The 56,718-nt window shown below is 66.2% G+C and carries 52 protein-coding genes (2 of these 52 cut by a window edge); 36 read left to right on the top strand and 16 right to left on the bottom strand.

Going from position 1 to position 56,718, the window contains the following annotated elements:
• Positions 1-1,903 carry the 5' portion of a beta-galactosidase gene (locus LFT46_RS16695; RefSeq protein WP_236820434.1) on the bottom strand. 113 nt of this gene lie to the left of the window's left edge, so the window shows 1,903 of its 2,016 coding nt (coding positions 1-1,903); it begins with the start codon at positions 1,901-1,903; its stop codon lies off the left edge, out of view.
• Between the two features lie 174 nt (positions 1,904-2,077).
• On the opposite strand from LFT46_RS16695, the gene LFT46_RS16690 reads away from it, so the two are divergent.
• From LFT46_RS16690 to LFT46_RS16670, 5 genes are all read left to right on the top strand, one after another.
• Positions 2,078-3,367 (top strand): ABC transporter substrate-binding protein, encoded by a 1,290-nt coding sequence (locus LFT46_RS16690; RefSeq protein WP_236820433.1) that lies wholly within the window; start codon positions 2,078-2,080, stop codon positions 3,365-3,367.
• Between the two features lie 51 nt (positions 3,368-3,418).
• The gene (locus LFT46_RS16685; RefSeq protein WP_236799547.1) at positions 3,419-4,372 is read left to right on the top strand and encodes a carbohydrate ABC transporter permease; all 954 of its coding nucleotides are present in this window, start codon (positions 3,419-3,421) and stop codon (positions 4,370-4,372) included.
• On the top strand, positions 4,369-5,283 hold the full coding sequence (locus LFT46_RS16680; protein WP_373992500.1) for a carbohydrate ABC transporter permease: 915 nt from the start codon (positions 4,369-4,371) through the stop codon (positions 5,281-5,283). Before LFT46_RS16685 ends, LFT46_RS16680 begins: the two co-directional genes overlap by 4 nt.
• A gap of 18 nt (positions 5,284-5,301) precedes the next feature.
• Complete coding sequence (locus LFT46_RS16675) at positions 5,302-5,949, top strand: Poxvirus protein I5 (protein ID WP_236820431.1); 648 nt, start codon at positions 5,302-5,304, stop codon at positions 5,947-5,949.
• 107 nt (positions 5,950-6,056) lie between these two features.
• On the top strand, positions 6,057-7,214 hold the full coding sequence (locus LFT46_RS16670; protein WP_442863695.1) for an MFS transporter: 1,158 nt from the start codon (positions 6,057-6,059) through the stop codon (positions 7,212-7,214).
• A gap of 78 nt (positions 7,215-7,292) precedes the next feature.
• Here the strand turns inward: LFT46_RS16670 and LFT46_RS16665 are convergent, their stop codons facing one another.
• On the bottom strand, positions 7,293-10,592 hold the full coding sequence (locus LFT46_RS16665) for a family 78 glycoside hydrolase catalytic domain (RefSeq protein ID WP_236820429.1): 3,300 nt from the start codon (positions 10,590-10,592) through the stop codon (positions 7,293-7,295).
• Between the two features lie 2 nt (positions 10,593-10,594).
• Positions 10,595-11,800: a Gfo/Idh/MocA family protein gene (locus tag LFT46_RS16660; RefSeq protein ID WP_236820428.1), complete on the bottom strand. Its 1,206-nt coding sequence runs from the start codon at positions 11,798-11,800 to the stop codon at positions 10,595-10,597.
• A gap of 254 nt (positions 11,801-12,054) precedes the next feature.
• Between LFT46_RS16660 and LFT46_RS16655 the strand changes: the two genes are divergently transcribed.
• The 6 genes from LFT46_RS16655 (at position 12,055) to LFT46_RS16630 (ending at position 17,640) form a co-directional block, all read left to right on the top strand.
• On the top strand, positions 12,055-12,717 hold the full coding sequence (locus tag LFT46_RS16655; protein ID WP_236820427.1) for a YesL family protein: 663 nt from the start codon (positions 12,055-12,057) through the stop codon (positions 12,715-12,717).
• Between the two features lie 127 nt (positions 12,718-12,844).
• Positions 12,845-14,377 carry an extracellular solute-binding protein gene (locus LFT46_RS16650; RefSeq protein WP_236820426.1) on the top strand — a complete coding sequence of 511 codons (1,533 nt, stop codon included), beginning with the start codon at positions 12,845-12,847 and terminating at the stop codon, positions 14,375-14,377.
• A complete protein-coding gene (locus tag LFT46_RS16645) occupies positions 14,378-15,352 on the top strand; it encodes an ABC transporter permease (RefSeq protein ID WP_236820425.1) in 975 nt (324 codons plus the stop codon).
• Positions 15,352-16,224 carry a carbohydrate ABC transporter permease gene (locus tag LFT46_RS16640; RefSeq protein WP_236820424.1) on the top strand — a complete coding sequence of 291 codons (873 nt, stop codon included), beginning with the start codon at positions 15,352-15,354 and terminating at the stop codon, positions 16,222-16,224. Before LFT46_RS16645 ends, LFT46_RS16640 begins: the two co-directional genes overlap by 1 nt.
• Positions 16,225-16,248: 24 nt before the next feature.
• Positions 16,249-16,941 (top strand): rhamnogalacturonan acetylesterase, encoded by a 693-nt coding sequence (locus LFT46_RS16635; RefSeq protein ID WP_236820423.1) that lies wholly within the window; start codon positions 16,249-16,251, stop codon positions 16,939-16,941.
• Positions 16,942-17,640, top strand: a complete 699-nt coding sequence (locus tag LFT46_RS16630; RefSeq protein ID WP_236820422.1) for a DUF1961 family protein — start codon at positions 16,942-16,944, stop codon at positions 17,638-17,640.
• A 62-nt stretch (positions 17,641-17,702) separates the two neighbouring features.
• On the opposite strand, the gene LFT46_RS16625 is transcribed toward LFT46_RS16630, so the two are convergent.
• Positions 17,703-18,269: an ABC transporter substrate-binding protein gene (locus LFT46_RS16625; RefSeq protein WP_236820421.1), complete on the bottom strand. Its 567-nt coding sequence runs from the start codon at positions 18,267-18,269 to the stop codon at positions 17,703-17,705.
• 302 nt (positions 18,270-18,571) lie between these two features.
• On the opposite strand from LFT46_RS16625, the gene LFT46_RS16620 reads away from it, so the two are divergent.
• Positions 18,572-18,949, top strand: coding sequence for a DUF7793 family protein (locus LFT46_RS16620; RefSeq protein ID WP_236820420.1), 378 nt, complete (start codon positions 18,572-18,574; stop codon positions 18,947-18,949).
• A 42-nt stretch (positions 18,950-18,991) separates the two neighbouring features.
• Here the strand turns inward: LFT46_RS16620 and LFT46_RS16615 are convergent, their stop codons facing one another.
• Complete coding sequence (locus LFT46_RS16615; RefSeq protein WP_236820419.1) at positions 18,992-20,029, bottom strand: LacI family DNA-binding transcriptional regulator; 1,038 nt, start codon at positions 20,027-20,029, stop codon at positions 18,992-18,994.
• A gap of 152 nt (positions 20,030-20,181) precedes the next feature.
• On the opposite strand from LFT46_RS16615, the gene LFT46_RS16610 reads away from it, so the two are divergent.
• The 9 genes from LFT46_RS16610 (at position 20,182) to LFT46_RS16570 (ending at position 29,756) form a co-directional block, all read left to right on the top strand.
• Positions 20,182-20,526, top strand: a complete 345-nt coding sequence (locus LFT46_RS16610) for an L-rhamnose mutarotase (RefSeq protein ID WP_236820418.1) — start codon at positions 20,182-20,184, stop codon at positions 20,524-20,526.
• Positions 20,527-20,614: 88 nt separating this feature from the next.
• Complete coding sequence (rhaI, locus tag LFT46_RS16605; RefSeq protein WP_236820417.1) at positions 20,615-21,781, top strand: L-rhamnose isomerase; 1,167 nt, start codon at positions 20,615-20,617, stop codon at positions 21,779-21,781.
• A gap of 7 nt (positions 21,782-21,788) precedes the next feature.
• Entirely contained in the window at positions 21,789-23,825 is a 2,037-nt protein-coding gene (locus tag LFT46_RS16600; RefSeq protein WP_236820416.1) for a bifunctional aldolase/short-chain dehydrogenase, read from the top strand.
• The gene (locus LFT46_RS16595) at positions 23,822-25,315 is read left to right on the top strand and encodes a rhamnulokinase (protein ID WP_236820415.1); all 1,494 of its coding nucleotides are present in this window, start codon (positions 23,822-23,824) and stop codon (positions 25,313-25,315) included. Before LFT46_RS16600 ends, LFT46_RS16595 begins: the two co-directional genes overlap by 4 nt.
• A gap of 73 nt (positions 25,316-25,388) precedes the next feature.
• Complete coding sequence (locus LFT46_RS16590) at positions 25,389-26,408, top strand: acetylxylan esterase (protein ID WP_236820414.1); 1,020 nt, start codon at positions 25,389-25,391, stop codon at positions 26,406-26,408.
• 49 nt (positions 26,409-26,457) lie between these two features.
• Positions 26,458-27,783 (top strand): glycoside-pentoside-hexuronide (GPH):cation symporter, encoded by a 1,326-nt coding sequence (locus LFT46_RS16585; protein WP_236820413.1) that lies wholly within the window; start codon positions 26,458-26,460, stop codon positions 27,781-27,783.
• A 234-nt stretch (positions 27,784-28,017) separates the two neighbouring features.
• The gene (locus LFT46_RS16580; protein ID WP_236799517.1) at positions 28,018-29,139 is read left to right on the top strand and encodes a 3-deoxy-7-phosphoheptulonate synthase; all 1,122 of its coding nucleotides are present in this window, start codon (positions 28,018-28,020) and stop codon (positions 29,137-29,139) included.
• 154 nt (positions 29,140-29,293) lie between these two features.
• Entirely contained in the window at positions 29,294-29,506 is a 213-nt protein-coding gene (locus LFT46_RS16575; protein WP_043452394.1) for a helix-turn-helix domain-containing protein, read from the top strand.
• A 151-nt stretch (positions 29,507-29,657) separates the two neighbouring features.
• Positions 29,658-29,756 (top strand): 30S ribosomal protein bS22, encoded by a 99-nt coding sequence (locus LFT46_RS16570; RefSeq protein WP_003792170.1) that lies wholly within the window; start codon positions 29,658-29,660, stop codon positions 29,754-29,756.
• Between the two features lie 68 nt (positions 29,757-29,824).
• Here LFT46_RS16570 and LFT46_RS16565 read toward each other — a convergent pair whose 3' ends face one another.
• Positions 29,825-30,643, bottom strand: a complete 819-nt coding sequence (locus LFT46_RS16565) for an HAD family hydrolase (protein WP_236799516.1) — start codon at positions 30,641-30,643, stop codon at positions 29,825-29,827.
• 78 nt (positions 30,644-30,721) lie between these two features.
• On the opposite strand from LFT46_RS16565, the gene LFT46_RS16560 reads away from it, so the two are divergent.
• Both LFT46_RS16560 and LFT46_RS16555 read left to right on the top strand, forming a co-directional pair.
• Positions 30,722-30,976 (top strand): glutaredoxin family protein, encoded by a 255-nt coding sequence (locus tag LFT46_RS16560; protein WP_142132722.1) that lies wholly within the window; start codon positions 30,722-30,724, stop codon positions 30,974-30,976.
• A gap of 11 nt (positions 30,977-30,987) precedes the next feature.
• Complete coding sequence (locus LFT46_RS16555) at positions 30,988-31,692, top strand: redox-sensing transcriptional repressor Rex (RefSeq protein WP_236799515.1); 705 nt, start codon at positions 30,988-30,990, stop codon at positions 31,690-31,692.
• Positions 31,693-31,766: 74 nt separating this feature from the next.
• Here LFT46_RS16555 and LFT46_RS16550 read toward each other — a convergent pair whose 3' ends face one another.
• Positions 31,767-32,549: a Yip1 family protein gene (locus tag LFT46_RS16550; protein WP_236820412.1), complete on the bottom strand. Its 783-nt coding sequence runs from the start codon at positions 32,547-32,549 to the stop codon at positions 31,767-31,769.
• Between the two features lie 203 nt (positions 32,550-32,752).
• Entirely contained in the window at positions 32,753-33,301 is a 549-nt protein-coding gene (locus tag LFT46_RS16545) for a YceI family protein (RefSeq protein WP_236799513.1), read from the bottom strand.
• A 203-nt stretch (positions 33,302-33,504) separates the two neighbouring features.
• On the opposite strand from LFT46_RS16545, the gene LFT46_RS16540 reads away from it, so the two are divergent.
• From LFT46_RS16540 to LFT46_RS16495, 10 genes are all read left to right on the top strand, one after another.
• The gene (locus LFT46_RS16540; RefSeq protein WP_236799512.1) at positions 33,505-34,185 is read left to right on the top strand and encodes a histidine phosphatase family protein; all 681 of its coding nucleotides are present in this window, start codon (positions 33,505-33,507) and stop codon (positions 34,183-34,185) included.
• 53 nt (positions 34,186-34,238) lie between these two features.
• A complete protein-coding gene (locus LFT46_RS16535) occupies positions 34,239-34,799 on the top strand; it encodes a TlpA family protein disulfide reductase (RefSeq protein ID WP_236802930.1) in 561 nt (186 codons plus the stop codon).
• A 15-nt stretch (positions 34,800-34,814) separates the two neighbouring features.
• Complete coding sequence (locus LFT46_RS16530) at positions 34,815-35,570, top strand: cytochrome c biogenesis CcdA family protein (RefSeq protein ID WP_236799511.1); 756 nt, start codon at positions 34,815-34,817, stop codon at positions 35,568-35,570.
• The gene (gene resB, locus LFT46_RS16525; RefSeq protein WP_236799510.1) at positions 35,570-37,369 is read left to right on the top strand and encodes a cytochrome c biogenesis protein ResB; all 1,800 of its coding nucleotides are present in this window, start codon (positions 35,570-35,572) and stop codon (positions 37,367-37,369) included. The genes LFT46_RS16530 and resB overlap by 1 nt, the downstream gene beginning before the upstream one ends.
• Complete coding sequence (gene ccsB / locus LFT46_RS16520; protein WP_236799509.1) at positions 37,369-38,454, top strand: c-type cytochrome biogenesis protein CcsB; 1,086 nt, start codon at positions 37,369-37,371, stop codon at positions 38,452-38,454. Before resB ends, ccsB begins: the two co-directional genes overlap by 1 nt.
• Before the next feature lie 188 nt (positions 38,455-38,642).
• Entirely contained in the window at positions 38,643-40,835 is a 2,193-nt protein-coding gene (locus LFT46_RS16515; protein WP_236822066.1) for an Hsp70 family protein, read from the top strand.
• 1 nt (position 40,836) lies between these two features.
• The gene (locus LFT46_RS16510; RefSeq protein ID WP_236820411.1) at positions 40,837-42,924 is read left to right on the top strand and encodes a LuxR C-terminal-related transcriptional regulator; all 2,088 of its coding nucleotides are present in this window, start codon (positions 40,837-40,839) and stop codon (positions 42,922-42,924) included.
• A 165-nt stretch (positions 42,925-43,089) separates the two neighbouring features.
• Positions 43,090-44,202: an IniB N-terminal domain-containing protein gene (locus LFT46_RS16505; RefSeq protein ID WP_236820410.1), complete on the top strand. Its 1,113-nt coding sequence runs from the start codon at positions 43,090-43,092 to the stop codon at positions 44,200-44,202.
• 125 nt (positions 44,203-44,327) lie between these two features.
• Positions 44,328-46,250, top strand: coding sequence for a dynamin family protein (locus tag LFT46_RS16500; RefSeq protein ID WP_236820409.1), 1,923 nt, complete (start codon positions 44,328-44,330; stop codon positions 46,248-46,250).
• Complete coding sequence (locus tag LFT46_RS16495; protein ID WP_236820408.1) at positions 46,247-47,740, top strand: dynamin family protein; 1,494 nt, start codon at positions 46,247-46,249, stop codon at positions 47,738-47,740. Before LFT46_RS16500 ends, LFT46_RS16495 begins: the two co-directional genes overlap by 4 nt.
• Positions 47,741-47,763: 23 nt before the next feature.
• On the opposite strand, the gene LFT46_RS16490 is transcribed toward LFT46_RS16495, so the two are convergent.
• Together LFT46_RS16490 and LFT46_RS16485 are read right to left on the bottom strand one after the other, a co-directional pair.
• Positions 47,764-48,333, bottom strand: coding sequence for a hypothetical protein (locus LFT46_RS16490; protein WP_236820407.1), 570 nt, complete (start codon positions 48,331-48,333; stop codon positions 47,764-47,766).
• Positions 48,334-48,337: 4 nt separating this feature from the next.
• Entirely contained in the window at positions 48,338-48,727 is a 390-nt protein-coding gene (locus LFT46_RS16485) for a PLD nuclease N-terminal domain-containing protein (protein WP_236820406.1), read from the bottom strand.
• A gap of 62 nt (positions 48,728-48,789) precedes the next feature.
• Between LFT46_RS16485 and LFT46_RS16480 the strand changes: the two genes are divergently transcribed.
• Complete coding sequence (locus tag LFT46_RS16480) at positions 48,790-49,098, top strand: DUF4229 domain-containing protein (protein ID WP_236799502.1); 309 nt, start codon at positions 48,790-48,792, stop codon at positions 49,096-49,098.
• On the opposite strand, the gene LFT46_RS16475 is transcribed toward LFT46_RS16480, so the two are convergent.
• The 5 genes from LFT46_RS16475 to LFT46_RS16455 form a co-directional block, all read right to left on the bottom strand.
• Positions 49,095-49,976 carry a 1,4-dihydroxy-2-naphthoate polyprenyltransferase gene (locus LFT46_RS16475; protein WP_236799501.1) on the bottom strand — a complete coding sequence of 294 codons (882 nt, stop codon included), beginning with the start codon at positions 49,974-49,976 and terminating at the stop codon, positions 49,095-49,097. The two genes, LFT46_RS16480 and LFT46_RS16475, sit on opposite strands and share 4 nt — an antisense overlap.
• A 76-nt stretch (positions 49,977-50,052) precedes the next feature.
• Positions 50,053-51,264, bottom strand: coding sequence for an AMP-binding protein (locus LFT46_RS16470; RefSeq protein ID WP_236820405.1), 1,212 nt, complete (start codon positions 51,262-51,264; stop codon positions 50,053-50,055).
• Between the two features lie 12 nt (positions 51,265-51,276).
• Positions 51,277-52,230, bottom strand: coding sequence for a 1,4-dihydroxy-2-naphthoyl-CoA synthase (locus tag LFT46_RS16465; RefSeq protein WP_236799499.1), 954 nt, complete (start codon positions 52,228-52,230; stop codon positions 51,277-51,279).
• Between the two features lie 22 nt (positions 52,231-52,252).
• Positions 52,253-52,693, bottom strand: coding sequence for a VOC family protein (locus tag LFT46_RS16460; RefSeq protein ID WP_236820404.1), 441 nt, complete (start codon positions 52,691-52,693; stop codon positions 52,253-52,255).
• 51 nt (positions 52,694-52,744) lie between these two features.
• The gene (locus LFT46_RS16455; RefSeq protein WP_236799497.1) at positions 52,745-53,506 is read right to left on the bottom strand and encodes a CPBP family intramembrane glutamic endopeptidase; all 762 of its coding nucleotides are present in this window, start codon (positions 53,504-53,506) and stop codon (positions 52,745-52,747) included.
• Positions 53,507-53,712: 206 nt separating this feature from the next.
• Between LFT46_RS16455 and LFT46_RS16450 the strand changes: the two genes are divergently transcribed.
• Positions 53,713-55,173: an amino acid permease gene (locus LFT46_RS16450; RefSeq protein WP_236820403.1), complete on the top strand. Its 1,461-nt coding sequence runs from the start codon at positions 53,713-53,715 to the stop codon at positions 55,171-55,173.
• Between the two features lie 10 nt (positions 55,174-55,183).
• Here LFT46_RS16450 and LFT46_RS16445 read toward each other — a convergent pair whose 3' ends face one another.
• The gene (locus tag LFT46_RS16445) at positions 55,184-55,978 is read right to left on the bottom strand and encodes a dienelactone hydrolase family protein (protein ID WP_236820402.1); all 795 of its coding nucleotides are present in this window, start codon (positions 55,976-55,978) and stop codon (positions 55,184-55,186) included.
• A gap of 46 nt (positions 55,979-56,024) precedes the next feature.
• Here LFT46_RS16445 and LFT46_RS16440 point away from each other — a divergent pair, with 46 nt between their 5' ends.
• Positions 56,025-56,718, top strand: the 5' portion of a protein-coding gene (locus tag LFT46_RS16440) for a DNA polymerase IV (RefSeq protein WP_442863654.1). It continues 377 nt past the right edge of the window; 694 of the gene's 1,071 nt are visible here — the first part of the coding sequence; its start codon is at positions 56,025-56,027; the stop codon falls past the right edge of the window.

Here is a 56,718-nt window from a genome sequence, read left to right as displayed (position 1 = left end):
TGATGGCGAACAGGAAACTCTGCCCGTCGGCCGAACGCCTCCGCACCAGCTCCACGCCGGGATCGGCCACGGCCGCGGGGGAGACCAGGGACTCCGCCAGCAGTTTGTCCAGGAGGGCGTCGATCCCGTGGCGGTCCGGGAAGGTGGCAAGGTACCAGGCGGCACCGGACCCCACGCTCCGACGGGTCAGGGCGGGCACACCCTCCAGCGGGTACTCGGTAAAGGTCTGCAGGGCCTCGGCGCCGGCCAGGTGGACATCTTCGCTCCAGATGGACGAAACAGTGCCGTCGCTCAACTTCAGCTGCGATCCGGCCAGCAGGGGGTGGAACTCCTCCACCCGAACCCCCAGGAGTTCCCGGAACGCCCCCGGGTAGCCGCCCAAACGGATGTGGTCCTCCATGTCCACAATTCCGCTGAAGTAGCTGACCAGGACCGTGGCGCCGGCGTCCGCGGCAGCGGCGATGTTGGCAGCGTGGTCGTCGGACACGGCATACAGGGTGCACACCAGCACCAGGTCGTACCCCTCAAGGGCATCGGAGGGGTGCACCATGTCGACCGAAATGCCGCGCAGGAACAGGGCGCGGTGGAAGGCCCGCAGCAGGTCCAGGTACTTGACGTCCACGCTGGGCTTCGAATCGATTTCGCAGGCCCACCACGCCTCGTAGTCAAAGACAATGGCCGCACGCGACTGGACCCGCGAACCCCGCACTGGCTCCAGCCGTTTCAGTGCGGCGCCGAGTTCCACCACTTCCCGCCACACGCGGGTGTCCCGTCCGCCGTGTGGCACCATCGCCGAGTGGAACTTCTCCGAGCCCGCAAAGCTCTGCCGCCACTGGAAGAACATGACGGCGTCGGCCCCGCGGGCCACGTGGGCCAGGGAATTGCGCAGCATCTCGCCGGGCATCTTGGGCTGGTTGCGCGGCTGCCAGTTCACAGCCGACGTCGAATGTTCCATCAGGATCCATGGGTCACCGCCCGCGATTCCCCGGGTGAGGTCCGCGCTGAAGGCCAATTCGACGTGCCGTTCCGGGTCCGCAGCGACAAGGTAGTGGTCGTTGGCGATGACGTCCAGGTCCTTGGCCCAGTCGAAGTAGTCCATGGACTTGGTGGCGCTGGAGGCCATCAGGTTGGTGGTGCACGGGATGTCCGGCGTGACCTCGCGCAGGACTGCCACCAGCTTCCGGTAGTAGTCCATCAGTGCCCAGGAGTTGAAGCGCTGGAAGTCCAGCTGCTGGCCCGGGTTCAGCGTGGTTGGGGCGATGGCGGGCGGCAGGATTTCTTCGAAGGAGCCATAGTTCTGGGACCAGAATGCCGTGCCCCAGGAAGCATTGAGGGCTTCAATGCTTCCGTACCGGCGTTCCAGCCAGGCGCGGAAGGCTGCCGCGTCCTCCTCGCCGTAGAACTCCGAGACGTGGCAGCCCAACTCGTTGTCCACATGCCACAGCGCCAGGGCCGGGTGGTCCTTGTACCGTTCGGCCAGGACTCGGGTGATGCCTGTGGCATAGCGGCGGTAAACGCCCGACGACGGCGTGTAGTGCCGCCGGGAGCCCGGTCCCAGCACGGTCCCGTCAGCGGTGACCGGCAGGATCTCCGGATGCTTTCGGACCAGCCAGGCGGGGGGCGCAGCGGTGGCGGTGGCCAGCGCCACCTTCACGCCGATTCCTGCGAGGTTGTCCATGACGTCGTCCAGCCACCCGAAGTCATACTTGCCCTCTGCCGGTTCGAGCAGTGCCCAGGAGAAGATTCCCACGCTGAGGAAGTTCACACCGGCCTCCTGCATGAGTTCCAGGTCCTCCAGCCGGACGCTGACGGGCCACTGCTCCGGGTTGTAATCACCGCCGAAAGCGATGCCTTCGACTTTGCTCCAAACGCTCGACGGTCCGTGCGTTGCCTGTTCTGTCATGGGACTCCTTTGTCAGCTGGGTAGATGGAACGAACTAATGGTCAGACCTTTGGAAAACGCTTGCCCAATCCCGGGAATGTCGCTATTGTATCGTTTCAGAAGCCGTGTAAGCCAGCTCACTACCGCCGTTGTAGACCGAGAAAAGGCAAACACCCATTGAGCAAGGAGGCTCCCGTGATCAACAGAAGGCATTTCCTCACAACCGTCGCCATTGGTACCGCATCCGCAGCAGCACTGTCGGCCTGTGGGAACGGATCCGGCTCGTCCGGCCAAACCGGTTCCGCAGACAAGCCCGTCACCATCAACTACACCTGGTGGGGCAACGACGACCGCGCCGAGCGTACCCGCAAGGCCATCGCCCTGTTCGAGTCGAAGAACCCGGACATCAAGGTCAACGGAAACTTCACCGACTTCGCCGGCTACTGGCAGAAGCGGGCCACCGAGGCCGCCGGCGGCGGGCTGCCCGACGTCATGCAGTGGGACCTGTCCTACCTGCGCGACTACGGCCAGCGCAACCAGCTCCTGGACCTCAGCACCGTCAAGATCGATACCTCCGGTTTTGAGAAGTCGCTCCTGCCCTCCGGCCAGATCAAGGGCAAGACCTACGGCATCCCCACCAGCACCAACGCCTTCGCCGTCTACTACGACCCCGCCAAGCTTGCCTCCCTGGGCATTGCCGAGCCCACCGGCAAGTGGACCTGGTCCGAATTCCAGGCATTCCTGAAGGAAGTTGGCGACAAGGGCAACGGCACCCTCTATGGGTCCACGGACTTCACCGGCGTGTGGTGGCAGTTCAACATCTGGCTCCGGCAGAAGAACATACAGGCCTTCAACAGCGACGGGAAGCTGGGTTTCAGCAAGGACGACCTGAAGACCTGGTGGAACCTCAACTCGAAGCTTCGCGGGACCCAGGCCATCGTTCCGGAAGAGAGGGTGACCCAGCTCAAGCCCAAGTCGCCGTTCGGTTCGAACGTCAGTGCTGCCGAGGTTACCTGGGACAACTTCATGGCCGGCTACCTCGGGGACAGCGGCGCAAAGGAACTCAAGCTGGTGCCCGTGCCGTCGGATGACCCCAACAACCTGGGCCTGTTCCTCAAGCCTTCCATGCTGATGGTGGCAAGCGCCAAGACCAAGTTCAAGGATGCTGCCGCGCGCTTCATCGATTTCATGGTCAACGACCCCGAGGTGGGCCAGATCTTCAAGACCTCCCGCGGCGTCCCCGCATCCAAGACCCAGCGCGACGGTACCACCTTCGACGGCGCCGACAAACTCGTGGTGGATTATGAGAAGTCCATCGAGCAGTACCTCAAGGACGCCCCGGAGCCGCCCATCGTCGGCTTCGGAACGCTGGAAGCTTCGTTCGGCCGGATCGCCTCCGACCTTAACTACGGCAAGGTCACCGTTGACGGTGCCGTCGACGCGTGGTTCAAGGAAGCCGAAGACGTCATCAAGCAGAACGCCTGATCCGGCTGCCATGCCCTCCCGCCCTGGTTCCACGACTGACGGAATGATCTCGTGACTTCAAGCCCAACCCTGAGCAGGCGTTCGGCGTCGTCCGCTCCCGTGCAGCTTCGCAAGTCGAAGCGCAACGGGGTGGACGCCCGTGCCGGCTACACGTTCCTGCTGCCCTGGCTGCTGGGATTCATCGCCCTGACGGTAGGGCCGATGATCTCCTCGCTGTACCTGTCCTTCACCAACTACAACCTGTTTGAGGCGCCCAAGTGGATCGGCCTGGACAACTACACCACCCTGTTCCAGGACGAACGGTTCCTGCAGTCCGTGGGCGTGACCTTGTCCTACGTGGTCTTCGGCACCCCGCTGAAGCTCGCGGCCGCGCTGGCGGTGGCCATGCTGCTGAACAGCAAGCGCCGCGGCCAGGGCTTCTACCGCTCGGCGTTCTACGCGCCGTCGCTGATCGGCGCGTCCGTGTCCATCGCCATCGTCTGGAAGGCGATGTTCGGGGACTCCGGGCCCGTGGACCAGGGGTTGTCCTTCTTCGGAATCAACCTGGGCGGCTGGGTGGGCAACCCCGCCATGACCATGCCGATGTTCATCCTGCTGACGGTGTGGCAGTTCGGCGCCCCGATGGTGATCTTCCTGGCCGGGCTCAAGCAGATCCCCGGCGAGCTCTACGAAGCAGCGTCCATGGACGGCGCCGGCCCGGTGCGGAAGTTCTTCAACATCACCTGGCCCATGCTCTCCCCGGTGATCTTCTTCAACCTGCTGATGGAAACCATCCACGCCTTCCAGGTTTTCGCGTCGGCCTACATCATCTCCAACGGCGACGGCGGCCCCGCCGGATCCACCCTCTTCTACACCCTCTACCTGTACCTGCGCGGCTTCAGCGACTTCCGGATGGGCTACGCCTCGGCCATGGCCTGGCTGCTGGTGGTCGTGGTCGGCATCATCACGCTGATCTTCTTCCGCACGTCCAAGTCCTGGGTCCACTACAGCGGTGATTCACGATGACAACCATGGCAACTCCCACCCAGTCCACTCAGGACACCGCCCCGGCCTACAACCCGAAGTCAGAGTCCACCGGGGCCAAACGGGCCAAGAGCGTGGTCTTCCACGCCGCGGCCCTCATCCTCACGGCCATCGTGCTGTACCCGGGCCTTTGGATGATCGCGTCGTCCTTCAAGCCGAACTCCGAAATCGGCGGCCAGAACACGTCGCTGTGGTCCAACAATTTCAGCTTCGACAACTTCGTCACCGCCATGGACGGGATCGGCGGGGTGTCCACCCTGCAGTTCTTCACCAACTCGCTGATCCTGGCCCTCGGTGCCGTGGTGGGGACCATCCTGTCCGCGTCCGTTTCGGCCTACGCGTTCGCCCGGATCAACTTCCCCGGCCGCAGCATCTTCTTCGGCATGATGATCGCCACCCTGCTGCTGCCCTTCCATGTGGTGATCATCCCGCAGTACATCGTGTTCCAGCAGCTGGGCCTGGTGGACACGTACGTGCCGCTGCTGATCGGCAAGTTCCTGGCTGCGGACGCGTTCTTCGTCTTCCTCATGGTCCAGTTCATGCGCGGCCTGCCCACGGAGCTGGACGAAGCGGCCCGGATCGACGGCGCCGGGCACGCCCGGATCTTCTTCTCCATCATGCTGCCGCTGATGAAGCCGGCCCTGATCTCCACCTCCATCTTCTCCTTCATTTGGAGCTGGAACGACTTCCTGGGCCCGCTGCTGTACCTGAACACCCCGGACAAGTACCCGCTGCCGCTGGCCCTGCGGCTCTTCGTGGACCAGACCCAGTCCTCGGACTACGGCGCGATGATCGCCATGTCCGTCCTGGCCCTGCTCCCCGTGCTGATCTTCTTCCTGATCTTCCAGCGGTACATCGTCGAAGGCGTCTCCACCCAGGGCCTCAAAGGCTAAAGGCAACAAAGGAAGAAAATGAAGGTCATGGACAGCACCACACCCGCATCCAGGCACGAACCCATCCCGGTGAACCGGTTCGCCCTGTTCTCCGAAACCCTCCTGGCAGGGGTGCTGGTGCTGGTGCTGTCCCTCCCGCTCGTCACCATCCCGGCCGCCTACGCCGCCGGGACCGCCCACCTCGAACGGCACCTGAACGGCCGCGACGATTCCGTCCGCGGCCTGTGGGGCCTGTTCAAGGATGCCCTGCCGGGCAGCTGGAAACTTGGCATCACGACGGCGGCAGCCGCCGTCGTGATTGTCCTCAACCTTTTGCTCGCCTGGGTTGGGCAGCTCCCCGGCCGCGGCCTGGTCCTTCCCGCCACGCTCATCCTTGCCGCCGGCGCCGCCATCGTGCTGCTGCGCACCGCATCCGCCTGGTCCGACTACGCAGGGTCCGACTTTGCAGCCGCCGGAACCACCGGCAAGGACACTTGGCGCCGGGCCCTCGAAACCGGCCAGGCACTCTCCCTCCGTGACTGGACCGGGTCGCTGCTGCTGGCCGCCGCCCTGTTTTGTGCCGTGGTCTTCGTCTGGATGCTCGCCGCGCTTTTCGTCGTCGTCCCCGGAACCCTCATCCTGGCCGCCGCCGCAGTGAAGCTGCGCTCCGGCCGCACCAAACGCTGACTGTGCCTGCCCGCCGTACGCGCTCCCTGCAGTCAGAACAAGCCGTCAGCAGCCAGCCCCGCTGGTACCACCCCCTAAAACAGCACAACTACCGGCTCTTCCTGGCCATGCAGCTGGCCGGCAGCCTCGGCGTGTGGATGCAGCGCCTGGCCCAGGACTGGCTGGTGCTGCAGCTGACCGGAAGCCCCGCTGCGGTGGGGGCCGCCGTCGCCCTCCAATTCCTGCCCATGCTCGTGGTGGGTCCACTCGCCGGACTGGTGGTGGACATCTTTCCGAAGCGCCGGATCATGATGGTGTGCCAGTCCATCATCGTCCTGCTGGGCCTGGGGCTCGCGGCCTGGGCTGCCGGCGGCACCATCACCGTGTGGGTGGTCTACGCCAGCTGCGTTGCCCTGGGCATCACCGCCGCGGTGGACCAGCCCACCCGCCAGGTCTTCGTCAACGAGGTGGTGGGCGACGCCGCGCTGCGGCCCGCCATCGGACTCAACAACGCGCTGTCACAGCTGGGGGCGATGGCCGGGCCGGCGCTGGGTGGCGTGCTGATTGCGCAGGCAGGGCCTGCAGCGGCCTTCGCCGCCAACGCGCTGATTGGCCTGGTGGTACTGGGCCTTATTGCCGCCGTCCGGCTCCACGAACTGCACCCCAGCGCGCCGGCCGCGCGGGGGCGCGGACAGGTGCTCGCCGGGTTCCGTTACGTCAGGGAGCGGCCGCGCCTGCTGCTCCTCATCCTGCTGGCGGGGCTCCTGGGCGCGTTTGGCATGAACGGACCCGTTGTCCTTGCCGCGTTCGCCCAGCAGGTGTGGCACAACGGCGTGGAGGGCTTCGGCCTGTTCAACACCGTCAGCGCCGTTGGGGCCCTGGCCGGTGCGCTCCTGGCCGCCCGGCTCGGCAACATGGGCCGCAAGGGCATCGTGGCCGCGGCGGGTCTCTTCGGACTGTCGCAGCTGGTGGCCGCACTGATGCCCAACCTGGTGCTGTTCATCGCCATGCTGGCGGTGGTGGGCATGATGACGCTGCTGTTCCTGACCAGCGCCGCCACCGCCGTCCAGCTCGAAGCCGGGCCCGCCATCCGAGGCCGGGTGATGGCGCTGTACCTGCCGCTCCTGTTGGGCGGGCACGCGTGCGGCGGCCTGCTGGCCGGCTGGCTGACCGAACAGTTCGGCGTCCGGGCCGGCCTGGTGGCCACCGGTGCTTTGGGAATGCTCTCCGCGGCCGTGGTGGGACTGCTGCTGTGGTGGCACGGGCGGCGCCAGGCCCCGGTTTGACGCTGCACCCCTGCGCGAGATGGCACTTCGCGGTAGTGGCTTGCGACGGGATTGCCGCGAAGTGCCAACTCGCAGGGTTCAAACGGGAGTGAACGTCCAGGTTCCGGTGTGGACGCGGAATTCGCGGGCGGCGCCGGGGGTTTGCTCGTCGGCTTCTGCAGCGGAATCCACGACGGCGGCATCCGCACGCTGGTCCTGCAGGATCCCAGGTCCCTGCACCCCGTAGCTGCCGGCGGGCAGGCGGACCGTGGCTGCGGTTCCGGGCGGCACCGTGCACTCCAGCTCCAATAAGCCGCCGCGGCGCCGCCAGTTCGCATGCACGTATCCGTTGCCCGCCGGAACGCTGCCGCGGGCATGCTTCAGCCGGCACGCGGGCGGTTCGATCAGCACGTCGTTGCCGCCAGGAACGGGGTAGCGGATGCCCAGCAGGTACTCCAGGATCTCCTTGACGACCGACGCGGACCAGGCATGCGACTGGCTGTAGTCCGTGCCGTCTTCCAGGTCCCAGGCCTCCCAAGTGAAGGTGGCCCCGCGGTCAAGGAGCCGGGCCCAGCCGGGCTGGTCCGTGTTGGTGAGGAGGTCCAGCACAGCGTCCGGTTTGCCTTGGCCCAGCAGGGCCCGGACCAGCCGGTGCACAGTCATGGGCCCCTGCCGCATGCCCATCCCGGCGATCCGGTCGGCATCTGTGGCAGCATATCCAGGATCGGTGATGCCCAGGGACAGCGGAAAGGATGTTGCGTGCTGGGAGGCGTGGGAGCTGGGTGTGCCATCGCCGTGGAGTCCGTCAACCATGACGCCGTCCACCCGGAGCCGGGTCCGGATGGCGTCGGCAAGGCCGCGGGCTGCGGCGGAATAACGGACCGCGGCGGACTCGTCGCCTGCCGCGCTACAAAGCCGGGCTGTCGAGACCAGCGCGCAGTAGGCCTGCGCGTTCACGGTGGTCTTGGCCGCGCATTCCATGTCGTAGCCGAACCGCCCGGGCGCGGGCCAGTCCACGATGCCGTGCAGGTAAGGTCCGGAGCCGCCGCCCAGCCTGGTGACCAGTCCCGCCGTCGGGCCCTCCGCCGGAACGTACCGCAGCGCATAATCAGCCGTGTCGCACAGGTGGGGGAGCAACTCCCGGACCAGGGCCAAGTCCCCGGTTCGCAGGTGGTACTCCTCGGCCCATTCCGGCAGCATCAGGGAGAAGTCGGGGATGTCCCGCTTGCCGTCGCCGTTGGGGTAGACGGCGTTGTAGCGGCCCTTTTCCCCTGCGGCGCTCCAGTAGCGGCGGGCGGACCATGCGAACTCCCGCAGGGCCTGCACCGTGCAGGTGTGCTCGCCGAAGAGCGCCATGGTGGCATACGAAATGTTGGCGGCGTCCGCCAGGAACTGGCCCTTCTCCCGGGTTGGGGTGTCCACGAACTGCTCCTGCACCCCGTAAAGCGCGGAGTCGCGCAGCAGCCCGAACACGGCGTCCAGGACCGGGTCCGAGCTGCTGAAGCTGCCTTCGCCGGGATGGCTGGCGTGGACGGTAGTGGCACCCACGCGGGACACCTCTGCGGCGTCGATCCCGGGCAGTTCAAGGTAGCGGAAACCCAGGTGCACCGAGGCGCGGAACTGCTGTGGCCCGGCCGCCTGGGTGTAGGGGAAGGACATGTCCGTGTTCTGGCTGGCGGTCTTCCCGGCGTCAACCCTGCCGTCGGGGCGGAGGGCGTAACCGGCCCGGAGCATCACGGTGCGGCCGGGGACTCCGTCAAGGAAATCCACCTCCGGGCGGGCGGGAAGGACCTGGCCGAAGTCCGCCACCATCGTGCCGTCGTCGGCGGTCAAAAACTGCCGCGGTGCCACGAACTCCCCGGCAAGGAGCGTCCGGCGGGGGTGCAGGCGGGGAAAGTCCGACGACGGGTGGCGGCCCGTAACCACAGCGGCAGGCAGGTCATCGGCCGGGTCGAGTGCCGCAGCGGCCAACCCGTCCAGGTGCTCGACCGGATCGCCCTCATCGTTCCGGTAGCCGGACTGGCGGTACGGCGCCTCGGCGGCGGACCAGCCGGGGCCGGAGGCGAGAACGTCCCGGCGGCCGTCGTCGTAGTCCACGGTGAGCCGGACCAGCAGGCCAGGGACCCCCGCTGCCCGGCCCTGGCCCGGGCCGTACCAGTGGAGCAGGGCCGTCACCGGGGCCGCCGAACCGGCGGGCTGCCCGGCCAGGATCTCCGTGACGTCGGCGGCGTCGTAATAGCCCTCGCCGGGGTAGCCGAACGATGTGGTGTTCAGGCAGGGCGTTCCGGCCACGGAGAGCTGGGCGTGGTGGTGTGCGGCAACATAGAGCCGCGCCCGCCGCACCGTCCCGGACAGCTGGAGGGCCGTGCGGAACAGGGTCCACTCGTCGGGCTGGCGGTGGGTGGTGGTCCGGGGCCACTGGGCCAGGCAGGCAAGGCCCTGGTTATCGTCCACGTCGAAGCGGTGGTCAAAAATGAGGGCTTCCGGCCTGCCGGCAGTGGTGTCGGTGAGCCGCAGCGCGGCGTACTCGGCCTGGCTCCGCGGGCCCTGATGCAACGCCAGCAGGGCGGAATCATCCGCAGCGGCGGGCTGGTCAACGGCCAGCAGCTCCGTCCCGTCCAGTGTGACGCGAATGGTCCTGCCGTCATCGGTGACAACCAGGTCCCGCCAGCTGCCCGGCGCCGGATCCTTGGCCCGGGCGCTGGCCAGTACCGGAGTGTCGGGCACGGGGGAGGGGATCTCCCATTCCGGGGCGGGACGCAGTACAGCGCTGCCGTCCGGGTCCAGTTCGAGCAGCAATCCGGTTCCGGCGCCGCTGCTGCGGAGCAGGAGCCCGGCGAAGCCCATCACGGGCCGCAGCCGCGCTTCAAGCCGGAAGCTCCGGAGCGCAGGGGAGGGGAGGGGCAGGAAAGGGGAACCGGCCACGCGGAGTGAATGATTGAGGATTTCCAGCGGGGCGCGTCCACCCGGGGCACGGCCCATCCAGCCGGCCTGCCAGGAGCCGTCACCGAGGCCGGTGCTGAAGGGTTGCAGGGCGGACCAAGAGCCAGGACTGCCGGCTGCGTCCAGAATGCGCACGCGCCACGCGTAGTCCGTGTCGTCCGCGAGCCGGGGGCCGCCGTAGGGAACACCCCGCTGTGTAGCGCCGGCCATCTGTCCGGAGCTCCACAGCACCCCGCCCCGGGCGTCCCGGATCTCAAGCTCAAAGCCCACCTGCCGTGCAAGGGCGGGGTCGGCGTCGTCATCCTGCCCGAGCTGCCAGCCGAACGCAGGGGACGGGGCCGCCGTCAGGCAGGGGGAAAGACCGTCCGTGAGGAGGTTGACGGCGTACAGCCGACCCTGGCTCCCGGGCCGGGTTGCACCCTCGGCTGCCGCCTCCTGCAGTCCCGCCCGGTCCATCATCAGAAGGCCGGGAGGTCAAAAACCGCGGGGGCGGCTGCAGCCCAGGGCAGGCCCAGCTCACTGAAGGTGGCATGTTGCCGGCCTGCCTGATCCAGGGCCTCCTCGATGCCGGCTACCACCGCGTGCGCGGCGTCCCCCTCGCCCTCCCAGCGCACGTAGGCGGGATCGATGGGAGTGGGAAGTGGTGCTGTGCGCACGGCCTCCAGCACGAGCATGAAGGCGCCACTGTCCTCCAGGCTGCTGATGAGCGGGACCCCGCGGGACCGGTGGGCCAGGAGGTTCTCCGTGAGGTCGTCCCGGCCATACGTTTCCTCAGTGCGTCCCGCCGCTGTTTCAACCGTGAGCCGGTCCTCGGTGTAGTGGAACACTGCCGTCCCGTTAGAGCCTTGGAGGGTCACGTAAGGCTCAACGGACTCCGAGGCGCAAATGGTCAGGGCACAGGTAATGGGCAGTCCGGCGGCGGTGCGGATCCGGATCACGGAGGTATCGTCCGATTCGATGTCATTGGCCCGGTACAACTCGGTTTCCACGGACGCCACATCGGTGGTGGTGCGCGCCCCGGCAATATGGAGTGCCGTTGCCACGGCGTGCGCCAGCGGATTGGTGGCCACGCCGTCCACCACGTCCACACCGTTGATGCTCCGTTTCCCGGCCCATCGGGAGCGCTTGTAGTAGGCCCGGTCCCGGACCCAGCGGCCGGTGGCGGAAATGCCCTGCAGGGTTCCGATGGTTCCCGCGGCCAGCAGGTCCTCGACGGCCTTCAGGGCGTGCGAGCCGAGGCTTTGGAAGCCGATCTGGACTCCACGGCCCGATGCTGCGGCGGCTTCGCACAGCCGGTTGAAGTCTGCAAGGGAGGCGACCGGCGGTTTCTCCAAGTAGAGTTCCGCATCCGTGGCCAGGGCGGCCAGGGCCAGCGGGGCATGGGTCTGGATGGGGGTGGCAACGATAACCAGGTCCAGGTCCCGGGTCGCCTTCAGGAGGTCGTCAAGCCCCGGGTAAACAGCGGCCGACGGCGGCACGGCACCCGGCGCCGGAGGCTGCGGGTCCGCCACGGCAACCAGTTCAACGCTGCCGGCGGCCTGGAGCCGTTCGAGGTTCCGGAGGTGGTGGGTGCCAAAGCCGTGTACACCCACCAGCGCAACCCTTGCCGCCGGTGTGGTGGCCGTGCCGGCGCCGCTGCCGGCGGTTTCCGTTGCCGTTCCCATCGTTCTCCGTTCTGACCGGCGGCACCACGTCGCGGGCACCAGTGTCCCAGGCGCTGGCATATTTCCAGCAAGCGCTTTCCATCACTCAGTGTGCGGCATTCGCGTACTTCGAGTCTAGTTATGTAACGATTCAAAAAACCACTTGACCGTGGTGTGACGGGAGGTCTAGATTTCGAGAAACCGATTACCAGCGTGATGCGGGACACGTTCCGCTTCGCCCCTGCAACGATCGAGAAACAGAAGGGAGCCGTGCCATGCTGTCCGGGACCTTCAGTGCGCGTGCCTACTCGTTTTTTGACACGCTTGTATGGATTGCCTGCCTGAACCTGCTCTGGATCGCGTTCACCGTGTTGGGCCTCGGTGTCCTTGGTGCCGGCCCCGCAACGGCGGCCGCGCAGATCCTGGTGCGAAAAAGGGCGGCCGGCGATGCTGCTCCGCTGCTGCGGGGCTTCGCTGCCGAATACTTCCGGAACTTTGGCAGGGCCAATGCCCTCTCGCTTCCGGTCATGGCCGTGGTGGCTGCGCTTGTCCTGAACTGGAACTACTTCTCAGGCGGCCACGGGATCTTCCCGCAGCTCATGGCCGTGGTCCTGCTTGTTGCGGGAGCCTTCGTCGCCGGTGCCTTCTGCTACGTGTTCCCGATGTACGCCAGGTACGAACTGCCGCTCCCGCAGTATCTGCTGATGTCGTCCCGGTTCGCGGTGCGGCACCTTGCGGGGACAGTCATCCTGCTGTTCGTGTCCGCGGCCGTGCTGTACGGCAGCAGCTGCCTTCCGGGGCTGATCCCGTTATTCAGTATGGGTGCCTGGCTCTACCTGACCGGCTGGCTGTGCGACCGCTTCTTCACCGCCAATGACCAGGCCGTAGAGCAGGTCGAACCTGTGGGGCAGGTCGTCCCGCAGGGCGCCTCCACCTAAAAGCAATTCCCCGGCAGCCGGGCTACCCCTGATGGTGGCAGGCGCATGCCTGTGTCGTTCAAATGAAACGTATCAACCCGGGGCGCCAACGCCCGAAGAACCCCAACGAAGTGGAAAAGGAAAATAAATGATCCGTAGGAAACTTACCCTTGCCGCCGCCGTCGTCACTGCGACGGCCCTGAGCCTCACGGCGTGCAGCGGCGGGGGTGACACACCGGCCGCGGACCTCACCTCGGTGTCCATCATGGCCCCGTTCCTTGAGGCGCAGCCGCCTGCAGCGGACGGTGCCGTCCAGAAGAAGCTCGAGGAACTCACAGGCAAGCAGGTCAAGATCAACTGGGCGCCCAACGCATCCTACGAGGACAAGACCAACATCACGCTGGCGGGGTCGGACATCCCGCAGGTCATGGTGATCCAGGGTAAAACTCCGGGCTTCGTCAAGAACGCCCAGGCAGGGGCTTTTTGGGACCTGACGGACAAGTTGGACAAGTACCCGAACCTCAAAACCACCTTCCCGGACATCCAGAAGAACGCCAGCGTCAACGGCAAGGTCTACGGCGTGTTCCGTGGCCGTGCCCCCATGCGCGCAGCGGTGATGTTCCGGCAGGACTGGCTGGACAAGCTGGGCCTGCAGCCGCCCAAGACCGTCGAGGACCTGTACAAGGTGGCCAAGGCCTTCACGGAGCAGGATCCGGACGGCAACGGCCAGAATGACACCTACGGCATCACCATCCCCAAGTGGGGTGCGCTGGGAACCAACAGCCCCTACGACCTGATCGAGGAATGGTACGGTGCCGGGAACCGCTGGACGGAGCGGGACGGGAAACTCGTGCCCAGCTTCGAGACGGACGAATTCCTCGAGGCGGACAGGTTCATCAAGAAGATGGTGGACGAAAAGCTCATCAACCCGGATTTCGCCACCTTTGACAGCACCAAATGGAACGAGCCGTTCTTCAACGGCAAGGGCGGCATCATTGTCGACGTCGATTCGCGCGTGAGCGTGCTGATCAACCTCTTTAAGCAGGCGGATCCCAACAACTTCCAGAACAAGGTGGGCTTCGTGGGCAATCTCGAAGGGCCCGACGGCAAACTGCACGCCCACCCCACCGACGGGTACTCGGGGTTCCTGGCCGTGCCCAAGGCCAGCGTCAAGACCGAGGCTGACCTGGACAAGGTCCTGCAGTTCCTGAACACCATGAACGGCAAGGACGTCCAGATCCTGCTGAACAACGGCATCGAGGGTGTGAACTTCAAGGTGGAGGACGGCAAGGCGGCCACCATCAAGCCGGAAACCCCGGAAGGCAAGGCCGTCACCACCGACATCAAGAGCTACGCACAGCTGGGCATGAACGTTGCCGGCAACGGGTTCTACCCCGTGAAGCAGCCCTCCGACTACGAGCAGCAGGTCTTCGACAAGCGCACGGACGTCATGGCGGAGGATCTCAAGAGCGCGGTCTACAACCCGGCAGCACCCTATGTTTCAGCCACGTACGTTGCCAAGGGCGCCCAACTGGACAACATCGTCGCCGATGCCCGGATCAAGTACCTGGCCGGCCAGATCGATGAGCAGGGCCTCAAGGACGCCATCAAGCTGTGGGACACCAGCGGCGGTAACAAGGTCAAGGAAGAGATCAACAAGCTCTGGCAGGACAACAAGTAAATGGCAGCCCCTGTCATCGACACCCTCGCCGGGGAGCGGGCGGGCAAGACCACTCCCGCTCCCCGGAAGGGGGGCAGGTTCTCCGTCCATTTCGCGCACTACAAGTGGCTGTACCTGTTGCTGCTGCCCGGCGTGGTGTACTTCGCAGTGTTCCGCTACGCACCCATGTACGGGGTGTCCATCGCCTTCAAGGACTACGTCCCGTTCCTCGGCGTGAACGGCAGCCCCTGGGTGGGTTTCCGGAACTTCGAGGACTTCTTCGCCAACCCCGACTTTCCCCGGCTCCTGGGCAACACCCTCATCCTGGCGTTCCTGAACCTGGGCGTGGCCTTCCCGCTGACCATCATCCTGGCCCTGCTGCTGAATGAGGTCCGGCTGTCCGTCCTCAAACGCACCGTCCAGACCCTGGTGTACATCCCGCACTTCCTGTCGTGGACCATTGTTGCGTCGCTGAGCTTCCTGCTGTTCGCCCTGGACATTGGACCGTTGTTCCAGTTCCTGAACAACGTCATGGGCACCAATATCGATTTCCTGAGCGACCCCGCCTGGTTCCGGCCCCTGATCGTGCTCCAGGAAATCTGGAAGAACACCGGCTGGGGCACCATCATCTTCCTCGCAGCGCTGGCCACCGTGGACCAGGACCAGTACGAGGCAGCGATCATCGACGGCGCCGGCCGCTTCCGCCGGGTCTGGCACATCACCCTGCCCGCGATCCGCTCCACAATCATCGTGATGCTGATCCTGGCCATCGGTCAGATGCTCAACACCGGCTTCGAGCAGATCTACCTGATGACCAACGCCCTCAACAGGGAAGTGGCCGACGTCTTTGACACCTATGTCTATTTCGTGGGCATCACCCAGGGTGCCTACAGCTACTCCACGGCGGTGGGCCTGTTCAAATCACTGGTGGGCATCGTGCTGATCTTCGGCACCAACTGGCTGGCCAAGCGATTCAACCAGAGCGGACTGTTCTAATGAAGATCCACAACACCCGCGGCGGCCGGATCTTTGACGCCGCCAACTACGTTTTCCTGTCCCTGGTCGGCATCATCACGCTGCTGCCGTTCGTTTACGTCTTCGCCGGGTCATTCGCCACTGAGGCCGAGATTACCCGCCGGGCATTCTTCGTCTGGCCTGAGCAGTTCACCTTGGGCTCCTACGAGTACATCTTCGCCACGCCGGCGTTCGTCCGCGCCCTGGTGACCACCATCCTGGTCACGGCGGTGGGCACCCTGGTCCAGCTGGCCTTCACCGTGACCATGGCCTACCCGCTGGCCAAGAAGACCCTGCGGGGCAGGAACGTGATCCTTTCCCTGGTGGTTTTCGCCATGGTGTTCTCCGGCGGCATGATCCCCACGTTCCTGCTGGTCAAGGACCTGGGCCTGCTCAACTCCTACTGGGCCCTGATCCTGCCGGCGGCCATCAACCCGTTCAGCCTGATCATCATCAAGAACTTCTTCCAGGAACTACCCGCCGAACTGGAGGAGTCGGCCAAGATGGACGGCGCTACCGAAATCGGGATCCTCTGGCGGATCCTGCTGCCGCTGTCCAAACCGGTCCTGGCTACGTTTGCGCTGTTCTATGCCGTGGGCATCTGGAACGACTTCATGTCGCCCCTGCTGTACCTGAGCGACAACTCCAAGTGGACCCTGCAGATGTACCTGCGCCAGGTCACTGCCGCTTCCGACCTGCTGGGCACCGGCAACGTGGACCCCAACTACATCCCGCCTGAACAGGGCATCAAGTTCGCCGTGATCGTGGTGGCCACCCTGCCCATCCTCATTTTCTATCCGTTCCTGCAGAAGCACTTCGCCAAGGGCATGTTGATCGGCTCCGTCAAGGGCTGACTCCCGCCTGGAGGAAAGGACACCATGAAGATACTGCTGGCCGGCGACTCCACCGTCGCCAACTGTCCCACGCAAGAGTTCCCCATGAGTGGCTGGGGCGCGCACCTGGCCCCGCTCACCTACACGTGGGCAGCAGTGCATAACTTCGCCAAGGGCGGGGCCAGCACCGAATCCTTCCGCAGTGAGGGGCTCTGGGCGGACCTGCTCGCCGCGGCAGGACCGGGCGACCTGGTCCTCATCCAGTTCGGCCACAACGACCAGAAGAAGCAGCATCTCGCGGCCCGCACCGGGTATGCGGCCAACCTGCGCACCATGGTGGCCGAGGTGCATGCCGTGGGCGCCGCTACGGCGCTTTGCACGTCGGTGGAGCGACGGCACTTCCTTGACGTGCCGTCGTCGGACGCTGTCCTGGAGGAAAGCCTGGAGGACTATCCGGAGGTGGTCCGCGAGCTTGCCCTGGAGCTGGGCGTCGCAGTTCTGGACCTGAACGCCTGGACGCGGTGCCTTTACCTTGGGCTGGGGCCGGACGGCTCCCGGGAGCTCTTTTGCCACTTCGCACCGGGTGGGCACGCACACTGGCCGGACGGCTTGGCCGACAATACGCATTTCTCCCAGCACGGGGCCGTGCTGGTGGCGGGGGAGGTGGCCCGGCAGCTTGGCGGCCTGGGCTACGGCGCGAAGCAACGGCTGGCAGGTACGACGGCGGGACGCGGCTAGGTGGGCAGCGCGGGCCTGGAGACAGGCATCCTTTACCGCAACCCGCTGGCCGGGCCGGACGATGTCGCCGGGTGGGTGGCGGAGGGGCCGCTACGCTTAGGCAGCCTTGAGGGCGCGCTGGAGCTGTCAGGCAGCCTGGATGACCAGGACTTCGACGACCATGCGCACTGGACGTTCTGGTGCCCGGAGGAATTTCCGGACGGCATCCGCATCAGCTGGGAATTTTTGCCCCTTAATGAGCCAGGCCTTGCCATGCTGTTCTTTGCCGCTGCGGGCCACGGCGGGCTGGACCTCTTCAGCCCGTCCCTGGCACCCAGGACGGGCTACTACCCGCAGTACCATTCGGGCGACATTGATGCCCTGCACGTCTCCTATTTCCGGCACAAGTACCAGTCCGAGCGGGCGTTCCGGACCTGCAACCTGCGCAAGAGCGCGGGGTTCGAACTGGTGGCCCAAGGTGCGGACCCGTTGCCTCCCGCGGAAGACGCCACGGACTTCTATCGGCTGGAAGTGCTCAAGGACGGCCCGCTGGTGGCGTTTTCCATCAACGCGCTGCCGCTCTTCGAATGGCGTGATTCGTCGGACAAGGTACTTGGCGGGGGCCGGATCGGCTTCCGGCAGATGGCACCGCTCCGGGCTGCCTACCGAAACCTGGTGGTGGAGAAGCTCCAGGCGGCACGCACCTGCACGGGACAGTAAAGCGGGCGGCCCTTTCGGGGCCGCCCGCTTTACTGGCGTTCCAGGTTCTTGACCTGCCGGAACTAGAGGCCCAGGATGCGGTTGAGCAGGTTGGCCAGGCCGCTCAGGCCCGTCCCGCCGTCCAGGAGCCCGGTGACGGCGCAGAGGAGGTTGCCCACCAGGTTGCCGGCTCCGGTCTGGGAGGTGATGTCGAGGACCACCTGGTTCAGGTCCACGTTGAGTCCCAGGAGATCCAGGTGCAGCGGCCCGAGGACCAGGTTCAGGATGTCGCAGCTGCCGCCGCTGGCGAGGGCAGCAGCGGTGGAGGGTGCGGCTGCAGCGGTGGTGGTTACCGTCTGGGTGACAGGGGTGGCCACGCCGTTAAGGTCCGTGAAGGTACCCTGCACCAGGCCGGTGACGGTCAGCTGGCCGTTCTGGGCGTTGAAGCCGGACGGCGTGAACGAGCCGACGAAGGTGCCAACGCCGTCAATGGTCTGGTTGATGGTTCCCGTTACGTTGGCAACCTGTGATGACTGGGAAGCGGCAGAAGGAGCCGCTGGAGCCGCTGCCGTCGCCGGGCCTGCCATGCCAAAGAGCATGGCGCCGGAGAGGGCAATGGCGGTGACTGAAGCTGAGACCTTTGTTCGCATTTTCGGTAGATCCTTTCAGCGCCGGGTTGCGGCGCAATGAACCCCCCGAGGCTCCGCCCCCATGGAGAACCCCGGCGGAACTGGTTATTTCAAATGCAGTTGTTTCGGATGCAGCCCCCGCGGGCCGCGACTCGCAGCTGCCGGATGGTGATCCGGGCCACGGCACGTCGACCAACCTATTAGTAAGTATGCTGATTAGTCAAGCCGCTTGCAGGCTGTTGGGCATGGGCGCCGTGTTCCGGGTTCCCTGCACTAAGGCAAGATAGGGGAGTCAGTAACTGCCCACTGGAGGAAGGCGGGATATGGAACCCGTAATGGTCGACGGCGGCAAGGGCACTGTGGAGTTGCGCGCCGACGGCATCATCCACCTCATCTGGGAGCCCAGCGTCCGGATAGAAGTTGAGGATGCGACCGCGGCCATGGCCGCGGTGAACCGCATAGCCGGCGAAGGAACCTATCCCATGCTGGTGGACATGGCCACCACCGAGAATGTCAGCATCCAGGCACGCTCCGTCTTCTCCATCCCCTGCGCGGCCAACCGCATCGCCCTGCTGGGGGCAAGCCCTGTGGACCGGATCATCGCGAATTTCTTCTTGGGCGTCCACGTCCCGCCGTGCCCCACGCGCTTCTTCACTTCCCGGAGCGACTCGATGAAGTGGCTGCAGCAGTCCGGCAAGTAGCCTTTCCCGGTGTCCGTCGCCGCTGGGCCGGCGAGTTCTGTGTCAGCCGGCGCTGGGCCCGCTTGTGCCGCGTGCGGCAGTGCTCTGCCGGACCACCAGTTCTGGGGTGAACACCACGGACCGGTGGACGGGATTCTGCGACTCCACTTCCTCGGACAGCAACTCGATGGCCGTCCGGCCCAGTAGTTCCGTCGGCTGGCGGATGGAGGAAAGCGGAACCACGGCCGAGACTGAAAAATCGATGTCGTCATAACCGATCAGGGCCACGTCTTCGGGGATGCGGAACGTGTGGGTCATGGTGAGTGACTGCATGACGCCCAGGGCCAGGAGGTCGTTGGCGCAGAAAATGCCCTCCGGCAACTCGGCCCTGCCCCGCTCCACCAACGTGTCGCCCACGCTGCGTCCGGCCAGGACGGTCTGTCCCTCGGCTTCCAAAACCTCCAGCATTGCGTCCGGCTCCTCCTTTACGGCCCGCTGGGCCCCCTGGAGGCGGTCTGCCACCTGCCGTATGGAAGTGGGACCGCCAACAAAGGCGAGTCGACGGCGGCCGGTGTCCAGCAGGTGCCGGGCGGCAAGGTATCCGCCGGCGTCGTCGTCCACGGCAACCGAACTGAACTTGGATTCGTCAGCCAGCCGGTCCACCAGCACCGTGGGCACTCCGCGTTCGCGGAGGAGGTCCAGCCTGTCCGTGACATCGCCAACGGGTGAGATCAGCAGGCCCTGCACGCGCTGCTCCTGGAAGAGGTCGATGTAGTTCGCCTCACGCCCTGCATTGTGGCCGCTGTCGCCGAGCAGGACTGCACTTCCCTGCAGCGCGGCGGCGTCCTCCGCCGCACGGACCACGGAGGTGAAGAAGGGGTTGCCCACGTCCAGGACAATGAGTCCGATGGTGCGGCTGTGCCCCACGCGGAGCTGCCGGGCGGCATCGTTGCGGACAAAGCCGAGGTCGTCGATGGCGCGCAGCACCCGCTCCTTGGTCCGATCCGACACCCGGTCCGGATAGTTCAGGACGTTGGAGACCGTGCCTACGGCCACGCCCGCGTGGGTGGCGACGTCCTTGATGCTGGCTGTGCGGTTCATCGATTCTCCGTGCTGATATGCCCGCGGCAGCTGGTTCCGCGCGGGAAATCAAAAGTTCTTGCCATTGCTTGACACCTGCTTAAATCCAAGAGTACTTTGAATCGTAACAATGAAACGATTCAAAGAATCCAAAAGTTTGTAGAGGAGTTCCAGTGAGGGTGTGCTTCCGTTCCTCGGTGCAACCGGCGTTGATGGATGAGTACCGCCGGCGGCACGCAGCGGTTTGGCCCGAGATGCTGCACGCCCTCAAGGAGGCAGGCTGGCATAACTATTCCCTCTTCCTCGGAGAAGACGGCCTCCTGGTGGGGTACGTGGAGTGCGACGACTTTGACGCCGTCCGTGCCCGCATGGCCCTGACGGAGGTGAACGCCCGCTGGCAGGCGGAAATGGCAACGCTTTTCGAAGATTCCGGCCAGGCGCCCGACGAAGGGTTCCAGGTCCTTGAGGAAGTCTTCAACCTTGACAGCCAGTTGGCGTCCCAACCCTCCGCGGGCTGACCGGGGCACAAAAAACCAGCAGGGCTCCAGCAGCGGGGCATCAACCACAACGCATCAGAATGACGCTCAAACACCGGAAAGAACCATCATGAACGACGTAGCAACGGCGCTGGGCAGGCTCGAGGAGCTTGCAATCGAGGTCCCTTCGTGGGCCTATGGAAATTCGGGAACGCGGTTCAGGGTGTTCGGCACGCGCGGCACCCCCCGGACCGTCCAGGAGAAGCTGGCGGACGCCGCCAAGGTCCACGAGCTGACCGGACTGGCGCCCACCGTGGCCCTGCACATCCCGTGGGACAAGGTGGATGATTATGCGGCCCTGAAGGAATACGCCGCCGGCCTGGGCGTGGGCCTTGGCACCATCAACTCCAACACCTTCCAGGACGACGAGTACAAGTTCGGCTCGCTGACATCCTCCAACGAGTCCGTCCGCCGCCGCGCGATCGACCATCACCTGGATTGCATCGACATCATGCATGCCACGGGCTCGAAGGACCTGAAGATCTGGCTGGCGGACGGCACCAACTACCCGGGCCAGGACGACATGCGCGGCCGGCAGGACCGGCTCGCCGAATCCCTGCAGGAGATTTACGCCGCCCTGGGCGATGAGCAGCGCCTGGTGCTGGAGTACAAGTTCTTCGAACCGGCGTTCTACCACACCGATGTTCCGGACTGGGGCAGCTCCTATGCCCAGACCCTGGCGCTGGGCGAGAAGGCGTTCGTCTGCCTGGACACCGGCCACCATGCCCCGGGCACGAACATCGAGTTCATCGTGATGCAGCTGCTGCGCCTGGGCAAGCTGGGCTCCTTCGACTTCAACTCCCGCTTCTACGCCGACGACGACCTCATTGTGGGTGCAGCGGATCCGTTCCAGCTGTTCCGGATCATGCATGAGGTAATCCGCGGCGGCGGGTACGGCAAGGACTCCGGCGTGGCCCTGATGCTTGACCAGTGCCACAACCTTGAAGAGAAGATCCCGGGCCAGATCCGCTCGGTGCTCAACGTCCAGGAAATGACGCTGCGCGCCCTGCTGGTGGACACCGCAGCCCTGAACGAAGCCCAGCGCGCCGGTGATGTCCTGGCCGCCAACGGCATCTTCAATGACGCCTTCTACACCGACGTCCGGCCCATCCTGGCCGAGTGGCGTGAATCCCGCGGGCTGCCCGCGGACCCGATGGCCGCGTTCAAGGCCAGCGGCTACCAGAAACAGATCAACGAGGACCGCGTGGGCGGCCAGCAAGCCGGATGGGGCGCCTGAGGAAGTTATGACGAACAAGACTGTTGAAGACCTGATTTCCCGTTCCAACCGCCTGGGCGCGGACAAGCGGAACACCAACTTCGCCGGCGGTAACACCTCGGCCAAGGGCACCGAAAAGGACCCGGTGACGGGCGAGGATGTCCAGCTGCTGTGGGTCAAGGGCTCGGGCGGAGACCTGGGCACCCTGAAGGAGCAGAACCTGGCGGTGCTGCGCCTTGACCGGTTGAACGCTTTGAAGGGCGTTTACCCGGGCGTGGAGCGCGAGGATGAGATGGTGGCAGCGTTCGATTACTGCCTGCACGGCAAGGGTGGCGCCGCCCCCTCGATCGATACCGCCATGCACGGCCTGGTTGATGCCGCACATGTGGACCACCTGCACCCGGACTCGGGCATCGCCATTGCGACGGCGGCGGACGGCGAGGCCCTGACCACCAAGATCTTCGGCAACAAGGTGGTGTGGGTGCCCTGGCGCCGCCCCGGCTTCCAGCTGGGCCTGGACATCGCCGCGATCAAGGACGCCAACCCGCAGGCCATCGGCACCATCCTGGGCGGCCATGGCATCACCGCCTGGGGTGCCACCAGCGAGGAAGCGGAGCAGAACTCGCTGTGGATCATCGAGCAGGCCGAAAAGTACATCAGGGACAACGGCAAGGCCGAACCCTTCGGGCCCAAGCTGCCCGGGTACGGTGCACTGCCGGAGGCCGAGCGCCGAGCCAAGGCGGCAGCCCTGGCACCGGTGATCCGCGGCCTGGCCTCCACCGACAAACCGCAGCTGGGGCACTTCAGCGATGACGCCGTCGTCCTTGACTTCCTGGAAGCCGCGGAGCACCCACGGCTCGGAGCGCTGGGCACCTCCTGCCCGGACCACTTCCTGCGCACCAAGGTCAAGCCGCTCATCCTGGACCTGCCGGCGGACGCCTCCCTTGAGGAGTCGATCGCCCGGCTGCACGAACTGCACGCGGACTACCGCGAGGACTACCAGGCCTACTACGACCGCCATGCGGACGGAAACAGCCCTGCCCTGCGCGGAGCGGACCCGGCCATCGTGCTGGTCCCGGGCGTGGGCCTGTTCTCCTTCGGCGCGAACAAGCAGACCGCCCGGGTTGCCGGCGAGTTCTACATCAACGCGATCAACGTGATGCGCGGTGCCGAGGCGATCTCCACCTACGCCCCGATCGAGGAATCCGAGAAGTTCCGCATCGAGTACTGGGCGCTGGAGGAAGCCAAGCTGGCGCGGATGCCCAAGCCCAAGTCGCACGCCACCCGCATCGCGCTGGTGACCGGTGCCGCGTCCGGCATTGGCAAGGCCATCGCCACCCGCCTCGCCGCCGAAGGCGCCTGCGTGGTCATCGCGGACCTGAACCTGGAGAACGCGCAGAAGGTCGCCGAGGAACTCGGCGGCTCCGATGTTGCCATTGGCGTCCAGGCTGACGTGACGGACGAAGCCCAGGTCGCGGCGGCGATCGACGCCGCCGTGCTGGCATTCGGCGGGGTGGACCTGGTGGTCAACAACGCCGGCCTGTCCATCTCCAAGCCGCTGCTGGAAACCACCGAAAAGGACTGGGACCTGCAGCACAACGTCATGGCCAAGGGTTCGTTCCTGGTGGCCAAGGCCGCCGCGAAGGTCATGATTGCCCAGGGCATGGGCGGGGACATCATCTACATCTCCTCCAAGAACTCCGTATTCGCCGGCCCCAACAACATCGCCTACTCCGCCACCAAGGCAGACCAGGCCCACCAGGTCAGGCTGCTCGCGGCCGAACTGGGCGAACACGGCATCCGCGTCAACGGCATCAACCCCGACGGCGTGGTCCGCGGCTCCGGGATCTTCGCCGGCGGCTGGGGCGCCAAGCGCGCCGCGGTCTACGGCGTCGACGAGGAGAAACTGGGTGAGTACTACGCCCAGCGCACCCTGCTCAAGCGCGAAGTCCTGCCGGAGCACGTGGCCAACGCCGCCGCCGTCCTGACCAGCAACGAACTGTCCCACACCACCGGCCTGCACATTCCCGTGGACGCCGGAGTGGCCGCAGCCTTCCTCCGATGAGCACGGTTCCGAACGGTGTCGACGCGCATTTTGCCTCCAGCGTGTTTGCCGCCGTCGACATCGGCGCCTCCTCCGGGCGCGTGATGCTGGGACGGGTTTCCCCCGAACGTGTGGCGCTGGAGACCGTCCACCGCTTCCCGAACGGAGTGGTGGAGCGCGACGGCGGCCTCCGCTGGGACTTCGACGGCCTCTTCGCCGAGGTGCTTGAGGGCCTGCGGGCTGCCGCCACGGTGGCGGCAGTGCAGGGTAAAACGATCGCGAGCATCGGCATCGACACCTGGGCCGTGGACTACGGCCTGGTGGATGCGGCCGGGAAGCTGGTGGCACAGCCGTACAGCTACCGGGACGACCGCAGCCGTGCTGCCGTCCAGACTCTCCACGCCACCCTGGACCCGGCGCGCCTGTACCAGACCACGGGGCTGCAGTTCCTGCAGTTCAACACCATTTACCAGCTGGCCAGCGAACGGAACCTGGCCGGGCTGCAGGCCCTGCTCATCCCGGACCTGATCGCGTTCCTGCTCACCGGCGTGCGCCGGACGGAGGCCACCAACGCCTCCACCACTGGGCTGTTCGACGCCGTGGCGGGGGAGTGGGCCACCGAGTTCTTCACCCAACTGGGCCTGCCGAAGGACCTGTTCCCGCCGCTGATCCAGCCGGGCGAGGCGTTCGGGAACCTCAAGCCGGACATCGCCGCGGCCGTGGGCCTTCCGGTGGAAACCACAGTGGTGGCGGTGGGCTCCCATGACACTGCGTCCGCCGTCGTTGCAGTCCCCGCGACAGCGGACAACAGCAGGGACGGCTTCGCTTACATCTCTTCCGGCACCTGGTCCCTGGTGGGCCTGGAACTGAAGCATCCGGTCCTCACGGAGGCCAGCCGGGAAGCCAACTTCACCAACGAACGCGGTGTGGACGGCACCGTCCGCTACCTGCGCAACGTGGGCGGGCTGTGGCTGCTGAGCGAATGCCAGCGCACGTGGGCCGGGGAAGGGTTCCAGCCGGACCTTGCCGCCCTGCTGGCTGCCGCCGCGGCACTTCCCGCCGGCGGGCCGCAGATCAACGCCGACGACCCGGACTTCATCGCCCCGGACAACATGCCCGATCGCATCCGGGCCGCGGTGCGGCGGACCGGTGCGGACCTGGCGAACGATCCCGCGGCCATCACGCGCTGCATCATGGACAGCCTCGCGGCAGGCTATGCCAGGACCATCACGGCGGCGGAGCGCCTGGCCGACCGGCAGGTGGACGTGGTGCACATCGTTGGTGGTGGTTCCCAGAACGCCTTGCTCTGCCAACTCACCGCCAACGCAGCCCGCCGACCGGTCATCGCGGGACCCGTCGAAGCCACCGCCCTTGGCAACGTACTCGTCCAGGCACGCGCTGCCGGGGCAGCCACGGGAGGGCTGCCCCTCCTGCGTGGAATTGTTGCCGCCGGAACCAGCCTGCACCGCTACGAGCCACTCGTCAGCGTGAGCCAGGGATCTCTGCAGTAGAAGGGGATCCGTGCAGTAGAAATAGAAGAACCCACCGCGAGCCGCCGAACAACAGAAACAGAACTGGACAACGATGCCCCTCTTCGACCTTCCCCTGGCACAGCTGCGCAGCTACACCTCCGATGTCACGCCGCCGGAAGACCTGGGCGCGTTCTGGGATGCCACTCTCGACGAAGCCCGGGCCTTTCCGCTCAACGCCACCTTCGAGCCGGTCGAGAACTACCTCACGGTGATCGACACTTTCGACGTCACCTTCTCCGGCTTTGGCGGCGCGCCGGTCAAAGGCTGGCTGCACCTGCCTGCCATCAGGGAGGCAGGTGCCCGGCTTCCGGTGGTGGTGAACTACATCGGTTATTCCGGCGGCCGTGGCCTGGTCAACCAGGACACGCGCTGGGCACAGGCCGGATACGCGCATTTCATTATGGACACCCGGGGCCAGGGGTACGGCGGCACTCTGGGGCACACCGCGGACCCCCATCCGTCAGCCGGGGACGTGGCACACGCGGGCCTGATGACCAGGGGCATCGCCAGCCGCGAGGACTACTACTACCGCCGCGTCTACGTTGACGCCTTCCGCGCGGTGGAAGCGGCCCAGGCCCACCCCGCCGTCGACGCCACAAAAGTAGTGCTGGCCGGAGTCAGCCAGGGTGGCGGGCTGGTGGTGGCCACGGCGGGGCTCACCGCCGGAAGGCTCGACGGCGTCATCGCCGCGCTGCCCGACGTTCCGTTCCTGCAGGACTTCCCCCGCGCCATCGACATCACCCCACGGGGACCGTACCCGGAGATCGCCCAGTTCCTGGCCCGGCACCGGGAGCGCTACGACGACATCCTCGCCGTCCTCAACTACTTCGACGGCGTCAACCTGGCCCGGTACGCCACGGCGCCGGCGCTGTACTCGGCTGCCCAGATGGACGATATCTGCCCACCGTCCACCGTCTTCGCCAGCTTCAATGCCTACGGCTCCGGAACATCCGGCGCATCCGCCACCGGAGCTGTAAAGGACATCGAGGTGTACCGGTTCAACAACCACGAAGGCGGCCAGGAACATCACTGGATCCGGCAGCTGGTGTTTCTGCGCAAGATTCTGGGGTAGATTCCTGTTCGGATGAGAAAGCGTTTTCTCATCCGGGGGACAGGGAGCAATGAAGCCTTTGAACAGGGCCGCAATCGTAGGCTATGGCGCCGGCGATGCAGCCAACAGCATGATCATCAGCACCGCCAACATGTTCCTGCTGGTCTACTACACGGATGTGGCCGGGATCGGCGCGGCCGCTGCCGGCACCCTGCTGGTAGTCGCGCGGGTGTTCAATGCCTTCACGGACATCGCCGCGGGCAGGATCGTTGACCGCTTCCACAGCCCCCGGTGGGGAAAGTTCCGCCCCTTCCTGATCTTCGGGTTCATACCACTGGTGCTGGGCGTAGCCGTGTTCCACGTGCCCGACGTCGAGCCATCACTGAAACTCCTCTACGCCTACTGCACCTATTTCCTGGTCTGCCTTGCCTACAGCCTGGTTAACGTCCCGTACGGCTGCCTGGTGGGGGCCATGACCCAGGACCCCCGCGATCGGGCCAGGCTTGCCGGAGCGCGGACCATCGGCGGGCTCTCCGTGGGGGCGACGCTGGGGTTCTTCGTGGCACCGCTCCTGGGCGGGGGAGGGGACGTCCAGCAGATCTTCACCGTGATGACCCTGGTCTTCGCGGTTCTGGGTTCCGGGCTCTATGTGTTCACCGGGATCGCCTGCCGGGAACGAGTGGCCGGCAGCGTCCCCAAAATCACCTGGCGCCAGACCATCGAAGCACTCAGGGTCAATTCGCCGCTGGTGGTCCTGTGCCTTGCCTCCGTGCTGCTGGTGACGGGCAACTCCGCCACCGTGGCCGCCCAGTTCTACTACCTGCGCGATGTCCTGTCCCGCCTGGACCTCTTTCCCCTGATGGCCGCAACACAGGTGGTCATCACCCTGGCACTCGCCGTGCTGATGCCCCGCCCAGTGGCCAAATGGGGCAAGAAGGCAGTGTTCACCGTCGGCTGCCTGCTCGGCGCCGCAGGCGGACTGGTGGTTTTCCTGGTGCCGGCGGAAGCACCCTGGCCGGCGGTGGCCGGGATGGTCCTGGCCCAGCTTTCAGCCGCAACGATCAGCATCCTCACCTGGGCACTAATCGCGGACACCGTGGAATACGGCGAATGGAAGACCGGCGTCAGGGTCCAGGGCATCAACTACGCCCTCCTGGCTGCCACCCGGAAGCTGGGCATGGGTTTCGGCGGAGGATTGGTGGCCTTCGCGCTCGCGTGGGGCGGCTACTCCTCATCAGTCCAGGAGCAGGCGGCCCCGACCCTTACCGCCATCCGCGCCGCTGCCGGACTGTTGCCCGCCGCCCTGGTGCTGGCCGCCGTCGTCATCATGTCCTGGTACCGCCTCACTGACCAAAAGCACGCCGAACTGGTGGCGGGCCTTCAGGAATCGCGATGAAGGGAATGTGACGCACTGATTTTGCGGCTGCGTGCACCCGGGTTTATGGTCTCTTCCATGACTAACCGTTGGTATGCGTATTTTTCGTTGGCTCTGGAGGGGCCCGCGTCTAACTGACACGCATCCAGCATTCCTTCAGAGCCAACAGGGCAGAGATCATTCTCTGCCCTTCGCCGTTTCTCCGGCGGGTTCTGAAATCCGGGCCCGCTTCCCATCTGGAACAGGACCCCGAACATGAGCACCGCAACAGCAGCAGCCCCCGCCACCGAGACCAAGTCCACCTCGAACCTGCGCGTCAGCGAATTCACCCCGCTGCCCACCCCCTCCGAACTCCTCGCCGAACTGCCGCTGGACGCCCGCGCCGCTGCCGTCGTCGAACGCGGACGGGACGAGGTGCGCGCCATCATGGACGGCGTGGACGACCGCCTGCTGGTCATTGTTGGCCCCTGTTCCATCCATGACCCCAAGGCGGGGCTGGAGTACGCCCGCCGGCTGGTCAGCCAGGCCGAAAAGCACAAGGAAGACCTGCTGATCGTCATGCGGACCTACTTCGAAAAGCCGCGCACCACCGTGGGATGGAAGGGCCTGATTAACGATCCACGGCTGGATGGCAGCCACGACATGGTTACCGGCCTCCGCACGGCCCGGCAGTTCCTGCAGCAGGTCACTGCGCTGGGCCTTCCCACCGCCACCGAATTCCTGGAACCGATCAGCCCGCAGTACATGGCCGACCTCATCTCGTGGGGTGCCATCGGTGCCCGCACCACCGAAAGCCAGATCCACCGGCAGCTTGCCTCCGGATTGTCCATGCCCATCGGCTTCAAGAACGGGACCGACGGCGGCCTGCAGGTGGCCATCGACGCCTGCGGGGCAGCGGCGGCGGCCCAGGCGTTCCTGGGGATCGACGGCGAGGGCCGGGCCGCGCTGGTGGCAACGGCCGGAAACCCCGACACCCACGTCATCCTCCGCGGCGGCCGCAAGGGGCCCAACTACTCAGCGGCCGACGTCGAACGCGCCTCCAACGAACTGGGGGGCAAGGGACTGAATCCCCGCCTTATCGTCGACGCCAGCCACGCCAACAGCGGCAAGAGCCACCACCGGCAGGCCGAGGTGGCATTGGAGATCGGCGCCCAGTTGGAAGACGGCGGGACCGCAGCGCGCGCGGTGGCCGGCGTCATGCTGGAAAGCTTCCTGGTGGGCGGGGCGCAGAACCTGGACGTCGCGGACCATGCAGCAGGGCGCGCTGAACTGGTCTACGGCCAAAGCGTCACGGATGCCTGTATGGACTGGGATGTCTCCGCGTCTGTCCTGGAGCAGCTGGCGGCATCGGCACGGAAGCGCCGGGGGTCGAATTAGGGGATGAAATAGGGGGCCCGCCACTTTCACATCTGCCACAGGAACATCTAGAGTATCTACTTAGGTGGTTGGTGGATGGCTCAGCATCGGAACACCGCATTGGCACGTACCTGGGGTCACTGTTGTCCATCCGTCAGCAAAGGAAAATAGGGAAATGTCGGCAGAACAGAACTTCTCCAACGCGAAGTTCCTGACCGTGGCTGAAGTGGCCGAGGTCATGCGCGTCTCCAAAATGACTGTCTACCGGCTGGTGCACTCGGGCGAAATGCCGGCAGTGCGCTTCGGCCGCTCCTACCGGGTCCCCGAAAACGCCGTTGAACAGTACCTTAAGGGTGCTGTCGTGGACGGTCACACCGAGACGGCCTGAGGCAGCCTGTCCTGAGCCGCTCCCAATAGGCGGTACCCTGTTAAGGAACGTTTTACGTCATTGTAAGAATCTGTCAGTTGTTCAGTTCGTAGCTATGTCCGCGGACCTTCTCCATCAGACAGGTACTGCATCTAGTTTGTAAGGAACTTTCGTGGGTTCAGTTATTAAGAAGCGTCGCAAGCGTATGGCCAAGAAGAAGCACCGCAAGTTGCTTCGCAAGACCCGTCACCAGCGCCGCAACAAGAAGTAGAAATACTTCCAACAGCGTGCAAATGCCCGTCGCCTTCCGAGGCGGCGGGCATTTTGTTTGTTACCGGGCTACGCCCGCGGGCCGCGCATCCGGGCGAAGCCCTTCCAAAGGCCGTAAATCGCACCGCCAAAAGTGGCTGCCTTGAGGCCGAACGTGGCAGCGCGGCGGCCGGCGCGGAAGTCGTAGACCGGCCAGTTCCGGTCCCGCGCGTGGCGGCGCAGCTTGGCGTCCGGGTTGATGGCCACGGGGTGCCCCACCAGCGACAGCAGCGGGACGTCGTTGTAGGAGTCGCTGTAGGCCCAGCAGCGCTTGAGCTCCAGGCCCTCCTCGTCGGCGATGGCCTGGACGGCTACGGCCTTCGCCGAGCCGTGCAGGATGTCTCCCACCAGGCGGCCGGTGTACATGCCGTCCGACACTTCGCCCACCGTCCCCAGGGCTCCGGTCAGTCCCAGGCGGGTGGAGATCACGGTGGCCACCTCAATGGGCGTGGCCGTTACCAGCCAGACGCGGCGGCCCACCCTGAGGTGCTGCTCCGCCAGTGCCTTGGCGCCCGGCCAGATCCGCGAGGCGATCATCTCGTCGTAGACTTCTTCACCCAGGGCCTTGATGTCGTCAACGGTGATCCCGGCGGCCAGCGTCAGGGCCGAATCCCGCACGGCATGGACGTCATCGATGTTCTCCCCGCGGGCCACGAACTTGAACTGCTTCCATGCGAAGCCGGCGGCCTGGGCCAGGGTAAAGGCTCCGCGCTGGTGCATCTTGCGTGCCACATGGAAGAGGCTGGCTCCGCGCATCAAGGTGTTGTCCACGTCGAAAAACGCCGCTTCGCCCGGCTGCGGCTCGGCAACCGGGCGCGTGACTACGGCGACGTATTTCTCCTCGGGCATGGTGTTGAGTCTAGTCAATCCGCTGGCCTGCCGCCGTCGGCGTCACCGGCAGCACGCGAACGGCGATACCGTTAAGCCATGGCTACACCCCGCGTCGTCCTGGTCACCAAAGCTGACTGCCACCTTTGCGAAGACGCGCGCGACGCCGTCAGCCGGGTCACTGCCTCATTGGGCCTTACCTGGAGCGAAGAGTTGGTGGACAACCAGCCCGAGCTGCGGGAGCGCTACGCCGAGGAAATCCCGGTGGTGCTGGTGGACGGCGTACAGCGCGACTTCTGGAAAATCGACGAAACCCGGCTGGAACGCGTGCTGCAGCGCGCCATGGCCCAGTAGGGGGAGTGCCGGTGACCTCCCTGGATTCCACGCCGCAGCCGCTTCCCGACCTTCCAGCTGCGACGGGCACGCCGCCCAAGCAGATACCGCCCGCAGCCGTAGCCCGGCTGACCCTCTACCTCCGCGCCCTGAACACCCTGCTGGCTGAGGGCGTGGAGCGCGTCTCCTCCGAATCGCTGGCTGAAGCCTCAGGGGTCAGTTCCTCAACCCTGCGCAAGGACCTGTCCTATGTGGGATCGTACGGAACCAGGGGTGTTGGCTACGAGGTGCAGTACCTCAGCCGTCATATCGCGGCAGCGCTTGGACTGACGCACGACTGGAAAGTGGCTATCGTCGGTGCCGGCAACCTCGGCAAGGCGCTGGCGCGGTACGGCGGCTTCGAGTCCCGCGGGTTCGACGTCGTGGCCATTTTCGACGCCGACCAGATGGTGGTGGGCAGCGAGGTGGGATGGCTGCGGGTCAGCGACGTCGCGGACCTCGAAACAGTCCTGCACCGCACCGGGGCCAACATGGTGGTGCTGGCGCTGCCGGCCGCCGTGGCCCAGGACGTCTGCGACCGGGTGGTGGCGGCGGGCGTCCACAGCGTCCTGAGCTTCGCCCCGGTGATGCTGCAGGTTCCCGACGGCGTCAACCTCCGCAAGGTGGACATGGCCACCGAACTCCAGATCCTGGCCTACCACGCGCAGCGGGCCCAGACACCCGGACAGACAGCCTAGCGCTGGCTTAACGCAGGCGGCCCGGGACGCATTGCTGCGTCCCGGGCCGCCTGTTTGCCAGCAGACGTGCTGGGTTACCGCCCGTAAGGGTTGCCGAACCCACCCGAGTATGGGTTGGCGAAGGGCTGCTGCTTCCGGAAGTACGGGGCAGCTGCAGGCAGGTAAAGCAGCACGATGGCTACGATGCCCAGGACGGTTCCAAGCGTTCCGAGGGAGGGGACCCCGAACAGGCCGAAAATGGACAGCGCTGCAAAGACTGTTCCCAGGATGCGGGCCCAGTTCTTGCCTTTGCGGATGAAGAAGGCCACCAGCAGGTAGAGCGCGGCGCCGATGATGGCAAAGACCACCAGCGTGCCGGCGATGACGCTCTTGATGCTGTCGTAGCTGATGTCTGTTCCGCTCGACTGCATCTGCTGTTCAAAGAGCTGCCGGAACTGGGGGTCGTCCAGCTGGGTGAGGCCCAGGAGCATGCCGATGACGAAAATGGCGGCCGACGCAATCAGCAGCCAGAAGGAGATGTTCACCAGCTGGGGGATGCCGTTGCTTCCGGCGGGCTGCGGCTGCTCCGAGGGGTACTGGCCGTAAGGGGACTGTCCATACGGCGACTGGCCGAACTGGGACTGGCCGTAGCCGGGAGCCTGCGACCCATACTGCGGTGCATTCTGGCCGTACTGGGGTGCATTTTGGCCGTACTGCGGTGCTGCCGGCGGCTGCGAGCCGTACTGCGGAGCGTTTTGGCCGTACTGCGGAGCGTTCTGGCCGTAGCGCGGCTGGGCTCCGGACTGGTCGTTGCCGGATTGTCCGGGGCTGGTTCGCGGGTCTTCGGACCCGGGAGGCGGGACGGGAGGAGTACTCATGGGCGTTCCTTCTGCAGGGTCGGGATCCAGTTAGGCTGCCGGGAATCGGTCCTCAGCCTTCCCCCCAGCATGGCTTAAGTCCACCGTACCCCCGGCGGGCGGCGTTGTGGATCATTCGGGAGGTGTTGATGCACCGCGTTTGCAGGTTAAACACGGCACCCCGGCCATGCCGTGCAGGCGGGCCGGGGTGCCGTGAAGGGGAATTAGGCTGCGGGAGCGATGAAGGCGAGTTCCAGGTTGATGGCAACCTTGTCGCTGACCAGCACGCCGCCGGTTTCCAGGACGGCGTTCCAGGTCAGGCCGAAGTCCTTGCGGCTGATGGTGGTCTCGGCGGAGACGCCGGCGCGGGTGTTGCCGAACGGGTCCACGGCCACGCCGTTGAACTCGGTTTCCAAGGTGACGGGACGGGTAACACCCTTGATGGTCAGGTCGCCGGTGAGTTCGTAGCTGTTGCCCTTGGCCACGAGGCCGTTGGAGACGAAGGAGATCTCGGGGAACTTCTCCACGTCGAAGAAATCCCCGCCCTTGACGTGGCCGTCGCGGTTGGCGTCGCCGGAGTCAAAGCTGGCGGTCTTGATGGTGGCGTTGATCTTGGAATCGACCACGTCCTCGGCCAGGTCCAGGGTGGCGGCGGCTTCGGTGAACTGGCCGCGGACCTTGCTGATGCCGGCGTGGCGGACGGTGAAGCCAATCTCGCTGTGGGAGTTGTCCAGGGTCCAGGTGCCGGTGGTGACGTCTGCGGGAAGTGCCATGATGTTGCTCCTTGTATAGCTGTGTCTGTGGTGATCCTGCTGTTGAAGCTTCATAAGTTGAAGTCTCAACTAACTTGCTGCATCCAGTATAAACATGCATTTGCATGTTTTGTTCCCGGCTTCGGAACATTTCTTCAAAAACTTCAGTTCTACTGAACGTAGAAGATTTCGGATCGCGCGCCATCTTTGAGAAACTGGTAAACATGCCCCAAGCCACTGTCCATCTGCTCCGCCACGGCGAGGTCCATAATCCCGACGGCGTTCTCTATGGGCGGCTCCCGGATTTCCACCTTTCCGAGTTGGGGCAGGAGATGGCCCGGATGCTTGCGGAGCACTTCCGGCAGCGCGCCGAGCACGGGGCCCGCATCACCTACCTCGCCGCCTCTCCGCTCGAGCGTGCGCAGGAAACTGCACGGCCGACGTCGGAAGCCCTGCAGCTGCAGATCCACACAGACGAGCGGATCATCGAAGCGGAGAACTACTTCGAGGGCATGAAGGTCACCAAGGGTGAACTGCGCCGGCCACGGCACTGGCCGCACCTGGTCAACCCGCTGCGCCCGTCCTGGGGTGAGCCGTACAAGCAGCAGGCGGCCCGGGTGGCAGCGGCTGCGCAGGACGCGCGCCGGAAGGCGATTGAACTTGCGGCCGGCGATTTTGGCGCAGAAGGCCCTGAGGCCATCCTGGTCAGCCACCAGCTGCCCATCTGGGCCACCCGGCTGAGCGCGGAAGGGCGGCCTTTGTGGCACGATCCCCGCAAGCGCGAGTGCACCCTGACCTCCGTTACGTCCCTGGTCTTCGACGACGCCGGCTCGCTGTTGCGGGTTGAGTACAGCGAACCCGCAGCATCCCTTCTTCCCGGTGCCGCCAGCACCCCTGGAGCCTAGTAGTGAGCAACAGCAACCTTCCCTCGCGCCGCAGCCTGCTCGCTGCCGGCGGCATGGCGCTGACCGCGCTGACCCTTGGCCTGTCCGGCTGTGCCCAGGAGGATGCCCTGGCCAAGCAGGCCAAGGCGGGGGACAACAAGAACTACGTTGCCGGTGACGGCTCCGTGACCGAGTTCGCCGCCGCGGACCGCAAGGAAGCCGTGCAGATCCAGGGTGCCCTCTTCAACGGCACCGCCGTCACACCGGCCGACTTCCAGGGCAAGGTGAGCGTCCTGAACTTCTGGTTCGCAGCGTGCGCCCCCTGCCGCGTGGAAGCGCCGCTCCTTGAAGCCCTGCACCAGGAGTTCAAGGACCAGGGTGTCCAGTTCTTCGGCGTCAACCTCCGGGATGAGAAGCCAACGGCGGAGGCGTTCGAAAAGACCTTCAACCTGACCTACCCCAGCTTTGACGACAAGGACGGCGCCGTCCTGCTGTCCGTCTCCGGCCTGGTGCCGCCCGGCGCCGTGCCCACCACCCTGGTCCTGGACAAGCAGGGGCGGGTGGCCTCCCGCGTCCTCGGCGAAATCGAGAAGGGCACCCTAAAGGCCCTCATCACCGCCGCAGTGGCGGAATAGGAACAGGCCGGGACCGTGAACAGCCCCTTCGCCGAAGCCATCCTCAGCGGCTCCATCCTGCTGGCCATCCCGGTGGCACTGCTCGCCGGGCTGGTCTCCTTCCTTTCGCCCTGCGTCCTCCCGCTGGTACCCGGTTATCTGGGATACGTGACCGGCCTGAGCGGCGTGGACCTGGAAAAGCAAAAGCGGGGCCGCATGCTGGCAGGCATCGGATTGTTCGTCCTGGGCTTCTCGGTGATCTTCGTCCTGCTGGGCGGCGCGTTCGGCCAGCTGGGCACGCTCATCACCGGCAGCCAGAACGCCTGGATCACCCAGCTTCTGGGCATCCTGGTGATCATTATGGGCATCGTGTTCATGGGCGGCTTCAGCTGGCTCCAGCGGGACGCAAAAATCCATGCCAAGCCGCCCGCCGGTCTCTGGGGTGCCCCGCTGCTGGGCCTGACCTTCGGGCTGGGCTGGGCGCCGTGCATCGGCCCCACCTACTCGGCCGTGCAGCTGCTGAGCCTCTCCGGCGGGTCCTCAGCCGCCAAGGGCGCTTTCCTGGCATTCGTGTACAGCCTGGGGCTGGGCATTCCGTTCCTGCTAATCGCACTGGCCCTGCGCCGGGGGATGGGCGTGATGGCGTTCTTCCGCAAGCACCGCCTGGCCATCCAGCGGACCGGTGGCGGAATCCTGGTGGTCCTGGGGCTGCTGATGGCCACCGGCGTGTGGGGTGCCTGGGTGACCGGGCTGCAGTACTGGTTCCAAACCGACGTGAAGTTGCCGATCTGATGAGCGAGCGTGTGAAGGTAAAAAAGAAGCAATCCGCCCCTGTTGCCGAGGCGAAGGCCCAGGCCGCCCTCCCGGCGCTGGGACCCAGGGGCATGCTCCGGTGGGCCTGGACCCAGCTGACCAGCATGCGGACTGCACTGTTCCTCCTGCTGCTCCTCGCCGTCGCCGCCGTCCCCGGGTCGCTGTTCCCGCAGCGGCCCGCCAACCCGGCCACGGTGACCCAGTACATCAAGGACCATCCGGAGTACGGCAAGCTGCTGGACTCCCTGCAGCTCTACGACGTCTACTCCTCCGTATGGTTCTCCGCGATCTACCTGCTGCTGTTCATCTCGCTGATCGGCTGCGTGGTGCCGCGGGCCATCGCCCATTACAAGGCCATGCGCTCCCAGCCGCCGCGTACCCCGCAGCGCCTGTCCCGGCTGCCGGAATACGGCACGTTGGTGATTCCCTCGGGCGCCGGAATCCCGGCGTCGGACGCCATCAACGGTGCGGCTGGGTTGCTGCGGAAGCGCGGCTACCGGGTGGAGGTCAGGGATGCCGACGGCGCCCTTCCGTCTTTGGGTGCCGAGCGCGGCTTCATGAAGGAAGTGGGCAACCTGGTGTTCCACACCTCGCTCATCGGCGTGCTGGTGTCCGTGGCCGCCGGTGGCCTCTTCGGCTACAGCGGCCAGCGGATCCTGGTGGAGGGCGACACGTTCGTGAACACGCTGGTGGGCTACGACCAGTTCAACCCCGGCACCAACTTCCAGTCCAGCCAGCTGCAGCCGTACTCGCTCCAGTTGGACAAGTTCAACATCACCTTCGACCGCGAATCGAAGGGCAAGTTCGGCCAGCCCATCGACTTTGCCGCCACTGTCACCACCAAGGAGAATCCGGAGGCTCCGCCGAAGCAGGAAATCCTGAAGGTCAACGACCCCCTGAGCCTGGGCGGCACCAGCATCTACCTGACCGGCAACGGCTATGCGCCGGTGGTGACAGTCCGTGACGGGGCGGGCAACGTCGCCATGCAGGGCCCGGTGGTGGCCAAGCTGCAGGGCGAGAACTACTACTCCTCCGTGGTGATCAAGGTCCCCGACGCCAAGCCGGACCAGCTCGGGTTCGTGGGCTTCTTCCTCCCCACGGCGTTCGTCACGGACAAGAATATTTCGTTCAGCGCCGATCCCGAGCTGTTCAACCCGCAGCTGACCCTGAACTCGTACTACGGCGACCTTGGCTTGAACACGGGTGCGCCGCAAAACGTCTTCGAGCTGGATGTCAAGAACCTGACGCCACTGAACGCCAGGAACCTGGCGGCAGGCGGCATCACGCTGGCCCCCGGCTCCACCTACACCCTGCCGGACGGCAAGGGCACCATCAGCTTCGATGGCGTGAAGCGCTACATCGGCGTGGACATCCACCACAACCCGGGACAGCTCTCCGCCCTGGTGTTCGCCCTCCTGGCCGTGGCCGGCCTGATCCTGTCGCTCTACGTCAACCGCCGCCGCGTCTGGGTCCGCACGGGCACAGCCGCTGACGGCCGCACCATGGTGGAGTACGGGCTCCTGGCCCGCGGCGAGGACCACCGCCTGGCCGGCGAGGCGGCGGCACTCCGGAAGCTGTTCACCGCAGAGTGGCAGCTGCCTGAAGGCACTGACTCTGAAGGTGCTGTGTCCAAAGACGCCGCTCCGTCCCAGCAAACTCCCAGCCGGGCAGGCGATAATGTCGCAGGCTCCGTCGATAACGCGGCAGGCTCCGCTGAAACTGGCGCCGGCTCCGTCACCACCCCAGCAGGCCCCACCGGGCCCGAAAAGGACCAGTAATGCCATTTGGAATCAACGAAACCATGGGCCAGTACAGCGAACTCTTCATGCTGCTGGCGGCGGGTACCTACACGGTGGCCTTCATCGCCTTCGCCTGGGACCTGGCCAAGAGCAGCAAGGCGCTGCGCGCGGTGGACCTCAAGGCCGCCCAGGCCGGCACTGCCGCCAAGGTTCCCGTAGCGGCAGGAGTGGGTGCAGGTTCTGCCGGGGCCCGCCTGGACGGGCCTGCCGACCGGGCCGAGCGCCCGTCGTCGTCCGCCAAGGCCGGCGGAGCAGGAACTGGCAGTGTCGTAACGGCCGACGGCGACATGAAGTACGCCGCGGAGCGCCGGGTCCCGGCGCGGGTGGCCGTAGCCCTGACCATCCTCGCCGCCGTCATCCACGGGGCCGGCGTGGTCACCCGGGCACTGGGCGCGGGCCGCGTGCCGTGGGGCAACATGTACGAATTCCTCACCACCGGCGCATTCCTCGTGGCAGCCGTGTTCCTTCTCTCGCTGATCCGCCGCGACCTCCGCTTCCTGGGCACCTTCGTGGTGGGCCTGGTGATCATCATGCTGGTGGCGGCCTCTGTGGCTTTCTGGACCCCCGTGGGTCACCTGGTTCCCGCCCTGCAGAGCTACTGGCTGGTCATCCACGTCTCCATCGCGGTGCTTTCCTCGGCACTGTTCACCCTGACTTTCGCCATGTCCGCCCTGCAGCTGGTGCAGTCCCACCGGCAGAAGACCGTGGCCGCGGACGGCACCGACAAGCTCGGTTTCATGCGCCTGGTGCCCTCAGCGCTGAGCCTGGAGAACCTGTCCTACCGCATCAACGCCATCGCTTTCATCGGCTGGACCTTCACGCTGATGTTCGGTGCCATCTGGGCCGAGAAGGCTTGGGGCCGGTTCTGGGGCTGGGACACCAAGGAAGTGTGGACCTTCGTCATTTGGGTCGTCTACGCCGGCTACCTGCACGCCCGTGCCACCCGCGGCTGGACCGGAACCCGCGCCGCATGGCTGTCGATCGTGGGCTACCTCTGCGTGATCTTCAACTTCACCATCGTGAACACGTTGTTCAACGGGCTCCACTCCTACTCGGGCCTCTAAGCTGCGCCTTAAGACCCGCTGGTTTTACGGGTCTTAAGGCCCGAAATCGATCGGTGATACGGCAGCCACCTGCCGTATCACCATTCGTTGTAGCAACAGGGGTGTTCCCCGGTCCCTGGGAATGCTAATTTGGTGACTGTTCACTGTGATGAAGCTTGCATGTGGACCACCAGCCTTTCGAGGTCACCATGAGCTACGCCCTCGCCGTAGACGTCGGGACGAGTTTCACGGCAGCCGCGGTTGTACGCTTTCACCAAGGTGCTTCCCCCGTGCCCGAGTGCCTTCCCCTCGGCGCCCGTGGAGCGTCCGTCCCCTCCGTGCTGTACTACCCGGAGGAAGGCACTGTCCTGGTGGGCGAGGCCGCCGAACGCCGCGGGCTGGACACACCGGAGCGAGTGGTCCGGGAATTCAAGCGCCGGATTGGCGACGACGTACCCATCATCCTGGGCAGCCTGGCGCTGCAGCCTGAGGACGTCTTCGCCACCATGGCCCGGTGGGTGGCAGACCGCGCCGCCGAACGTGAAGGGGGCCCGGCGTCGGCCTTCTTCCTGACCCACCCTGCAGCCTGGGGCAGCCACCGCCTGTCCGTGGTGCGGGACGCCCTCAGTTCCCACGGCCTGGAGAACGTGACACTCCTCCCCGAACCGGAGGCCGCGGCCCTGCACTACGCGTCGCAGGTGCGGGTGGAGGAAGGCAGCACCATCGCCGTTTACGACCTCGGTGGCGGCACCTTCGATACCGCTGTCCTGCGGAAGTCCGGCAGCAGTCGCTTTGAACTCGTGGGACGCCCGGAGGGAATCGAAGACCTGGGCGGAGCCGACTTTGACGCTGCGGTCTTCCGCTACGTGGCAGGCCACAGCGGGAACGCACTGGACAGCCTCGACGCCACCGACCCCGTGGTGCTTGGCGCCCTGACGCGGTTACGGCGCGAATGCGTGGAGGCCAAGGAAGCCCTGTCCGCTGACAGCGAGGCAAGTATCCCGGTACTCCTGCCGGGCGTCCAGCAGCAGGTCCGCCTGGTCCGTTCCGAGTTCGAAGCGCTGATCGAAGAGCCCGTGCGGGAAACGGTGGCGGCACTGGAACACTCCCTGGCCCAACTGCACCTTGAGCCGGAAGACCTGTCCACGGTGCTGCTGATCGGGGGCTCGTCCCGAATCCCCTTGGTGGCACAGCTGGTGTCCGAGCAGCTGGGCCGGCCCATCGCGGTGGACGCCGACCCGAAGTCCTCCATCTGCCTCGGCGCCGCCGTGGCGGCGCTCCTGGCACACACCGCTGCCGCAAAGGCATCGGCGTCGGCGGAAGCTGAGGCGGTCGAAACTGAAGCGGCACTGGCCGGGCCGGGATCAAGCGGAGCGGACGCTGATGAGGCGCGTGCCGCCGTCGTGCCTTCCGGCGCGCCACCTGGAACGGGCCACCCCGGACGGCCCAGCTGGTCGCGTAAATATTCGACGGCGGGAGGAGCCATTGCCGCGCCCTCCCGCAGTGCGCTGCACGGGAAAGGGGGCGCGCACGCCCCGAAACCCACGGTCCGGGTCACGGCCGTCGCCGCGGCCGCTGCCGTCCTTACGGTCCTTACCGCCACTGCCGCCCAAAGTCCGGATGGCTTCGGGAGCCTGACCGCGATGTTCGTGCCGCAGGCAGGGGCCAGCACCACGGGTGGATCCACCGGGGGAGGGACAACTGAAGCGCCCGATCCAGGGGGAGCAGCAGTGGTTGCCGTTCCCCATCCCCTTGCGGGCGTTGAAGCCAGCGCCACGAAGCCGCTCAGCCAGGAGCCCGGACCCGCTGCCTACGCACCGCCCGCCGGAAAGCCGGCGAGCAGCGGCGACGGGAACGCCCCCGGTGGGGCGAAGGCCGGTGGACCCGCTGCGGGAGCTCCCCTGACTACGCTGTCCGGCTCCGGTGCGGCCGGCACCGGCATCATTCCGGATTCCATTGCCACTGTCACCGCAAGCCCTACCGACCTCTCGCAGCCTCTCCCGACCAGTCCTGCAACCTCCGTCCCCGCGTCCCCTGCCACTACTGCAGCCGGGACCACAACGTCCCCGCCCACATCGCCTGCCCCGTCATCGTCCGGCACGGCCTCGCCCGGCACATCACCAGGGGTGACAAGTAGTCCCACGCTTAGTCCCACTCTCAATTCCGGTCCAGTTCCCACGGACACAGGCACCGCGACGCCGACCAGCGAGAGCGCGTCTCCCAGCATGACGCCTGCAACAATGTCAGCCGCCGGCCCCACTGGCGATGCGCTCGTCACGCCAACGGCCACCGAGCTGACTCCCACACCTGCCGTTGCGCCTGCACCTACGCCCGAGGAGATCACCACTGCCTCCACTGAGACTGCCGTCGCCACGGCCACGACCACAGCTCCGGCGGCCTGAGATGGATGCGCACCTGCAGCGGGCGGAACGCCCCGTACCCCTGCACACGTCTCCGGACCACCAGGGGCACCCGCCGCCGCCCCATTCAGCCGAGCTGATGGCCAAGCAGTTGAAGGGCGCAAACGCGGCAGTACGTGAGCTGCTGCTGGCACTGTCGGTGGGCTTCGCCTTGCCCGGACCGCTCCCGGCAGACCTCCAGCACAAATTCATCAGCGGGACCGTGGAGGACCTGGACTCCTTAGTGGACAGGGCAGAGGCCGCGGGCCTGCTGAGGCCGGATGGCACCGTGGTGGGGACTGCCCAGCACGCCCTGTTGACCGCCACTCCAACCGCCAAGGTGCACGCGCTCCAGCGGGAGCTCGTGAGCGTTTTCGCGTCCACCGGGCAACCGCTTGGCAACCTGGCGCGCGACCTCGCCAGGGGCGGACTCGCCGATTCCAGGGTTGCAGCGGAACTTGAGCAAGCGGCCAACGCTGCGCTGGAAAGCGACCCCAGGCTCGCCTCCCAGCTCTACGAGGAAGCGCTCCTTGCAGGTGCCGACACGCTGGCAACGGCGGCCCGGCGCGCCCAGGCCGCGGCCGGCGACGGTGAACTGGATACCGCCGCCCGCATCATCGACGCGCTCCTGGTCAGTGCGGACCCGCCGGACGTGCGTCGCGGCGCGGACGTAGCGGCCTCTGTGTGGGCGCAGCGGGGAATGCTGGCACGCGCAGCCGACGTCTACAACTGGTTGGGGCCAGGCCGCGTAGGTGCCTCGGCGCCCCTTGCCGCCGTCGCCATGATCGGTGCGGGAGACCGGGCAGGTGCCGAAGCCTTCTTCCAGCCGGATGCTCCGGCGTCGTCCCCGACCCTCCTCGCGGCTGCCCTGGTGCAGACCGGCCAGGGAGTCTTCGCATCTCTGGGCGAAAAGCCGCAGCAGGGCATCTCCATCCTGATCCACGCATCAGACATGTTGAACTCGGCGGGCATTGCCCTGCCGCTGCCGGAAACGCCGGCCGCCCTGGCAGCCCTCCTGGCCTTGCACAGCGGCGAGCCGCACCTGGCGGAAACAGTCTGCCGGGCCGCGGTGGTGGCCGGGCAAGGTGGCAATGCCGCGCAGCCCAGGCTTTTGCTGCTCCAGGCCTGGGCAGCCATGATGCAGGACAAACTCGAGGACGCACGGTTTGCCGCAGCGGAAGCAGCCAAGGCCAACCACTGGCCGCTGGTCCCGCGCGACGAGTTCATGTCCGCCGCCCTGGAGGTGGGACTTGCCCGCCGCAACGGAGACGTACCGGAGCTGCTCAGGGCGTGGGAGCGGGCACGGGAGGCAATGCTGCACACGTCGGTGGACCTCTACAACCTCCTGCCGTGGGGGGAGCTGCTGATTGCCGCTGCCCGCCTGCGGGAGACGCGCCGCGTGGCGCAGTACCTGGACGACGCGTGGAAGCTGTTGGGGCGCCTGGGCGGACCTGCGTTGTGGGCCGTTCCCCTTCACTGGGCCGCCGTCCAGGCTGCGCTGCTCAATGAGAGCCCCGCCGATCTTGCCCCCCACGCCACGGCACTGGCAAGGGCCTCGGCCCACAGCCAGCTGGCCGCCGTCCTGGCGACGGCGGGCAAAGCCTGGGTATCGGTGCTGGCCGGCCGTTTCCGTACTTCCGAGGTGGAGGGCGCGGCCCGGCTGCTGGGAGCTGTGGGAATGCCGTGGGAGGGCGCCAGGCTGGCCGGACACGCAGCCGCCCGCGCAGAGGAACGGCGGGACATGATGCGCCTGCTCTCCTGCGCGCGGGACCTGCATCCGCAGGGAAGCACAGGAGCATCCGGGGGCGCCGACGCGCAGGCAGGCAGCGGTGCCGACGGCGTGGGCAAAGGCGCGCAGCCGGACGCATCCGGCCTAAGCGAGCGCGAAAAGGAAGTTGCCAGGCTGGTGCTTGAGGGCAAAACCTACCGGGAAATCGGCGAGGCCATTTACATTTCGCCCAGGACGGCGGAGCACCACATCGCCCGGATCAGGCGCCGGCTCGGCGCGGAGAACCGGTCGGACCTGCTGGCCCGCCTGCGCCTGGCACTTGGCGTGGAAAGTTCCCAGCAGCTGAATCCGCAGCAGGAATGAACCCCTAACACCCCTAGGCGTGCCAGGCCCGGCGCCCCGGAACGGCGGCCGCTGCTAGGGGGAAACCGCCCGATGTCCTGTCCCCGGCAGCGAACCTAGGTTGAGATAACCGGGTACGTTTCGCCGGATGATCCGCAACTTCAAGAAGATGTGAGGACCACGCATATGCCAACACTCGCAAACGACCTTGTTCAGTTCCTGATGCAGCTCTTCGGCAACCGGGAAGCGATCCAGGAGTTCCTGGACGACCCCGAGAGGGCATTGGCGGAACACGGCCTGGGCAACGTGTGCTCGGCTGACGTGGACGCCGCCATGCCGGTCGTCCTCGACTACGCCCCCATCACCGTCAACGCCTCATCCCTGGACCGGGTACATCACACCGGCGGAAACAGTGCCTGGGCAGGGCACACGGGGTCCGGGTACATGGGATCCGGGCAGGCGGGCACGACGGCGGCGCACGCCGGGAGTGCCGCGGCCATCCATGGCGGCGGGCCCAGCCCGGGGCAGGGCGGGACCGACTACGACCAGGACGACCACGCCCACGCCGTCCAGCAGCTGCACCACGTGGTGAACCACTTTTCCTACACGACCAACACCACCATGCTCGACGACCGGGACACCACCACGGACCAGTCCGTCAACCAAAACATCTGGGCGCATGGGGACGTGGAGCAGTGGTTTGACCATGATGCCGTTGTGGCCTCCGGAGATTACGCAGTGGCGGCTGGTGACGACGCCAGTGTCCGGGACTCCAATAACATTCGGGATTCGTACAACGCCGACCATTCGACCGATAACTCCAGGGACAGCTCCATCCACGCGGGCGGAGACGTTGGAATCGGCAACGAGGTGACTGCCATTTCCGGTTCCTTCAACACCGACGATTCCTTCAACACCGACGTCGGCCTGGATGTGGACGACTCCTTCAACGACAACTCGGACCATTCGGACTACTCCGACCACTCGGACCACTCCGTCAGCACGGACACAGCCCTGGATGTCCGCGACTCGTTCAATGACAACTCCGACAACTCCACCCACAACTCGGTGGAGGTGGAGGATTCCTTCAACCCGGACAACTCCACCAACACGGCGGTGGACGTCCACGTTGACGACTCCTTCCAGGACAACTCGGCCACGAACACCGTGCAGGACAACCTGGTGGTTGCAGACAACCAGCTCGATTTCACGGAGGACAACCCGAGCCACACGGATGTGGACCTGGAAAACCACACCGCCATCGACCATGCGGTGGTTGACGACTCCACCGCGCTGTAACACGCTATTCCAACAACACGCTGTTCGCGGGAGGCAAACCGCCCGGCAGGAGGCATCCACTTCCTGCCGGGCTCTTCCGGTATTTCCGGCATTGGGAATTTTCGGCACCGACAGGGGGACACGCTGTGGCAGAAGCAGCACCGGCAAGGCCACCGGGGCCCGTCACTGCCGGGCAGTTGGGAAAGCTCGTGGAGCAGGGCCTTCAGCTGGTGGGCAGCGGGGACCGCACAGACCTGCGCCGGAGGCTGGAGCAGGCCAGTGCCCGCCTGCGGGACCCGAGCATCAGGGTCATTGTCGTGGGGGAGTTCAAGCAGGGAAAGAGCAAACTCATCAATGCCCTGGTGAACGCCCCGGTATGCCCCGTGGACGACGACATCGCCACTTCCGTCCCCACGGTGGTCCGTTACGGGGAGCCGGCGTCGGCCGCGGTCCTGGTCCCCGCCCCGGATAATTTCGCCGCGGACATCTTCACGGCGGAAGACCCCGCCGGGGATGCTGCCGGCGGCGGCATTGAGCGTCGGCCGGTGGCGCTTACCGACCTGCCGGCCTTTGTTTCCGAGCAGGGGAACCCGGGAAACAGCAGGAAAATAGCCGCCGCGGAGGTCTGCCTGCCCCGACGGCTCCTCACCGGCGGACTCAGCATCATCGACTCCCCGGGCGTGGGCGGCATGGGCTCCACGCACACTTTGACCACCCTTACGGCCCTGCCCACCGCGGACGCCATGCTGCTGGTATCGGACGCGTCGCAGGAATACACGGAGCCGGAACTGCGGTTCCTGCGCCAGGCCATGCGGATTACCCCCAGCGTTGCCGCCATTCTTTCCAAAACAGACCTGTATCCGGACTGGCGGCGGGTGGCGGAACTGGACAGGGCGCACCTGGACCAGGTGGCGCCGGATATTCCGCTGTTGCCACTTTCCGCAGACCTTCGGCTGGAGGCTGCGCGGCTCCAGGACAGTGAGCTCAACGACGAATCCGGCTACCCGGCCTTGGTGGCCCACCTGCGCAATGACGTGGTGGGGAAGGCAGAACGGATCCAGCGCCGCTCCGTGAGCCAGGACCTGCTGTCCGTCACCGGGAACCTGAGGCTGTCCCTGCAGTCCGAGCTGGACGCCCTGGAAAACCCTGGTGGCACGCCCCAGATGCTCGCAGAACTGGAACAGGCCAGGGCGGAGGCGGACCATCTGCGAAAGCGGTCCGCCCGCTGGCAGCTCACGCTCAGCGACGGCATCAACGACCTGATCGCCGACATGGAGTACGACCTCCGGGACCGCCTGCGCGGGATCCAACGGGAAGCGGAGAACGCCATCGACCAGGGCGATCCCGGTCCCGTGTGGCCGCAATTCTCGCAGTGGCTCGAAGAGTGCGTTGCCGCAGCGGTTTCGGACACGTTTGTCTGGACCAGCGAACGGTCCCAATGGCTGGCGGCCCAAGTGGCTGAGCACTTCGCGGCGGACGAGGTATCACTGCCTGTCCTGCATGTCTCCGACTCCGGGGACGCCCTGGATCCGGTGGAGCAGATGCCGCAGCTGGATCCCGGCCGGGTGAACCCGGTCCAAAAAGTCCTCATCGGAATGCGGGGATCCTACGGCGGCGTCCTGATGTTCGGCCTCCTGACGGGGATCTTCGGGATGGCCCTGATCAACCCGCTGTCCGTGGGTGCCGGGCTGCTGCTGGGGCGCAAGGCCTACCGGGAGGACAAGGAGACCCGGCTGAAGCGGCGCCAGAGCGAGGCGAAAGCCTTGGTGCGGCGGCAGCTGGACGATGTGACGTTCCAGGTGGGTAAGCAGTTGAAGGACAGGCTGCGCCTGGTCCAGCGGACCATCCGCGACCATTTCACCGAGATCGCCGATGAATACCACCGGTCGCTGTCCGACTCGGTGGCCGCGGCGCAGAAGGCTGCGAACTCGTACGCACAGGAGAAGGAAGGACGCGTGCGGGACATCAGGGCGGAGCTGAAAAAGGTGGATGCGCTCCATCGGGCTGCAGAAGCCGTAGCCGCCGAGGCAGCTGCAGCCAGGACCCAGACAGCGGCGGGGGTGGGATGACGGCGTCCACCACGGCCGGGGCGGCAGCATTGATCCGGGAAGCGCTGGAGGTATATGCCGATGACCTGCACACCACCCAGGAACTGCACGGCTATGCGCGGCGGTTGGCAGAGCCGCTGCGGATTGCCGTTGCCGGCATGGTGAAGGCAGGCAAGTCAACGCTCCTGAATGGCATCATCGGTGAGGAAATCGCCCCCACGGACACCGGCGAGTGCACCCGGATCGTCACCTGGTACCGGCACGGCCATACGCCCCGCATCACCCTCCACCCCGCGGCAGGGGAGCCCCGGGACCTGCCGCTGAAGCGAGTGGACGGGCGCCTGGTCTTCGTCCTCGACGGCGTACGTGCGGAAGAAGTGGAACGGCTCGACGTCGAATGGCCGGCGCCTGCACTGCGGGCCATGACCCTGATCGACACCCCCGGCATCGCTTCGGTCTCCCAGGACGTGTCCGCGCGGTCCCTGGCGTTCCTGACCCCGGAGGATTCGCCGTCGGAGGCTGACGCCGTCATCTACCTGATGCGCCACCTGCACGCGTCCGACCTGAGGTTCCTGGAGTCCTTCCGCGACACCGGGGCAGGCCGCTCGGGCACGGTCAACTCCATCGCGGTGCTGTCCCGGGCAGACGAGGTGGGAGCCGGCCGCATCGACTCCCTTCTGTCCGCCGGCAATGTCGCGGAGAGGTACAGCCGCGACCCCACCCTGCGGAAGCTGGCCCTCGGCGTGGTCCCGGTGGCCGGGCTCCTGGCCCAAAGCGCCCGTACCCTTCGCCAACCGGACTTCGAAGCCCTGCGGTTGCTGGCCACCCTGGACCGCGCCGAGCGTGAACGGATGCTGCTCTCCGCCGACAGGTTCCGCCGGTCCGCCGGGCCGGCGGGTCTGACGGAAGAGGCGCGGGTGTCACTGCTGGAACGCTACGGGCTTTTCGGGATCCGGCTGGCCGTGGTCCTGATCCGCAACGGGTTTGCCGAACCCACGCCGCTGGCCCACGAGCTGGCCCGGCGGAGCGGTCTGGACACCCTGCTGGATGTGCTGGACCGGCAGTTCCAGGCCAGGGCGGAAGCGCTCAAGGCCCGGACCGCCCTGGTGGCAGTGGAAAACCTCCTGGCCAGCCGGCCACGCCAGGGGACGGAAAACCTGGCGGCATCCCTGGAGCGGCTGCAGGCCAACGCGCATGAGTTCCGCGAGCTCCGGCTGCTGGCGGCCCTGCGGACCACGGGGGTGGAGCTTGCCCCGGAGCTGGCTGCGGAAGCTGAACGGCTGGTCGGAGGCCAGGGCGCCGCCGCATACCGCCGGCTGGCCGTGGCGCCCGATGCCGGACCGGAAGTGCTGGCCGCTGAGGCGAGCCGCTGCCTGGCACGCTGGCGCGCAATCGCTGAGAGTCCGCTGACGGCACGGTCAGCCGGTGAGGCATGCCGGGTGGTGATCCGCAGCTGCGAGGGAGTGCTGGCAGAATGCGCCGGGAGGAACCGGCAGCCGAAGTCGGCGTAGGGCGTTCCCAGGCCATTGCCGGCTCAAGCCCTGGCACTCTCCGGCCTCAGCCAGGCCCCGGCAGACGGCAGGAACAGCAGCGCCAGCCCGGCTACCGCCAGGAGCAGCCCGGCGCCCCACAGCATCACCACGTAGCTGCCGGCGGCACCGGCCGGGACCAGGAAGGCGGACGCCAGGAGCAGTATGAGGACATGGCTGGCCAGCAGGGGGAGCAGGGTCCAGCGGGCCCAGTTCCGGCGGTTCAGCACGGCGGCGAGCACTGCTGCCTCAAACAGGGTCACCAGCAGCAGGGCGCCGATGCTTCCCCAGAAGACGATCTCCGCCGTCCTGCCTACGGCCGCGGCGCCACTGCCTGCCGCCATGTTTGCCACCACGCCGTGGAGCCGCTGCAGATTGGAATCACGAGCCACGAAGGACCCCAGCAGTACGGCCAGTCCCGCACCGAAACTGAAGAGCCACAAAGTGCGCGCAGTGCGGACTGTCCCGGGCAGCGGGGTGACAACCGGAATGGGCGGCGGGGTGGAGTAGGACGGGCCAGGCCTTGGTGGGGGAGCGGACGGGTGCCGCTCTTCACCGCCGGACTGGAATGCCATAGCCCTATTTCAGTCCGTCGGTATCGTGTTCGTCGGTGCCCCGCTGTCCTTTTCCGCCGTCCTCCTTGGCCTTTGCTTCCAGTTCGTCCCGGAGTTTCTTCAGTCGCTCGGCCTCGGCCTGGCTGCGGCGGCGGGCCTCGAGGTTGCGGAGGAAGTCCGGGTCATCGTCCGGGGCCATGGAATGGGGGTAGCTGGGCCGCGGCTGCGCCGTGCCCCGTGGGCGTCCAATCAGCAGCCACAGGACGGCGCCCAGCACCGGCAGGACGATCTGCACGATGATCCAGGCCGGTTTCGAGATGCCCCGGGTAAGGCGGCCTTCAGTACGGATCACGTCCACCAGGCCATACACGAAGATGACGAGGACTGCGACGGCCAAAGCCACACGGAACAGCATGCCATCAAGTCTATCGTCAGGACGGGCAGGGGCCGCCGGGCGGAGGCGGCTAAACTTGAATAGTGGCCTTTTTGAAATATTCCCTGATCCGTTTGGCGATCTTTGTCCCCCTTTTTGTCCTGTTCATGCTCCTGCAGGTAGGGGTGCTGATGGCCGTGATCTGCGCGGCGCTCATTGCCTTTGCCATCAGCTACCTGTTTTTCCAGAAGCAGCGCGATGCTGCCGCGGCGGCCCTGCAGCACCGTTTCTCGGGGAAGGCCAAGCCGCTGCGCTCCGCCGGTGAAGTCCAGGACGCCAATGCCGAGGACGCCCTGCTGGACGCCAACCCGGACATCACCATCAACAACGCCAAGGGCACCAAGAACAGCTAGAACCCGTGGCTGAGGATCAGTCCCAGTGAGAACAGAACGCTGTAGCCGAGATTGATCAGGCCGGTCTGCTTCAATACCGGGATCAGGCTCTTGCGCTTGCGGCCGTTGATCATCAGCCAGGCCGGCATCAGGCAGGCGGGGATGAGCAGCAGCACGATCAGGATCCATGGCCGGGCCGGTGCCAGGATCACCACCAGCAGGATGGCGACGGCGAGCATCAGGACGTAGCTTTCCCGCGCGTGCTTGTCCCCCAGCCGTACCGCCAGCGTCTTCTTGCCGGCCTGCATGTCGGTAGGAATGTCCCGGACGTTGTTGGCCATGAGCAGCGCGGTGGCGATCAGGCCGGTGCCGATGGCGCCGATGACCGATGACAGGTTGATGTGTCCGGCCTGGGTGTAGGTGGTGCCCAGGGTGGCCACCAGGCCGAAGAAGACGAACACGAAGAGGTCCCCCAGGCCCATGTAGCCGTAGGGGTTCTTGCCGCCGGTGTAGCCCCATGCGGCCATGACGCAGCCCAAGCCCACCAGGATCAGCCACCAGGCCTGGGTGAGGAACACCAGCACCAGGCCGAACACCATGGCCAGGGCAAACGTGCCGAACGCAGCCCATTTGACGTGCTCCGGCTTGGCAGCGCCGGATCCCACGAGCCGCAGCGGCCCCACCCGGTCATCGTCCGTACCGCGGATGCCGTCCGAGTAGTCGTTCGCGAAGTTCACGCCCACCTGGAGCAGGAGTGCCACCAGCGCCGCGAGGATGGCGTTGGGCAGCAGGAACGAGTCCATCTCGTAGGCGGCGGCAGTGCCGATCAGCACCGGCGCGATCGCTGCCGGCAGCGTCCGGAGTCGGGCGCCTTGGATCCATTGGGCGGCTGTGGCCACGGTTAGTACCTCGTGTTGTTTCGGTCAGACGGCAGAATGGAACGTGCGCACCCGCCGCGGTGGTGCAGGTCCAACTCTACTTTCCCCGGTGCAGGGCGCTGAGTTCGGCGGTCATGGCGAGCCGGTCGGGTTTTCCGTTGGGCAGCATCCGCAGCGCCGGCGCCGCGAGGACGGTCTTGGGCGCCAAGAGCCCCAACTGCCGCTGCCATTGACGTTGGAGTACGACGGCGGGATCCCCGGCTTCCTGCCCGGCGGTGCCTTCCGTGCCGTCCGTACCTGCGGGGGCAAGCGCCACATAGGCGGCCACGGCCTGCCCCCACTCGGCGGACGGGACGCCCGCCACGAAAGCCGCGGCGACGGCGTCGGACTTTTCCAGCTGTTCCTGCACGTGGCCGGCGGAGACCTTGACGCCGCCGGTGATGATCACATCGTCGGCGCGGCCCAGCACGGTGAGCCGGCCGTCGTCGTCAATGGAGCCCAGGTCGCTGGTGCGGTACCAGCGCACCCCGTCCTCCTCGAAGAATGTCCCGGTTTCCTCGTCTGGTGCCTCGATGTAGCCTGCGGCGACGGTGTCACCGCCCAGCAGGATCCGGCCGTCCGTATCCACCCGCACCGAGACGCCTTCCAGGGGATAGCCGTCGTAGATGCAGCCGCCGGAGGTTTCCGCGGAGCCGTAGGTGGTGACCACGCGGACGCCGGCGTCGCGCGCCGCCGCCAGCAGGGCCGGCGGCGCAGGGGCCCCGCCCAGCAGGATGGCGTTGAACCGGCGGAGCACGGCGAGCGTGTCTGGCGACGGATCGTCCAGGAGCCGCTGCAGCTGGGTGGGAACCAGGGAAGTGAAGCGGATGTTGTCAGTGAGTTCCAGTGCCGCAGCGGTGAAGGCCTCCGGGGTGAAGCCGCCGGACATGTCCATGACCCAGGGCCGGGTGCCGGCAAACAGGGAGCGGACCAGCACCTGGATCCCGGCAACAAACTGCACCGGCAGTGCCAGCAGCCACTGGCCCTCGCCCTTGAGCCGCAACGCCGTGGCCATCGAGGAGGCTGCCAGGGACTCCACGGTCAGCAGGGTTGCCTTTGGCGTGCCGGTGGAACCGGAGGTGCGGACCACGGCCACGGCGTCGTCGCAGCCGGGGGTCTCAATGTGCCCAACGATGAGGCCGCCGTCGGGGCCTAAGGAGAGTTCGACGGCGGGGCCCTCGCCATGGAGGGCGGCCGCGAGGGCCTTCAGGGCGGGTTCGATGTTGACTGGACCGGCCGATACCGGAGTGGGGGAAGCTTCGCTGTTCATTGCCGTCCTGCCTTAGAAGTAGTGCGGGAAGCGTGACCAGTCGGGGTCGCGTTTTTGCAGGAAGGCTTCCTTGCCCTCCACAGCCTCGTCCGTCATGTAGGCCAGCCGGGTGGCTTCACCGGCGAAGACCTGCTGGCCGGCCAGCCCGTCGTCCGCCAGGTTGAAGGCGAACTTCAGCATGCGGATGGCCTGCGGGGACTGCCGGGCGATGTCTGCCGCGTACTCGAGCGCCACCTCCTCCAGCCGCTCGTGGTCCACCGCCTCGTTCACCGCACCCATGCGAACCATGTCGTCAGCGGAATATTCGCGGGCCAGGAAGAAAATCTCCCGCGCTGCCTTTTGCCCGATCTGGCGGGCCAGCAACGCGGAGCCGTAGCCGGCGTCGAAGCTTCCCACGGTGGCGTCCGTCTGCTTGAACTTGCCGTGCTGGCGCGACGCGATGGTGAGGTCCGCGACAACGTGCAGGGAGTGCCCGCCACCGGCGGCCCAGCCGTTGACGACGGCGATGACCACCTTGGGCATGGTGCGCATGAGCCGCTGGACTTCCAGGATGTGCAAGCGGCCAGCGCGGGCAGGGTCGATGGTTTCCTGCGTCTCCCCATCTGCGTAGCGATAGCCGTCCCGGCCGCGGATCCGCTGGTCCCCGCCGGAGCAGAACGAGTGGCCGCCGTCCTTGGGGGAGGGGCCGTTGCCGGTGAGCAGGACGGTGGCGACGTCGGGGGTCATCCGCGCGTGGTCCATGGCCCGGTAGAGCTCATCCACGGTGCCCGGCCGGAAGGCGTTCCGCACCTCGGGCCGGTTGAACGCAATCCTGACGGTGGGCAGGTCACGCACCCAGCCGCCGTCGGAATCCCGCTCCACCTGCCGGTGGTAGGTCATGTCCTGGAAGTCCTCGAAACCGGAGACCACCCGCCAGCGCGTGGGATCGAAGACATCGGACACCGGGGCGGGGATCTGGTTGCTCACCGTCCAAGTCTAGTAATCGTGCTTAGCTGATGCAGAACTCGTTCCCCTCGGGGTCCGCCATGGTGTGCCAGGAATGCGGGCCCTGCCGCGCCGACCAGAGGAAAGTGGCACCCCGCGCTTCGAGTTCGCTCCGGACCTCGTCCTTGTCCCGGCCGTCCAGCCGGACGTCCCAGTGCACCCGGTTCTTGACCGTCTTTCCCTCCGGTGCGGTCTGGAACAGGATGCGCCGCTCGGGGGCCTTGGACTCGATCTCTTCCGGCGGCCGGATGGCGGCGCCGTCCTTCCACACCATGTTGCCCCGGTGGGTCATGGTCTGGTCCTCGCTGGCATAGCCCTGCTCGATCATGGAACGGATGAAGGCCCCGTCCTGGGGCTCCACCGCCCACTGCAGGGTTTCCGCCCACCAGTCTGCGAGCTCGTGCGGCCTTGCGGAATCGACAACTATTTGGATATTCAGTCCCATGCGTCCACGGTAGAGGCGGCTGCCGCCCTGCGGAAGATCCTTTGGGGGCGCTTAGGCCTGGACGTTCTGCATCTGGTCGAACAGTTCCGGCGGGATAGCGTAGACCAGGATCACGGCCAGCAGGTTCTTGGCGGCATGGACGAAGTAGGAGAACATGACGTTCTTCCCGGTCCACATGTAGACGAACACCAGCGTGGCGCCCATGGCCAGGTACGGGAGCAGTGCGGTGAGGGTGATCGCTTCCTGCCCCACGATGTGCAGGGCCGCGAACAGCACCACGGACAGGATGCAGCAGATCCAGATGTTCACCCTCCTGCTTAGCTTGCCGATCAGCAGGTGCCGGAAAATGTATTCCTCCACGAACGGACCAACTATCACCAGCAGCGGGACCATGAGCCAGGCGGGGACCTGCTGCATCAGTGCCTGCAGCCCGGCCTGGTTCTGGGAGGTTTGCACCTGCCCGTTCGCCGCCACCAATATCGCCGTGAGGATCATCATGGCGATGACGGACGCCGGCACCATCAGCAGCGTGAACCAGGGCCGGGTTGCCAGGACCTTGAGGTCGCGGACCACCACCTTGCGGGCCGCCAGGAGTGCCAGTATGCCTACCGAGGCATAAAAGAGCAGGTTCACTGCGTACGAGGCCGCGGCGGGGGAGGGGGCTATCTGGCGCAGCAGCGGTGCCACCAAATCGCCGGCAGCGGCGAAGAACCCTGCGATGGCAACGTAGAGGCACAGCGTGGCCACGTCCATGGGGGAGAAACGGTACAGCTGGGGCTGCGGGGCGGGCGGTAAGCGGTGGGCTGTTGCCATGCTTCCAGCCTATCGCCGGGGCCGGCGTGTAGTGCGCGTCACGTACCACTGCGCACCAGGTTGTAGGATGGTCAGGTCGCGTGAAGCTTCGGCAGTTCGACGGTTCGCCCTCACATTCGCTGGCTGTACGGCCTGAAGACCGAATTATGTGAGCTCGATCATACGAAGACCGGATGCGGCCAACCCCCAACCCACAAGGAACAGTTGTGCCTCAAAGTACCCCCACAGACCTAAAGAACAGTACGGCGCCATCCACCGCCGTCGACCCCACCCTCAGCGCCGAGGGCTACAGCAAGACCCTGGGCCGCCGCCACGTCACCATGATTGCCATGGGCGGCGCCATCGGCGTGGGCCTCTTCATGGGAGCCGGCGGCCGCTTGGCCTCCACCGGCCCGGCCCTGATTTTCTCCTACGCCATTGCCGGCGTCATCGCCTACCTCCTCATGCGTGCCCTGGGCGAGCTCATCATGTACCGCCAGACCTCCGGCTCGTTCGTCAGCTACTCAGGCGAAATGTTCGGCAGGAAGGGCGCCTTCCTGTCCGGCTGGATGTACTTCATCAACTGGGGCATGACCGGCATCGCCGAACTGATCGCCATCGGCTTGTACTTCCAGTTCTTCTTCCCCAACGTTCCGGTGGAAGCATCGGCCATCGCCGCGCTGGCGCTCCTCGTGGCAGTGAACCTGCTCAGCGTCAAGGCCTTCGGTGAATTCGAATTCTGGGCCTCCTGCCTCAAGGTGGGCGCCATCCTGATCTTCCTGGTGGTGGGCACCTTCATGGTGGTCACCAACGCCCAGGTGGGTGACGGGCACGCGTCGGTGGCCAACCTGTTCGCCGCCGAAGGGGGCATGTTCCCCAAGGGCGCCCTGGTGATGGTCCTGGTCCTCAACGCCGTTATTTTCGCCTACAACGGCATCGAGCTGGTGGGCATCACCGCCGGCGAGATGCAGAACCCGGAGCGCGAGGTGCCCAAGGCCGTCCGCGCCGTCGTCCTCCGCATCGTGGTGTTCTACGTTGGCTCCGTGACCCTGCTGGCCATGCTGCTGCCGTCCGACCAGTACAAGGCCGGCACCTCCCCGTTCGTCACCGTTTTTGGCCAGATGGGCCTGGGCTGGGTGGGCGACGTGATGAACATGGTCGTGATCACAGCGGCGCTGTCCTCTTGCAACTCCGGCCTGTACTCAATCGGCCGGGTGTTCCGCACCATGGCCAACAACGGGCACGCCCCCCAGTGGCTCACCAGGATGTCCAAGCGCCACGTCCCGTACGCAGCCATCCTGGCCATCGCGGCGTTCTACCTGGTGGGCATCATGTTGAACATCTGGCTGGGCGGTTCACACGCATTCGACCTCGCCCTGAACACCGCCTCCATCGGCGTGATCTTCTGCTGGGGCTCCATCTTCGCCAGCCAGATCGTGCTGCGCCGCCGCAAGGGCATCACTTCCAGCCTGCCGATGCCCGGTTCGCCGTGGACCAGCTGGGCCGGCCTGCTCGGCCTGCTGGCCATCACGGTGCTGATCGGCTTTGACACCATGACCAGCAAGGACGGCGAGGTGTTCTACCTGGGACTGTGGACCCTGGGCACCATTCCGTTCTTCGCGCTGCTCCTCTGGCTGGGCTGGCAGAAGGTCAAGAACAACCAGCCCAAGAGCGAGCTTTACAGCTGACCTTCCCGGCTTACTGAACAACGTTCGACGGCGGGCCGCCCCCTTGAGTGGGCGGCCCGCCGTCGGCGTTTCCTTTCAGGTGCCGTGCGAAGAAGTCCTCGATGCGCTGCCAGGCCTCAGGGGAGGACTTGGGATCCGGGCCGACGCCCATCACCCGCATCAGCGGGCGGAGGAGTACCGGCCCCAACTCTTCATCGTTGAGGAAGGCGTGGCCTGCCCCGGGGAATTCCTTCACGCTGTGCTCGATGCCCAACTGGTCGAGGGCTGAATCGAGCCGGGCCGCGGCGTCCTTCAGGGACTTGTCCGCACCGCCGTAGCTGGCCACGATAGGACAGGAGCCCCGCAAAGCCTCCACCAGGTCCTGCTGCTCCTTGCCGGGCAGCCGTCCGTAGTTGACGGAGGCGGCGTCGAACCCGTCCCGGGCGGTCAGCAGGGCAAACCCGCCGCCCATGCAGAAACCGATAACCCCGGTCTTGCCGTTGCATAGTTCCGACTCCGCAAGCCAGCTGCGCGCGGTGGCGATGTCTATGAAAGGCCTGCCCGTGCGGGCTGCCATGGCACGCATGGTTCCCACCAGGCAGCGCCTGCGACCGCCGTCGCTGAACAGATCCAGCGCCAGGGTAAGGTAGCCGGCCCGGGCCAGCCGGTCCGCATGCCGGCGGGTCTGGTCATCCAGGCCGAACACTTCATGGATCATGACGACGCCCGGAAAGGGGCCCTGCCCTTCGGGCACGGCAAGGTAGCCGTGGAGGAAGGTCGATCCGCCGGCAGCCGTGCTCTCGGCGCTCAGGTCTACATTCGTCATGGCCCAAGGCTAGCCGCTGGGAGTCCCACCGGGCAGACTGGGGCTTGTGAGCGAACCGTGGGTGCTGCATGTGGACCTGGACCAGTTCATCGCTGCCGTTGAAGTGCTCCGCCGGCCCGAGCTGGCGGGAAAGCCGTTGATTGTGGGCGGGCGCGGGGACCCTACCGAGCGCGCCGTCGTGTCCACGGCATCCTATGAGGCCAGGGCCTTTGGGGTTGGCTCGGGAATGCCGCTGCGGATTGCCGCGCGGAAAGTGCCGGATGCCGTCATCTTGCCCGTGGACCACGGGGCCTACCTTGAGGCGTCGGAGAAGGTCATGGCGGTGCTGCGCTCGCAGCCGGGAACCACAGTCCAGGTGCTCGGCTGGGACGAGGCTTTCGTTGGCGTCGAGACTACCGATCCAGAAGCCTTTGCCAGGCTTTTGCAGGAGGCCGTCCTGGCGGAAACCCAGCTGCACTGCAGCGTGGGGATCGGCGACACCCTGCTCCGCGCCAAGGTTGCCACTTCATTCGGCAAGCCCGCGGGGGTCTTTCGGCTCACGGAAGAGAACTGGCTGGACGTCATGGGGAGCCGGCCGACGGTGGAGCTGTGGGGCGTGGGAACCAAGATCTCACGGCGCCTCGCCACCCTGGGGATCAAGACTGTTGCCGAGCTCGCAGCGGCGGACCCCAGTGACCTGGTCCCCGAGTTTGGTCCGAAAATGGGTCCCTGGTACGCGCAGCTGGGACGGGGGGACGGCT

Origin of the sequence: Arthrobacter sp. FW306-07-I (assembly GCF_021800405.1) — a bacterium.
Classification (GTDB): domain Bacteria; phylum Actinomycetota; class Actinomycetes; order Actinomycetales; family Micrococcaceae; genus Arthrobacter.
This window is presented reverse-complemented; position numbering and strand designations above follow the sequence as displayed.

Bases quoted from the DNA above. Each gene is read 5' to 3' on its own strand.
- LFT46_RS16680 (WP_373992500.1), top strand. From the start codon at position 4,369: ATGACAACCATGGCAACTCCCACCCAGTCCACTCAGGACACCGCCCCG.
- LFT46_RS16675 (WP_236820431.1), top strand. From the start codon at position 5,302: ATGAAGGTCATGGACAGCACCACACCCGCATCCAGGCACGAACCCATC.
- LFT46_RS16670 (WP_442863695.1), top strand. From the start codon at position 6,057: ATGCAGCTGGCCGGCAGCCTCGGCGTGTGGATGCAGCGCCTGGCCCAG.
- LFT46_RS16665 (WP_236820429.1), bottom strand. From the start codon at position 10,592: ATGGACCGGGCGGGACTGCAGGAGGCGGCAGCCGAGGGTGCAACCCGG.
- LFT46_RS16660 (WP_236820428.1), bottom strand. From the start codon at position 11,800: ATGGGAACGGCAACGGAAACCGCCGGCAGCGGCGCCGGCACGGCCACC.
- LFT46_RS16655 (WP_236820427.1), top strand. From the start codon at position 12,055: ATGCTGTCCGGGACCTTCAGTGCGCGTGCCTACTCGTTTTTTGACACG.
- LFT46_RS16650 (WP_236820426.1), top strand. From the start codon at position 12,845: ATGATCCGTAGGAAACTTACCCTTGCCGCCGCCGTCGTCACTGCGACG.
- LFT46_RS16645 (WP_236820425.1), top strand. From the start codon at position 14,378: ATGGCAGCCCCTGTCATCGACACCCTCGCCGGGGAGCGGGCGGGCAAG.
- LFT46_RS16640 (WP_236820424.1), top strand. From the start codon at position 15,352: ATGAAGATCCACAACACCCGCGGCGGCCGGATCTTTGACGCCGCCAAC.
- LFT46_RS16635 (WP_236820423.1), top strand. From the start codon at position 16,249: ATGAAGATACTGCTGGCCGGCGACTCCACCGTCGCCAACTGTCCCACG.
- LFT46_RS16625 (WP_236820421.1), bottom strand. From the start codon at position 18,269: ATGCGAACAAAGGTCTCAGCTTCAGTCACCGCCATTGCCCTCTCCGGC.
- LFT46_RS16620 (WP_236820420.1), top strand. From the start codon at position 18,572: ATGGAACCCGTAATGGTCGACGGCGGCAAGGGCACTGTGGAGTTGCGC.
- LFT46_RS16615 (WP_236820419.1), bottom strand. From the start codon at position 20,029: ATGAACCGCACAGCCAGCATCAAGGACGTCGCCACCCACGCGGGCGTG.
- rhaI (WP_236820417.1), top strand. From the start codon at position 20,615: ATGAACGACGTAGCAACGGCGCTGGGCAGGCTCGAGGAGCTTGCAATC.
- LFT46_RS16600 (WP_236820416.1), top strand. From the start codon at position 21,789: ATGACGAACAAGACTGTTGAAGACCTGATTTCCCGTTCCAACCGCCTG.
- LFT46_RS16595 (WP_236820415.1), top strand. From the start codon at position 23,822: ATGAGCACGGTTCCGAACGGTGTCGACGCGCATTTTGCCTCCAGCGTG.
- LFT46_RS16590 (WP_236820414.1), top strand. From the start codon at position 25,389: ATGCCCCTCTTCGACCTTCCCCTGGCACAGCTGCGCAGCTACACCTCC.
- LFT46_RS16585 (WP_236820413.1), top strand. From the start codon at position 26,458: ATGAAGCCTTTGAACAGGGCCGCAATCGTAGGCTATGGCGCCGGCGAT.
- LFT46_RS16580 (WP_236799517.1), top strand. From the start codon at position 28,018: ATGAGCACCGCAACAGCAGCAGCCCCCGCCACCGAGACCAAGTCCACC.
- LFT46_RS16575 (WP_043452394.1), top strand. From the start codon at position 29,294: ATGTCGGCAGAACAGAACTTCTCCAACGCGAAGTTCCTGACCGTGGCT.
- LFT46_RS16565 (WP_236799516.1), bottom strand. From the start codon at position 30,643: ATGCCCGAGGAGAAATACGTCGCCGTAGTCACGCGCCCGGTTGCCGAG.
- LFT46_RS16560 (WP_142132722.1), top strand. From the start codon at position 30,722: ATGGCTACACCCCGCGTCGTCCTGGTCACCAAAGCTGACTGCCACCTT.
- LFT46_RS16550 (WP_236820412.1), bottom strand. From the start codon at position 32,549: ATGAGTACTCCTCCCGTCCCGCCTCCCGGGTCCGAAGACCCGCGAACC.
- LFT46_RS16545 (WP_236799513.1), bottom strand. From the start codon at position 33,301: ATGGCACTTCCCGCAGACGTCACCACCGGCACCTGGACCCTGGACAAC.
- LFT46_RS16540 (WP_236799512.1), top strand. From the start codon at position 33,505: ATGCCCCAAGCCACTGTCCATCTGCTCCGCCACGGCGAGGTCCATAAT.
- LFT46_RS16535 (WP_236802930.1), top strand. From the start codon at position 34,239: ATGGCGCTGACCGCGCTGACCCTTGGCCTGTCCGGCTGTGCCCAGGAG.
- resB (WP_236799510.1), top strand. From the start codon at position 35,570: ATGAGCGAGCGTGTGAAGGTAAAAAAGAAGCAATCCGCCCCTGTTGCC.
- ccsB (WP_236799509.1), top strand. From the start codon at position 37,369: ATGCCATTTGGAATCAACGAAACCATGGGCCAGTACAGCGAACTCTTC.
- LFT46_RS16515 (WP_236822066.1), top strand. From the start codon at position 38,643: ATGAGCTACGCCCTCGCCGTAGACGTCGGGACGAGTTTCACGGCAGCC.
- LFT46_RS16510 (WP_236820411.1), top strand. From the start codon at position 40,837: ATGGATGCGCACCTGCAGCGGGCGGAACGCCCCGTACCCCTGCACACG.
- LFT46_RS16505 (WP_236820410.1), top strand. From the start codon at position 43,090: ATGCCAACACTCGCAAACGACCTTGTTCAGTTCCTGATGCAGCTCTTC.
- LFT46_RS16495 (WP_236820408.1), top strand. From the start codon at position 46,247: ATGACGGCGTCCACCACGGCCGGGGCGGCAGCATTGATCCGGGAAGCG.
- LFT46_RS16490 (WP_236820407.1), bottom strand. From the start codon at position 48,333: ATGGCATTCCAGTCCGGCGGTGAAGAGCGGCACCCGTCCGCTCCCCCA.
- LFT46_RS16485 (WP_236820406.1), bottom strand. From the start codon at position 48,727: ATGCTGTTCCGTGTGGCTTTGGCCGTCGCAGTCCTCGTCATCTTCGTG.
- LFT46_RS16470 (WP_236820405.1), bottom strand. From the start codon at position 51,264: ATGAACAGCGAAGCTTCCCCCACTCCGGTATCGGCCGGTCCAGTCAAC.
- LFT46_RS16460 (WP_236820404.1), bottom strand. From the start codon at position 52,693: ATGGGACTGAATATCCAAATAGTTGTCGATTCCGCAAGGCCGCACGAG.
- LFT46_RS16455 (WP_236799497.1), bottom strand. From the start codon at position 53,506: ATGGCAACAGCCCACCGCTTACCGCCCGCCCCGCAGCCCCAGCTGTAC.
- LFT46_RS16445 (WP_236820402.1), bottom strand. From the start codon at position 55,978: ATGACGAATGTAGACCTGAGCGCCGAGAGCACGGCTGCCGGCGGATCG.